General features: G+C 68.4%; 42 protein-coding genes and 1 tRNA gene. 22 read left to right on the plus strand and 21 right to left on the minus strand.

The annotated features are described in order from the left end of the window. On the plus strand, positions 1-1,110 hold a 1,110-nt coding region (locus tag ACLBWX_RS19865; protein WP_447678718.1), incomplete at its 5' end, for a polysaccharide biosynthesis/export family protein. Positions 1,111-1,182: 72 nt separating this feature from the next. Here ACLBWX_RS19865 and ACLBWX_RS19870 read toward each other — a convergent pair. Further along, entirely contained in the window at positions 1,183-2,364 is a 1,182-nt protein-coding gene (locus tag ACLBWX_RS19870) for an amidinotransferase (RefSeq protein ID WP_447678719.1), read from the minus strand. 209 nt (positions 2,365-2,573) lie between these two features. Between ACLBWX_RS19870 and ACLBWX_RS19875 the strand changes: the two genes are divergently transcribed. The 5 genes from ACLBWX_RS19875 to hpnK all read left to right on the plus strand — a co-directional run bounded on the left by ACLBWX_RS19875 (position 2,574) and on the right by hpnK (position 7,993). Continuing rightward, positions 2,574-3,665: a flippase-like domain-containing protein gene (locus ACLBWX_RS19875; RefSeq protein WP_447678720.1), complete on the plus strand. Its 1,092-nt coding sequence runs from the start codon at positions 2,574-2,576 to the stop codon at positions 3,663-3,665. Next, positions 3,656-4,267, plus strand: coding sequence for an MlaC/ttg2D family ABC transporter substrate-binding protein (locus ACLBWX_RS19880; protein WP_447678721.1), 612 nt, complete (start codon positions 3,656-3,658; stop codon positions 4,265-4,267). Before ACLBWX_RS19875 ends, ACLBWX_RS19880 begins: the two co-directional genes overlap by 10 nt. 106 nt (positions 4,268-4,373) lie before the next feature. Continuing rightward, positions 4,374-5,552, plus strand: coding sequence for a bacteriohopanetetrol glucosamine biosynthesis glycosyltransferase HpnI (hpnI, locus tag ACLBWX_RS19885; RefSeq protein WP_447678722.1), 1,179 nt, complete (start codon positions 4,374-4,376; stop codon positions 5,550-5,552). Positions 5,553-5,608: 56 nt separating this feature from the next. Next, on the plus strand, positions 5,609-7,039 hold the full coding sequence (gene hpnJ / locus ACLBWX_RS19890) for a hopanoid biosynthesis associated radical SAM protein HpnJ (protein ID WP_447678723.1): 1,431 nt from the start codon (positions 5,609-5,611) through the stop codon (positions 7,037-7,039). A 117-nt stretch (positions 7,040-7,156) separates the two neighbouring features. Then, positions 7,157-7,993: a hopanoid biosynthesis-associated protein HpnK gene (gene hpnK / locus ACLBWX_RS19895; RefSeq protein ID WP_447678724.1), complete on the plus strand. Its 837-nt coding sequence runs from the start codon at positions 7,157-7,159 to the stop codon at positions 7,991-7,993. A 97-nt stretch (positions 7,994-8,090) separates the two neighbouring features. On the opposite strand, the gene ACLBWX_RS19900 is transcribed toward hpnK, so the two are convergent. After that, positions 8,091-10,763 (minus strand): MMPL family transporter, encoded by a 2,673-nt coding sequence (locus tag ACLBWX_RS19900; protein WP_447678725.1) that lies wholly within the window; start codon positions 10,761-10,763, stop codon positions 8,091-8,093. A gap of 624 nt (positions 10,764-11,387) precedes the next feature. Between ACLBWX_RS19900 and hpnH the strand changes: the two genes are divergently transcribed. Beyond that, on the plus strand, positions 11,388-12,551 hold the full coding sequence (hpnH, locus tag ACLBWX_RS19905) for an adenosyl-hopene transferase HpnH (RefSeq protein ID WP_055951783.1): 1,164 nt from the start codon (positions 11,388-11,390) through the stop codon (positions 12,549-12,551). A gap of 115 nt (positions 12,552-12,666) precedes the next feature. On the opposite strand, the gene ACLBWX_RS19910 is transcribed toward hpnH, so the two are convergent. After that, on the minus strand, positions 12,667-13,104 hold the full coding sequence (locus ACLBWX_RS19910) for a PilZ domain-containing protein (protein WP_447678726.1): 438 nt from the start codon (positions 13,102-13,104) through the stop codon (positions 12,667-12,669). Positions 13,105-13,500: 396 nt separating this feature from the next. Between ACLBWX_RS19910 and ykgO the strand changes: the two genes are divergently transcribed. From ykgO to ACLBWX_RS19925, 3 genes are all read left to right on the plus strand, one after another. Then, on the plus strand, positions 13,501-13,626 hold the full coding sequence (gene ykgO, locus ACLBWX_RS19915; RefSeq protein ID WP_055886195.1) for a type B 50S ribosomal protein L36: 126 nt from the start codon (positions 13,501-13,503) through the stop codon (positions 13,624-13,626). 78 nt (positions 13,627-13,704) lie between these two features. Beyond that, complete coding sequence (locus tag ACLBWX_RS19920; protein ID WP_447678727.1) at positions 13,705-14,310, plus strand: tetratricopeptide repeat protein; 606 nt, start codon at positions 13,705-13,707, stop codon at positions 14,308-14,310. Positions 14,311-14,316: 6 nt separating this feature from the next. Further along, positions 14,317-15,297, plus strand: a complete 981-nt coding sequence (locus tag ACLBWX_RS19925; protein ID WP_447678728.1) for an alpha/beta fold hydrolase — start codon at positions 14,317-14,319, stop codon at positions 15,295-15,297. A gap of 39 nt (positions 15,298-15,336) precedes the next feature. Here the strand turns inward: ACLBWX_RS19925 and pyk are convergent, their stop codons facing one another. The 3 genes from pyk to ACLBWX_RS19940 all read right to left on the minus strand — a co-directional run bounded on the left by pyk (position 15,337) and on the right by ACLBWX_RS19940 (position 19,279). Next, positions 15,337-16,773: a pyruvate kinase gene (gene pyk / locus ACLBWX_RS19930; RefSeq protein WP_447678729.1), complete on the minus strand. Its 1,437-nt coding sequence runs from the start codon at positions 16,771-16,773 to the stop codon at positions 15,337-15,339. 1,243 nt (positions 16,774-18,016) lie between these two features. Continuing rightward, positions 18,017-18,412 (minus strand): glyoxalase superfamily protein, encoded by a 396-nt coding sequence (locus ACLBWX_RS19935; RefSeq protein WP_447678730.1) that lies wholly within the window; start codon positions 18,410-18,412, stop codon positions 18,017-18,019. 291 nt (positions 18,413-18,703) lie between these two features. Next, on the minus strand, positions 18,704-19,279 hold the full coding sequence (locus ACLBWX_RS19940) for a TetR/AcrR family transcriptional regulator (RefSeq protein WP_447678731.1): 576 nt from the start codon (positions 19,277-19,279) through the stop codon (positions 18,704-18,706). Positions 19,280-19,391: 112 nt separating this feature from the next. Here ACLBWX_RS19940 and ACLBWX_RS19945 point away from each other — a divergent pair, with 112 nt between their 5' ends. Then, positions 19,392-20,090, plus strand: coding sequence for a glutathione S-transferase family protein (locus ACLBWX_RS19945; protein ID WP_447678732.1), 699 nt, complete (start codon positions 19,392-19,394; stop codon positions 20,088-20,090). Between the two features lie 271 nt (positions 20,091-20,361). Here ACLBWX_RS19945 and ACLBWX_RS19950 read toward each other — a convergent pair whose 3' ends face one another. After that, positions 20,362-20,760, minus strand: coding sequence for a DUF1036 domain-containing protein (locus tag ACLBWX_RS19950; RefSeq protein WP_447678752.1), 399 nt, complete (start codon positions 20,758-20,760; stop codon positions 20,362-20,364). A 271-nt stretch (positions 20,761-21,031) separates the two neighbouring features. Continuing rightward, positions 21,032-22,348, minus strand: a complete 1,317-nt coding sequence (locus tag ACLBWX_RS19955) for a glycerate kinase type-2 family protein (protein ID WP_447678733.1) — start codon at positions 22,346-22,348, stop codon at positions 21,032-21,034. A 262-nt stretch (positions 22,349-22,610) separates the two neighbouring features. On the opposite strand from ACLBWX_RS19955, the gene ACLBWX_RS19960 reads away from it, so the two are divergent. From ACLBWX_RS19960 to ACLBWX_RS19970, 3 genes are all read left to right on the plus strand, one after another. Beyond that, positions 22,611-23,357, plus strand: a complete 747-nt coding sequence (locus ACLBWX_RS19960) for an N-formylglutamate amidohydrolase (RefSeq protein WP_447678734.1) — start codon at positions 22,611-22,613, stop codon at positions 23,355-23,357. A 48-nt stretch (positions 23,358-23,405) separates the two neighbouring features. Beyond that, positions 23,406-23,714, plus strand: coding sequence for a DUF1244 domain-containing protein (locus ACLBWX_RS19965; protein WP_447678735.1), 309 nt, complete (start codon positions 23,406-23,408; stop codon positions 23,712-23,714). 81 nt (positions 23,715-23,795) lie between these two features. After that, positions 23,796-24,062: a DUF2312 domain-containing protein gene (locus ACLBWX_RS19970; RefSeq protein ID WP_056180857.1), complete on the plus strand. Its 267-nt coding sequence runs from the start codon at positions 23,796-23,798 to the stop codon at positions 24,060-24,062. A gap of 38 nt (positions 24,063-24,100) precedes the next feature. On the opposite strand, the gene ACLBWX_RS19975 is transcribed toward ACLBWX_RS19970, so the two are convergent. Both ACLBWX_RS19975 and ACLBWX_RS19980 read right to left on the minus strand, forming a co-directional pair. Further along, positions 24,101-24,412 carry a hypothetical protein gene (locus ACLBWX_RS19975; protein WP_447678736.1) on the minus strand — a complete coding sequence of 104 codons (312 nt, stop codon included), beginning with the start codon at positions 24,410-24,412 and terminating at the stop codon, positions 24,101-24,103. A gap of 132 nt (positions 24,413-24,544) precedes the next feature. After that, positions 24,545-25,879, minus strand: coding sequence for an MFS transporter (locus ACLBWX_RS19980; protein ID WP_447678737.1), 1,335 nt, complete (start codon positions 25,877-25,879; stop codon positions 24,545-24,547). Positions 25,880-26,226: 347 nt separating this feature from the next. Between ACLBWX_RS19980 and cyoA the strand changes: the two genes are divergently transcribed. Genes cyoA through ACLBWX_RS20005 form a run of 5 tightly spaced genes read left to right on the plus strand, consistent with a single transcriptional unit; the run spans position 26,227 to position 31,373 of the window. Further along, complete coding sequence (gene cyoA, locus ACLBWX_RS19985) at positions 26,227-27,495, plus strand: ubiquinol oxidase subunit II (protein WP_447678738.1); 1,269 nt, start codon at positions 26,227-26,229, stop codon at positions 27,493-27,495. Positions 27,496-27,555: 60 nt separating this feature from the next. Further along, positions 27,556-29,559, plus strand: a complete 2,004-nt coding sequence (gene cyoB / locus ACLBWX_RS19990; protein ID WP_447678739.1) for a cytochrome o ubiquinol oxidase subunit I — start codon at positions 27,556-27,558, stop codon at positions 29,557-29,559. 28 nt (positions 29,560-29,587) lie between these two features. Next, positions 29,588-30,232, plus strand: coding sequence for a cytochrome o ubiquinol oxidase subunit III (gene cyoC, locus ACLBWX_RS19995; RefSeq protein WP_243214495.1), 645 nt, complete (start codon positions 29,588-29,590; stop codon positions 30,230-30,232). After that, positions 30,229-30,618: a cytochrome o ubiquinol oxidase subunit IV gene (cyoD, locus tag ACLBWX_RS20000; protein ID WP_447678740.1), complete on the plus strand. Its 390-nt coding sequence runs from the start codon at positions 30,229-30,231 to the stop codon at positions 30,616-30,618. The genes cyoC and cyoD overlap by 4 nt, the downstream gene beginning before the upstream one ends. Continuing rightward, entirely contained in the window at positions 30,618-31,373 is a 756-nt protein-coding gene (locus tag ACLBWX_RS20005) for an SURF1 family protein (protein ID WP_447678741.1), read from the plus strand. The genes cyoD and ACLBWX_RS20005 overlap by 1 nt, the downstream gene beginning before the upstream one ends. 2 nt (positions 31,374-31,375) lie before the next feature. Here ACLBWX_RS20005 and ACLBWX_RS20010 read toward each other — a convergent pair whose 3' ends face one another. Together ACLBWX_RS20010 and ACLBWX_RS20015 are read right to left on the minus strand one after the other, a co-directional pair. Next, a complete protein-coding gene (locus tag ACLBWX_RS20010; RefSeq protein ID WP_447678742.1) occupies positions 31,376-32,002 on the minus strand; it encodes an alpha/beta hydrolase in 627 nt (208 codons plus the stop codon). Between the two features lie 62 nt (positions 32,003-32,064). Beyond that, positions 32,065-32,994, minus strand: coding sequence for a ring-cleaving dioxygenase (locus ACLBWX_RS20015; RefSeq protein WP_447678743.1), 930 nt, complete (start codon positions 32,992-32,994; stop codon positions 32,065-32,067). A gap of 126 nt (positions 32,995-33,120) precedes the next feature. Here ACLBWX_RS20015 and ACLBWX_RS20020 point away from each other — a divergent pair, with 126 nt between their 5' ends. After that, positions 33,121-34,044, plus strand: a complete 924-nt coding sequence (locus ACLBWX_RS20020) for a LysR family transcriptional regulator (protein WP_447678744.1) — start codon at positions 33,121-33,123, stop codon at positions 34,042-34,044. Between the two features lie 9 nt (positions 34,045-34,053). On the opposite strand, the gene ACLBWX_RS20025 is transcribed toward ACLBWX_RS20020, so the two are convergent. Further along, positions 34,054-34,281, minus strand: a complete 228-nt coding sequence (locus ACLBWX_RS20025) for a hypothetical protein (protein WP_056473294.1) — start codon at positions 34,279-34,281, stop codon at positions 34,054-34,056. A 174-nt stretch (positions 34,282-34,455) separates the two neighbouring features. Here ACLBWX_RS20025 and ACLBWX_RS20030 point away from each other — a divergent pair, with 174 nt between their 5' ends. Next, positions 34,456-34,983, plus strand: coding sequence for a DUF4142 domain-containing protein (locus tag ACLBWX_RS20030; RefSeq protein WP_447678745.1), 528 nt, complete (start codon positions 34,456-34,458; stop codon positions 34,981-34,983). 55 nt (positions 34,984-35,038) lie between these two features. On the opposite strand, the gene ACLBWX_RS20035 is transcribed toward ACLBWX_RS20030, so the two are convergent. The 5 genes from ACLBWX_RS20035 to ACLBWX_RS20055 all read right to left on the minus strand — a co-directional run bounded on the left by ACLBWX_RS20035 (position 35,039) and on the right by ACLBWX_RS20055 (position 39,293). Beyond that, positions 35,039-35,845: a transglutaminase-like domain-containing protein gene (locus ACLBWX_RS20035; RefSeq protein WP_447678746.1), complete on the minus strand. Its 807-nt coding sequence runs from the start codon at positions 35,843-35,845 to the stop codon at positions 35,039-35,041. Positions 35,846-35,918: 73 nt separating this feature from the next. Then, complete coding sequence (locus ACLBWX_RS20040; RefSeq protein WP_447678753.1) at positions 35,919-36,839, minus strand: transglutaminase family protein; 921 nt, start codon at positions 36,837-36,839, stop codon at positions 35,919-35,921. A 203-nt stretch (positions 36,840-37,042) separates the two neighbouring features. Then, entirely contained in the window at positions 37,043-37,558 is a 516-nt protein-coding gene (locus ACLBWX_RS20045; RefSeq protein WP_447678754.1) for a response regulator, read from the minus strand. Between the two features lie 278 nt (positions 37,559-37,836). Continuing rightward, positions 37,837-39,006 carry a transglycosylase SLT domain-containing protein gene (locus ACLBWX_RS20050; RefSeq protein ID WP_447678747.1) on the minus strand — a complete coding sequence of 390 codons (1,170 nt, stop codon included), beginning with the start codon at positions 39,004-39,006 and terminating at the stop codon, positions 37,837-37,839. A gap of 210 nt (positions 39,007-39,216) precedes the next feature. Beyond that, positions 39,217-39,293 (minus strand) — tRNA-His (locus ACLBWX_RS20055). Positions 39,294-39,502: 209 nt separating this feature from the next. Here ACLBWX_RS20055 and ACLBWX_RS20060 point away from each other — a divergent pair. Continuing rightward, on the plus strand, positions 39,503-41,347 hold the full coding sequence (locus ACLBWX_RS20060; protein WP_447678748.1) for a chloride channel protein: 1,845 nt from the start codon (positions 39,503-39,505) through the stop codon (positions 41,345-41,347). A gap of 6 nt (positions 41,348-41,353) precedes the next feature. Here ACLBWX_RS20060 and ACLBWX_RS20065 read toward each other — a convergent pair whose 3' ends face one another. The 3 genes from ACLBWX_RS20065 to ACLBWX_RS20075 all read right to left on the minus strand — a co-directional run bounded on the left by ACLBWX_RS20065 (position 41,354) and on the right by ACLBWX_RS20075 (position 44,042). Further along, positions 41,354-41,557 carry a hypothetical protein gene (locus ACLBWX_RS20065; RefSeq protein WP_447678749.1) on the minus strand — a complete coding sequence of 68 codons (204 nt, stop codon included), beginning with the start codon at positions 41,555-41,557 and terminating at the stop codon, positions 41,354-41,356. Between the two features lie 66 nt (positions 41,558-41,623). After that, positions 41,624-42,403 carry a YfdX family protein gene (locus tag ACLBWX_RS20070; protein ID WP_447678750.1) on the minus strand — a complete coding sequence of 260 codons (780 nt, stop codon included), beginning with the start codon at positions 42,401-42,403 and terminating at the stop codon, positions 41,624-41,626. 280 nt (positions 42,404-42,683) lie between these two features. Continuing rightward, a complete protein-coding gene (locus ACLBWX_RS20075) occupies positions 42,684-44,042 on the minus strand; it encodes an MFS family transporter (RefSeq protein WP_447678751.1) in 1,359 nt (452 codons plus the stop codon). Positions 44,043-44,492: the final 450 nt, after the last annotated feature.

Genomic DNA, 44,492 nt, shown 5'->3' on the forward strand with positions numbered 1-44,492 from the left:
CTTCCCGCGGCCGGACCGACGACGGGTGCGGTTGTGGAGGGGGCCGACATTTCGACGAGCGAGGGCACGTTCGCGCGCTACGAGATCGTCGACCTGTCGGCGGCGACCATCGAGGCCCTGCGGGGTCGTGCGCTGGACAGCCTGCTGGCCTCCTTCGGCGACCGGCGCCCGTCCCTCGAGCCCGTCATCGGGGTGGGCGACTACGTGGCGATCTCGGTCTGGGAAGCCGGCTCGGGCGGCCTGTTCTCCGGGCCGCTGGTGGCCGACCGCTTCTCGGCCGGCTCCAAGTCTGCCCTCATCCCCGAGCAGGTGGTGCCCCGGGACGGGGCCATCAGCGTGCCCTATGCCGGGCGCATCCAGGTGGCCGGGCGCCGGCCCCAGGACGTGCAGGCCCTCATCGAGACCGAACTCGCCGGCAAGGCGATCCAGCCCCAGGTGCTGGTCTCGGTCACCAAGGCGGTGTCGCAGACGGTGACCGTCACCGGCGAGGTCGTGGCCGGCGCCCGCGTGCCGCTCTCGGGCAAGGGCGACCGCCTGCTCGACGTGGTGGCCACCGCCGGCGGCGTGCGCGCAGCCGTCAACGAGACCTTCGTGCGCCTCTCGCGCGGCCAGCAGACCGCCACGGTGCCGCTGACCACGGTGGTGTCGAACCCGGCCGAGAACATCTTCCTGCGCCCGGGCGACACCCTGACCCTGGTGCGCGATCCCCAGACCTTCCTGGCGGTGGGCGCCCTGGGCAACTCCACCGAGATCCCGTTCCAGGCCGAGGGCATCACGCTGGCCCAGGCGCTGGCCAAGGCGCGCGGCCTGTCCGACTTCCAGGCCGATCCCTCCGGCACCTTCATCTTCCGCTTCGAGCCCGCCGCGGTGGTGCGCCGCCTCAAGCCCGGCAGCCCCCTGCTCGGCACCCCCCTGGTGCCGGTGGTCTACCGCATCAACATGCGCGATCCCAACAGCCTGTTCCTGACCCAGGCCTTCCGCATGCGCAACCGCGACCTCGTCTACGTCTCCAACGCCCCCTTCACCGAGGTCCAGAAGGTCCTCTCCGTCTTCTCCACCATCACCGCCCCCGTCTCCGCAGGAGCGTCCCTCTACGCAACCGCGCGGTAGGCGCGCGAGAGCCACGAAAAAGGGGGACGCCTCGCGGCGCCCCCCGTCCTTCGAACGACGATCGAGACGATCCTAGAAATACGACTTCAGCGTGCCCCGCCGACGGACGTCGAGGGTGGCGCAGTGGAACGAGCCGCCGAACGGACCGTAGGACAGGAACGGCGCCGGAATGGGATCGAAGCCCCAATCCTTGAGTGCCTTGATCAGGGTCGGCTGGCTCGCATCGACGACGATCTTCTTCTCGTCGAGCGCCAGCACGTTGATCGAGGTCCAGGGCGAGCACATCGAGATCTTGCTCATGAAGCCCTCGACGGGGTCGGGGCGGGGGGCGATCAGGACGTCCCACTTCTTCAGCACGGCGGGAAGCTTCTCGACGTCGATGTAGTCCGGATTGACCAGGACCTTGCCCGGGGCCAGGGGCATGAACGACGAGTCGATGTGCATCGGTTGCGGACAGCGGCTCTCGATCTCGTGGACCCGGAAGCCGGAGCCCAGGTGGCGGCGCAGCCACTCGATGCCCATGAGGTTCGTCACGTTCGAGCGCGTTACGAAGATGTCGCGGCCGCACCGGACGAAGTCGGCGGCGTCGAAGACCGGCTCGAACTCGTTGACGGTGAACTGCATCGGCTCGCCGGCCTTCAGGTTCGGCACCCTGTAGTCGTAGTTGTAGAGCTCGTCCGTGAGCTGCGGCCGCGGCGCCGACGTCCAGCGCGCACCGTTGCGGAAGTATTCCTTGAACAGCGAGCGGTAGGCGTCGCCCTCGAAGTAGCGCGAGCGCCAGCACATCGGGCTCTCGATGATCTCGTCGCCGATCACGAGGTAGGGGTCGCGGGGGCAGGCGACGCAGAAGCCGCGGGAGGACCAGCGCGGCGCCTTGTACTTGCGCGAGAAGTCGAGGGAGTCGGGACGGCGGATCTTCACACCCTCACCGGCCAGGATCGAGATGAAGTTATCGAGTTCCTTCTGAGCGAGCTTCTTCATGAACTGCGGGTAGCGGAAGCCCGAGGCGAAGCGATAGAACGGTTGCGCCGCTCTCGGAAGGTTGAAGATCACCGTCAGGTGGTGTGTCGGAATGGTCGCACCGTCGAGACTTCCGACGATGACCTCCTCCAGCGGATCCCATTCGTTCCAGGCCATGACCGGGGAGCTCGGGGCGGGATCCCGGGTCGCTCCGTAAGCGCTCCCGGCATAGCGCTCCGCCTGCGCGTCATCGTGCACGACCTCACCGGCCGTGATGTGTGATTCCCGGTCCATATAAATCCGTTCCCCTGTCCGCCCCGACGGCCAATTCGCGGGCCTTCCGCCCGGTGCCGCTTTGGTTCTGACTGTGTCCCCGGGGTGATAGACAACGGTTCCCAAAGCTGCAACTTCCGGAGACGTTCACCGTTTCCGACGGTTTTTTCCGGTCGGAAACACGGCGGATCCAAGCTGCGACCCGCTGTATTGCTGGCCGAAAGGGGCCCATGAAACGTCTCACGACACTGGCCCTGATCGCCGGTCTCTGCACGGTCGTCGGCCTGTTCCTGTCCTCGGGATTGGAAGACGTCGCGGCTGCCGTGGTCAGCGCCGGCTGGGGCGCCCTGATCGTGGTCGTGGCCCGCGGCGTCGCGGTGGCCTGGGCCGGCCTCGGCTGGTACGTGATCTTCCCGAAGATGGCGCGTCCGACCCTGTGGGATTGCATGACGCTGCGCTTCGTGCGGGAGGGCATCAACACGCTCCTACCGGTCGCCCAAGTCGGCGGCGATTTCGTCGCCGCCCGCCTGCTGACCAAGCGCGGCGTTCCGGGTGGCGTCGCCGGAGCCAGCATGTTCGTCGACCTAATGACCCAGGCGGTCACCCAGTTCCTGTTCACGGTTGCGGGCGTGCTGCTCCTCGTCTGGATCGCCGGCGACGGCCCCATCGTCCGGACCGTGGCGGGTGGCCTCGCCCTAGCGGCCCCCGCCCTCGGCGCCTTCTACCTCATCCAGCGCCGCAGCGGCCACAAGGTCATCCAGGCTCTCGTCAGCCGCGTCGCCGGCTCGCGCGAGTGGCAGGCACTCGGCGCCATCGACGTGCTCTACGACAGCCTGAAGCGCCTCTACGGCAACCGCGGCCGCGTCGCCGGCGGCCTCGGCATCCACCTCGTCGGCTGGTTCATCGGTACGATCGAGGTCTACGTCGCCCTGCATTTCATGGGATACCCTGTCAGTATCGTCGAGGCGGTGGTGATCGAGAGCCTGGCCCAGGCGGTTCGCGGCGCGGCCTTCGCCGTCCCCGGCGCCCTCGGGGCCCAGGAGGGTGGATTGATCGCGCTCTGCGCGATCTTCGGCATCCCGGCCGAGGCGGCCCTGGCTCTCTCGCTGGTCAAGCGTCTGGCCGACCTTCTCGTCGGCGTCCCCGGTCTCTTCGCCTGGCACGCCCTCGAGGGCAACGATGTCGCGGCACCCCTCGCAGCGCCCGAAGTCAGAAGCGAGCCCGCTCTGCGCCACGACCTTCTCATCCCGGTGCTCGCCAACGATTTCGGCAGCCGCGCCCGGGTCGAGACCGATCTGGGAGACCTTAAGAAGTGCGCCTGAATCGTGTCGTTCTCGCTGGCCTCGTCCTCGGGCTGCTGCAGCTGAGCCCGGTCGCTCACGCGGCGGACGATGCAGCCGTGGATTCCGTCACCAAGGTCTACTCGATCTTCGAGGCGGCCCTGAAGGAGGCTCCGAAGGATGTCGGTGCCCGCGCGGCGAGCATCGGCTCGACCCTGAGCGAGACCTTCGATTTCCCGGCCATGATCCGCCTCGCCGCCGGACCGAAATGGAAGACCTTCACGCCCGAGCAGCAGGGCGCCCTGACGGAGGCGTTCGGCCGCTACTTCACCGCGACCTACGCCACACGCCTCGCCCAGGCGGCCGGCGGCAAATTCACTGTGAAGCCGCAGAGCGAGGCCCGCGGCCCCAACCGCGTCGTGCAGACGGAAGTCGCCAACAAGGACGGCGACACCTCCCAGGTCGACTTCCTGGTGGGTCCCGGCAACCGTGTGCAGGACGTCTATCTCAACGGCAATGTCAGCGAGGTGGCGAGCCTGCGCGGCAGCTTCGCCGAACCGCTGAAGACCGGCGGCGCGGACGGCCTGCTGACATTCATGCGCGATCGCACCACGGGGATGCTCGCCGCCAAACCAGCGCCTTAGAGTCCGGCCAAATACCCCGGACTTTGTTCCTCTCCCGACCCGTTGCGATTCGCGCCGCTCGCTACCGCGGCACTCTCACGAGACCCGTGACCGAGCGATGCCCTTCATGGACCTGACCTGGCTGCCGCACCTCCTACCCCTGATCGCCCTGGTCGGTTGCCTCTACGGGCTGACCGCCGCCGCCCTGGCGGGCCGGTTCGCGCGCAAAGCTGAGCCCGTGCTCGGGGCCGAGGCGCCATCGGTGACGATCCTGAAGCCGCTCTGCGGCCTCGAACCGAACCTCTACGAGAACCTGGAGACCTTCTGCCAGCAGGCCTATCCCGGTCCGGTGCAGATCGTCTTCGGCGTCCAGAACGCCGTCGACCCGGCGGTCGCCGTGGTCCGCCGCCTTCAGGAGGCCTATCCGGCGGCGCGGCTCGACCTCGTGATCGATGCCCGCCAGCACGGTTCGAACCGGAAGGTCTCGAATCTCATCAACATGTCGGCCCGCATCGCCCATCAGGTGCTCGTGCTCGCCGACAGCGACATGGTGGTGAAGCCCGACTATCTCGGGCGCGTGGTCGCCACCATGAGCCAGCCCGGCGTCAACGGCGTCACCTGCCTCTACCACGGCGTGCCGGCGCATCGGGGCATCTGGGCCCATCTCTCGGCGCTCGCCATCGACGTTCAGTTCCTGCCGAACGTGGTGATGGGCACCTCCCTCGGCCTCGCCAATCCCTGCTTCGGCTCCACCATCGCGTTCAGCGCAACCGCCCTCGCCGAGATCGGCGGCTTCGAGACGTTCCGGGACGATCTCGCCGACGACTACGCGATCGGCGAGGCCCTGCGCGCGCGGGGTGGCCTCGTGGCGATCCCGAGCTTCACCATCGGCCACACCTGCGTCGACACCGACCTGGCCAGCCTCTGGACCCACGAGCTGCGCTGGAACCGCACGATCCGCAACGTCGATCCGACCGGCTATGCCGGCTCCTTCGTCACCCATGCCTTCCCGCTCGCTCTGATCGGCGCCCTGATTCCCGGCGCCGGTGTCACGGCCCTGGCGGTGGCGGCCTTCGCGCTCGCCTGTCGCATCGTCCTGTGCGTCCGCCTGGAGCGCGCCTTTGGTCTCGCTCCCCACCCCTACTGGCTGTTGCCAATTCGCGACATCCTCTCGTTCATGAACTTTACCTGGAGCTTCGTCTCGGGTGCGGTGACATGGAAGGGCCATGATTATCGCGTGGTTGCGGACGGTACCTTGATCCCCGAGACGACGCTCGGCCGCGATGCTGGTGCATCGTCGCTCTGATCTTCGCCTCGACCCTCGTTTCACCTTTCCCTGATCTCGCTGAGGCCTCGAACCCCATGCGCACCCTCTTTCTGCAGGCTCCCACCTTCGACGGCTTCGACGGCGGCGCCGGCTCCCGGTACCAGGCCAAGCGCGAGATCAAGTCGTTCTGGTACCCGACCTGGCTCGCTCAGCCGGCCGCGCTCGTTCCGAACTCGAAGCTCATCGATGCGCCCCCGCACAACATCAAGCTCGACGAGATCGTCGCCCAGGCGCACGATTTCGATCTCGTCGTGCTCCACACCTCGGTGCCGTCGTTCAAGTCCGACGTGAAGACCGTCGAGGCGCTGAAGGCCGCCAACCCGAAGCTCGTCGCCGGCCTGATCGGCGCGAAGGTGGCGGTGGATGCCGCCGGCTCCATGGCGCAGGCTCCGTGTATCGATTTCTGCGCCCGCAACGAATTCGACTTCACAGTCAAGGAAGTCGCCGACGGCACCCCGATGTCCGAGATCAAGGGGCTGTCCTATCGTGATGCCAATGGCGTCGTGGTCCATAACGAGGACCGTGAGATCATGACGGACATGGACCAGTTGCCGTTCGTGACCTCGGTCTACAAGCGCGACCTCGAGATGGAGAAGTACTTCATCGGCTACCTGAAGCACCCCTACATCTCGTTCTACTCGGGCCGCGGCTGCAAGTCGCGCTGCACCTTCTGCCTCTGGCCGCAGACGGTCGGCGGCCACACCTACCGCACCCGCTCGGTCGCCCACGTGATCGAGGAGATCAAGTACTGCCTGAAGGAGTTCCCGCAGACGAAGGAGTTCTTCTTCGACGACGACACCTTCACGGACAACCTGCCGCGCGCCGAGGAGATCGCCCGCGAGCTCGGCAAGCTCGGCGTGACGTGGTCGTGCAACGCCAAGGCGAACGTGCCCCGCGAGACCCTGAAAGTCCTCAAGGACAACGGCCTGCGCCTGCTCCTGGTCGGCTACGAGTCCGGCAACCAGAAGATCCTGAACAACATCAAGAAGGGCATGCGCGTCGAGGTGGCCGAGAAGTTCACCAAGGACTGCCACGACCTCGGCATCGCCATCCACGGCACCTTCATCGTCGGCCTCCCAGGCGAGTCGAAGGAGACGATCCAGGAGACGATCGCCTTCGCCAAGCGCATCAACCCGCACACGATCCAGGTCTCGCTGGCTGCGCCCTATCCCGGCACGTTCCTCTACAAGCAGGCCGTCGAGAACGGTTGGCTCGACGTCAAGAATGCCGAGCTGGTGGATGAGAACGGCGTTCAGATCGCGCCGCTGCACTACCCGCACCTGTCGCACACGGAAATCTTCGCGGCTGTCGAAGAGTTCTACAAGAAGTTCTATTTCCGCGCGCCGAAGATCGCCTCGATCGTCTCCGAGATGGTCCGGTCGCCCGACATGATGAAGCGCCGCCTTCGCGAGGGCGTGGAGTTCTACCGCTTCCTCAAGGAGCGCCAGACCAGCGCCGCCGCCTGAACGCGCGGACAATTCCTTGTGATGCGGCCGGGCCGGGAAGCCCGGCCGTTTCGCGTTTCGGGGGTGAGAACTCTCGATCAATCGGGCGGGATAGCGCCCGCAAGCCGGAGCCGCGACGTGAAGCGATTGGTTGTCACGGCCGATGATTTCGGTCTGAGCCTCCAAGTCAACGAGGCGGTGGAGCAGGCCCACCGTGACGGTATTCTCACCGCCGCGAGCCTGATGGTCTCGGCGCCGGCCGCCGCCGATGCGGTGGCACGAGCCAAGCGTCTGCCGTCCCTGCGGGTGGGCCTTCACCTCGTGATGGTGGAGGCTTGGCCGACTTTACCGCCGTCCGAGCTGCCGGATCTCGTCGGGCCGGACGGTCTCATCCGCCGCGACATGGGACGGCTCGGCCTCGACCTCGCCTTGAAGGGCTCTGCGCGGCGCCAACTCGCCGCGGAGATCGAGGCGCAGTTCCGGTCCTATGGGGCGACGGGGCTGACTCTCGACCATGTCAATGCCCACAAGCATTTCCACGTGCACCCGCTGATCGCCGGACTGGTGCTCGCCGCCGGCGCGCGGCACGGCATGCGAGCGATCCGCGTGCCTCGCGAAACCCGCGCGGTGCTGCGGGCGGCCGAACCGGGCACCAGCGCGAAAGCGGCCCTGGATACGGCGCCCTGGGCAGCTCTGCTCGCAGTGCGGGCGCGCCAGGCCGGCTTCCTGATCCCCGATCGAACCCTCGGCCTCGCCTGGTCGGGGGCGATGAACCCGGCACGCGTGGCGAGCCTTCTGGCGCATCTGCCCGACGGCCTCACCGAACTCTACACGCACCCTGCGACCGAACGCGGTTTTCCGGGCGAGGCGCCGGGCTACGCCTATGCGGCCGAGCTGGACGCGCTCCTCGCACCTGAAAGCCGTGCGGCCGTTGCGGGCATTCCGCGCGGCGGCTTCTCGGATTTTCTGACCTGACCGCCTGAGCCAGACTCAGGCACGAGCGCCCATCGGACACAAGAACGGGCGCGGGTTCGGCCCGCGCCCGTTCTATGTCTGCGATGGAAGAGGTGGCCTACTTGACTGCAACCGCCTCAGCGATGGGGGTCCGTGCCTTCGGTGGTAGGGCGGCATCACCCTCGGGACGCTTCGGATCGGGATGCTTCGGCGGCGGGCCGAGGAAGGCCGGGACCACGAAGAACGCAGCCACCAGAGTGAAGAACAGCGACAGGGCGAGGAGTTTGCCCATGCTCGCAGTCCCTGGATGGCTCGACAGCACCAGCGAGCCGAAGGCGGTGCCGGTGGTCAGCGCCGAGAAGAAGATCGCCCGGGTCAGGCTGGAGGCCAGCATGTCCGTGACGCCCGCCCGCCAGGCGATGACGTAGTAGATGTGAAAAGCCACACCGACGGCCAGCATCAGCGGCATCGCGATGATGTTGGCGAAGTTCAACGGCATCCCGACGATATGCAGGGCCATCAGGGTCCACAGGGTCGCCAGGACCAGCGGCCCGAGGGTCATCGCCACGTCCCACGGCTTCCGTAGGGCGAGGGAGAGGATGATGAAGATCAGCACAAGGGCGGTGATCGCCGCCTGCAGGAAGGCGCCGAGGATGGTGTAGCTCGATGAGGTCGTGGCGACGGGGGCACCTGTCGCGTGGGGCGCAACGCTTTGCACTTCCTGCGCGAAGTTGCGCAGCACCCGGTTGTCGTTGGCATCGCCGCTCGGATGAACCTCGATCCGCGAGCGTCCATCGGCGGCGACCCACTCGGCCTTGAGCTTAGGCGGCAGGTTGTCGAGCGTGACCTTTTCCGGGTTCAGCAATCCGGAAAGCCGCGTGAGCAGGGTCTTGAGGTCGGTTGTCAACGCGACGCTGGCGGCCTCCCGAGTGGCGACCGGGGCGGCTGCGAGCTTGTCGAGATCGGTGGCGAGGTCGCCGGCTGCCTTCGCGCCGGGAGCGCTGGAGCTGGAGGCGATGCCCCGCAGGGCCGTCACGGCTTCCTTGATCGCCTTGACGTTGTCGGCGTCGGTCGGCGGTGGCGGCTTGCGGCCCGGGTTCAACACCGGACCCAGGAGTTGCGCCGTCTCCGCGATGGTCGCGAGCTTCTGATCCTGATCGGGCGGTACGAAGGTATTGATGTCGATCACCTTCGCCACCGATTTCAGCTTCGTCAGCTTTTCGGCAAGGCCCGGCACCGCGTCGACCGACGGCGCCATCACGTCGACGATGTTCGGGCTCGTCGCCGGGTCTTTGATCAGGTCGAGATAGGTCGAGATCGATTCCACCTTCGGACTGCGCAGGTGCATCGGGTTGGAATCGAAGGGCAGCTTGAAGAGCAGCGGAATGCCCGCCAGCGTGATCACGCCGACGCCGATCAGAATCGGCCTGCGGTTGCGGATGATCCACGGGTCGACGCCGGCCAGCCACGTGGTCTCGACGGCCTCGCGCTCCCCCTTCGGCTTGAACACTGCGATCAGCGCAGGCAGCAGGGTGAGGGAGAACAGGTAGGCCACGATCATGCCGACGCCGGCGATGAGGCCGAGTTCGGAAACACCGCGGAATGCGGTGGGCAGGAACGCGAAGAATCCGGCGATCAGCGAGATGGCCGCAAGGGTGAGAGACCAGCCGACCCCGCGAGCCGCCGCCCGCATGGCCGAGGGAAGGTCGGGCTGCTCGAAGCGGTCGGCGCGATAGCGGACCGCGAACTGGATGCCGAAATCGATGCCGAGCCCCACGAAGAGCGCGGCGAACGCCACCGAGATCGGGTTCAGTTCGCCGACCATCAGGAGACCGAGGCCGGCGGTCACGATGAGTCCCGCGAAGGTGGTGATCAGAACCGCGCCGATCAGCGGCGCTGAGCGCAGGGCGAGCCACAGGAACAGGACGATCGCGCCGACGGTGACGCTGTAGTTCAGCAGCGCATCCTCGGAGAGGGTCGCGAACTCGTCATCGGCCACGGCCACGGGTCCGGTCAGCCGCATGCGCGGAGCGCCGTCGAATTCGGGACCGCCGAGGGTATTGATCTTGAGATCGGAGGCGACCCTGCGCACGACCTCTGTCGCGTTCGCGCCTGGTTGGAGGGCGTTGTAGTCCAGCACCGGCTGGATCATGACGAACTTGCGCAGGTCGGTACTCTGCGTCTGCCCGTCCGACAGCAGCATCTGCCACGACATCCGCGCCGGCTCGCCAGCCAGCACCTTGTGCACGGTCGTGTCGATCTGAGTCATCGGGCGCTCGAGATCCTCGAGCTTGGCATCGCCGCTCTTGATGCCACGGGCTCCCAGACCAAGAACGCGCATGATACCGCGCAGCGAGGGATCGGCCGCCAGCGGGCCGAGGAGACCCTGCTGCTGGACGAGCTGTTCGGTGGTCTTGGTCAGCTCTTCCTGCGACATCAGCAGGAAGCCGTTCTTCTCGTAGAAGGCACCGCCGTCCGGGCGATAGACCGACTCGATCATGTCCTTGTGGCCGACAAGAGCCGCAGAAAACTCCGCAGCCGCTTCCTCCGCCTCCTCGGGCGTCTTGCCGTCGATCACCGCCACGAGGGTGCCGGTGCGCTGTGGAAACGCCTTCTCGTAATTGATCTCGTCCTGGCGCCAGGGCACATCCTTGTCGATCAACCGCTCGACGTCGGTATTGATCTTAAAGAGATGAGCCGCCACACCGGCACTTGCCGCTGTCAGGAGTGCGACGAGAGCTATGACCAACCAGCGACGCTGGACGGAAAACGCGACGAGTCGTTCGATCACGAGTGTCCTACCTGCCTGAGCGATCCAGTTCCCGTCCGGCCGCGCGAATCATCTGCGTAGCAGGTGGTTAGGGCCGCGAAACGGGAACCGATCTATCGAGCGACGCCGGTTATCACCTGTTGGTGCAAATCCCGAATCCAATGCCCGAGCCTGGTTGCAAGGAACCGAGGGGCGAAGGACCGGGACGTGTTCGACCGAATCGCACCGCTCACACGAATCTGCTTCATCGACCCGCTCACCTAGCGGCCCGAAGGCCGTAATGCAACGCAACCGAACTCACCTGATCCCGGTTCACCCGATAGTGTGATTTCGCACTGCAGCGACCGGGAACTTGGAGTTTTCTCCGCTCGGTCGGACCTGGCGTACAGTCAAGCCGCGGCCCTGGCATGCAGTCACCGACTAGGAATAAGCGCTCCCGGCTGAGTTATATGCCGCTGGAGCGCTCCGACCGTTGGACGACTGAGGTCACGGTCTGTGGCCGGATTGTTTCAGCGCCGGAAGAACGTGCGCGAACGGCGCCCATTCGAGGTCTTTCGGATTGGTTCCAGTCTAGCTCGCTGGAATTTGGCCTTTTTTCACGCTAAGCAGCCCGATACATCGGGGCCAACAACAAGGAGCCGCGTCTTGGGCATCCCTATCCGGTACGTCGCGAAGATCGGCGGCTACATCCTGAAGCAGCACCTCACTGGTCGCAAGCGCTACCCGCTGGTGATGATGATGGAGCCCCTGTTCCGCTGCAATCTGGCTTGCGCCGGTTGTGGAAAGATCGACTACCCGGACGAGATCCTGAACAAGCGGCTGCCGGTCGCAGACGCACTGGAATCCGTGCGCGAGTGCGGTGCACCCGTCGTCGTGATCGCGGGCGGCGAGCCACTGCTGCACAAGGATCTGCCCCAGATCGTCGAGGGCATCATCGCGCAGAAGAAGTTCGCCATCGTCTGCACGAACGCGCTCCTGCTCGAGAAGAAGATCAAGGAATACAAGCCGAGCCCATATTTCACCTGGTCGATCCATCTGGACGGCGACAAGGAGATGCACGACCAGTCGGTGTGCCAGCGTGGCGTCTACGACAAGGCGGTAGCAGCGATCGCCAAGGCCAAGGAGATGGGCTTCCGCGTCACCATCAACTGTACCTTCTTCAACAACTCCTCCGCAGACAAGATCGCCGACTTCTTCGACAGCGTGACGAAGATGGGCATCGACGGCATCACGGTCTCGCCGGGCTACGCCTATGAGCGGGCGCCCGACCAGAAGCACTTCCTGAACCGCAAGGCGACGAAGGAACTGTTCCGCGGCGTGTTCCGCCACGGCAAGGAGAAGGGCCGCGAAAAGTGGACCTTCCAGCAGTCGGGTCTGTTCCTCGACTTCCTGGCCGGCAACCAGACCTATCATTGCACCCCCTGGGGCAATCCGACCCGCACGGTCTTCGGCTGGCAGAAGCCCTGCTACCTCCTCGGCGAGGGCTACGCGGCGACGTTCAAGGAGCTGATGGAGGAGACCGATTGGGACTCCTACGGCACCGGCAACTACGAGAAGTGCGCCGACTGCATGGTCCATTCGGGCTACGAGGCCTCCTCGGTGGTCGACTCCGTGAAGAAGCCCTGGAAGCCCCTGGTGCATGCGCTCCGCGGCATCAAGACCGAGGGCGAGATGGCCCCGGAGGTCAGCCTGGAGAACCAGCGCCCGGCCGAGTTCGTCTTCTCGCGCAACGTCGCCCAGAAGCTGTCCGAGATCAAAGCCTCGGGCGTCGATACCAAGCGCGAAGCCCGCAACCGTAGCGCCGCCTGAGTTTACTCCGCGCAGCACCTGAAACACCGAAAACCCCGCCCTGCGCATGCNGCAGGGCGGGGTTTTGTTTCATTACGCGTGGTGAAATCGTCGGCATGGGCGCCGCAGCGCAGCCTCAGAACGAGGAGATGCCGCGCTTCCGCGACCGCACGCCGATGCCCCCGCCATCCAGCTCGCCAATGGTCGAGATGTCGGCCGGTGGATCGATCGCAGGCGCGGTCGGTGGGGCCGTGACGGTCGGTGCAGGCGTGGCGGCGGGTGGCGGAACCTTGCCGACCCGTTCGATGCGAACCCCGACGAAATCCCCGCGCCGCCACGCGATCCGGACGAGGCAGAGGAAATCGCGCCCGATGATCCGGAGCATGAAGACGGGCGGAAGACTCTGATTGGCGCCGACACAGATCCGTGCGCCGGATTTCGAAACGTCCTTCACGCTACAGGGAATCTCGGTGCCGTCGCGGAATCGAATCGTCGCGATCCAGTTGGTCGGATTACGCTCTTCGCGCCGCTCGACGGCCGTCGGTGCCTCGGATTGCTCCAGGTTAGTCGTCACGGGTTCTGTCTCCGCGCCCCACGTGCGTTGGAAAGACATAGCAATCCAATCCTTTACAGACGGATATCGGTCGCCGCTCGCTTCGGGTCGCAAGTCGTTGTCAGGCCGCGCAAGGGTCACGAATGCGCGAATGCCGCGCCGACGCTGAGGTCGATCTGCCGGTCCGAGGAAGCCTTAGAACCGCGCCCCTCTGCGGCATCGGGGCCAGGGGGGACGACATTCCGGCGAAGCTTCGGCTCGGAATGGACCCGAACGCCTTGCCTTGCCGACGCGAATCCTGATAAGGCAACCGCCTTTCCGCGATGCATCGACACATCGCCGAGGCCGCCGTCAGGTGCCTCGCTCCCGAGACCCTATGGACAGGCGGCGGGTTCGTTCCCGACCGACGTGAGACCGATGAAGATTCGCAACTCCCTCAAGTCCCTGCGTGGCCGTCACCGCGACAACCAGATCGTGCGTCGCAAGGGGCGTGTCTACATCATCAACAAGACCCAGAAGCGCTTCAAGGCGCGTCAGGGCTGAAGCGCACGGGTGCTGCGCCGCGAGACGCGGCAAGCGCACACGTTGACGTCGCGATCCGAGGCGAGGAAGCTCCCGCCCATGTCGCGACTCTTACCCGATCGATCCTGCCTGAAAGCCGCGCTCGTCGCGGCTTTCTGCGTTGTTCTCGCCCCCGCCGCCGGAGCACGCCCGACAGTCGAGCCGCAGCCACCGAAGAAGGTGCAGCCGCTCAGCCTCGACGATCTCTACGCGCGCCTGAAGGCGGCCGGGGACGATGCCGAGGCGAAGGGCGTCGCGCGGCTGATCGAGCAGCGGCTGGGGCGGTCCGGCAGCGCGACGGCCGACCTCCTGACCGAGCGCGCCCGCCAAGCCATGTCCAGTCAGGATCTCCCCCTGGCGGTCGAGCTGATGGATCGGGCCACCGCCCTCGAGCCGGGATGGTCCGAGGGATGGAACCGGCGCGCGACCGTCTTCTGGATGCTCTCGGACCCGTCCGCGGCGATCGCCGACCTGCAGCGCACCCTCGTGCTGGAGCCGCGCCATTTCGAAGCCTGGGCGGCCCTGGGGCGGATCTACCAGACCCTGGAGGACAAGCGCCGCGCCCTGGAGGCGTTCCGCCGGGCGGCCGCGTTGTATCCGCGGATGGACCGGCTGCAACAGGCCATCGACCGCCTGGCGCCGGACGTCGACGGCCGCGACCTGTAGCCGATCATGCTCTTGCTCAAGCTGATCGCCGGCCTCCTGGCCGGTGGAATCGTCCTCGTGCTCGTGGCCGCGGGCGTCACCCTGCTGATCTCGGCGCGGATCGACGCGCGCTATCCGCCGGCAGGCCCGTTCGCGACGGTGACCGGCGGGCGCATCGCCACGATCCAAGCCGGTCCGAACCCGTCCGCGCGTGGCACCGTCGTCCTGCTGCACGGCGCCTCGGCCAATGCCTCCGAACCGATGGCGGATCTCGGGCGTCGCCTCGCGGCGGACGGGTTTCGCGTCGTCGCCCTCGACCGGCCGGGCTTCGGCTGGAGCGACCGCCTGACCGGCGACGCCATGGCGACGCCGAGGGCGCAGGCCGCGGCGATCGCCGAGGCGCTGAAGGCCCTCGGGGTCGGACCCGCCCTCGTCGTCGGTCATTCCTGGGCCGGGGCGCTGGCGACCGCGCTCGCCCTCGATCATCCCGGCAGGGTCGCGGGTCTCGTCCTCCTCGCACCGGTGGCGATGCCGCTGCCCGCGCTCGGGCCGCTCCCCTGGTATTACCGGCTCGCCCTGGTGCCGCCGGTGACCTGGCTGCTCAGCCGCACGGTGGCGACGCCGGTCGGGCTCGGCTACCTGGCGCCCGCGGGCCGATCGGCGTTCCGGCCCCAGGACGCGCCCGCCGGCTACCTGGAGGCGAGCCGGGCCGCCCTGGTCCTGCGTCCGGCGACGATGCTCGCCAACGTGCAGGACCTCGTGGCGCTGCCGGAGGCCCTGAAGCGCCAGAGCGCCGATTACGGGCGCATCGCCGTCCCGACGGTCATCGTCACCGGCGACCGCGATGCGATCGTCCCGGCCGAGCGGCACGCCAGGCCGCTGGCGAACCTGATCCCCGGTGCCCGGCTCGTGGTCCTGCCCGGGATCGGCCACATGGTCCACATCGTGGCGACCGAGGCCGTGGTCGACGAGGTCGCGCGCCTCGCCGAGTCGCTGCCGGTGCCCTGAGGCGCGCCGGGCAGCGAGCCCGGACGCGCCCCGGCGGGTTCACGCCTTGGCGGCGTGCTCGCGGGTGACGAAGGCGATGCGCACGAGGTTCGTCGCACCGGGCGTCCCGAACGGCACGCCGGCCACCACGATGATGCGTCCGCCGATCTCGGCGAAGTTTTCGCGAACGGCGAACTTCGCCGCGCGGAACGCCATGTCGTCGACGTCGCTGGCGTCCTTGGTGACGATCGGGTGGGTGCCCCAGCACATGGCGAGGCGGCGCGCCGTCTCGCGCTTGGGCGTCAGCGCGATGATCGTGGCGTTGGGCCGCGAGCGGGCGAGGCGCAGGGCGGTCGAACCGGAATGCGTCCAGGCCATGATGGCCGTGAGATTCAGGGCGTCGACCATCTGGTGGGCCGCCGCCGCGATGGCGTCGGAGGCGGTGGCGTCGGGCTCGGAGCGCTGGGCCGTGAGGATCGTCCAGTACAGGGCGTCGCGCTCGACCTGCTCGGCGATCCGGCTCATCATCGAGATCGCCTCGATCGGGAAGGAGCCGGAGGCGCTCTCTGCCGAGAGCATCACCGCGTCGGCACCCTCGTAGACCGCGGTGGCGACGTCGGAGACCTCGGCGCGGGTCGGCACCGGAGCGGTGATCATCGATTCGAGCATCTGGGTCGCGACGACCACCGGCTTGCCCATGCGGCGGGAGGCGCGGGTGATGCGCTTCTGCACGCCGGGCACCTGCTCCAGGGGCATCTCGACGCCGAGATCGCCGCGGGCCACCATCAGGCCGTCCGAGATCTCGATGATCTCCTCCAGGCGGGTCAGCGCCTGCGGCTTCTCGATCTTGGCCATGATGAGGGCGCGGCCCGCCGCGACCTTCTTCACCTCGGCCACGTCCTCGGGACGCTGCACGAAGGAGACGGCGATCCAGTCGGCGCCCGCCGCGAGGCCGGCCTCGAGGTCGCCGCGATCCTTCTCGGTCATGGCGGCGACGGGGATCACGGTGTCGGGCAGCGAGACGCCCTTGCGATTCGAGATGCGGCCGCCGATCTCGACGCGGGTCACCGCGCGGCCCTCGGACACCTCGGTCACGGTCAGCCGCAGCTTGCCGTCGTCGATGATGACGACGTGGCCGGGCTCCAGGGCCGAGAGGATCTCGGGATGGGGCAGGTAGACCCGCGAGACGTCGCCGGGGGTCGGGTCGCTGTCGAGCACGAAGGTGGCGCCGTTCCGCAGGATCGCCGCGCCCTCGGCGAAGGCGGCCACGCGCAGCTTCGGACCCTGGAGATCGACGAGGATCGCGATCGGATGCTTCAGCTCGCGCTCGATCGTGCGGATGACCTCGATCTTCTCGGGCAGCTTTTCGCGGGGCAGGTGGCTCATGTTGAGCCGGAAGACGTCCGCGCCGGCGCGAAACAGCTTCTCGATCATCTCCGGCGTGTCGGAGGCCGGACCCAGGGTGGCGATGATCTTCGTGCGGCGTGAACGTTTCAAGGCAGTCTCCATCCCAGGATTGGGCTCCGCCGGCTTCGAAACGACCGGATCTCGAGCGAGGGCCACAAGCACCGAAGCGGCCAAGAGGTCAAGAACGCCGCGCTCGACCGGTGGACGTCCGGGTGGACGCGATGCGGCCAGCACATGGGAGAAACGACCTGTGTGATCGGAAAGAGAACCTGGACGACGGGAGGGAGGATCCGGGCGCACGCGGACGCAGGCGTGCCGCCCCGCCGCCGTTTCCGGCGCAGGGGTCGAAAGGCGGGAGACGCGGGACGCCGCGAAACCACGTGAACAAGATGAATGCCGGTTTCCCGGCGTCCCTGGGTCCGGCCCCGGAGGCCCGAACCCGTCACGTCACGGCGTCCTTCCACGGCGCCGGCGACTCGGCTTGCGGCAGCCCCCCTCCGGCGCCCCGATCCCTCGCGGGATCGAAGGCCCCGGCGGCCGGCTTATCATGGCCCACGGCCCCGGACCCGTCTCGTAGTGGGCGGGCCGTCCGTTCTCTGGGGGTGCCCCAGATGCCGGGCCGACGGATCGGCCCGCTCCGGAACACCTTGCGTCGCACGGCGCGGCTCGGGGCGATGGCGAAACCGGGCGATCGACGCGAGCGCCGTCTCCTCCTCCCAAACCCGCCGACCCGGTCCGCCGGCGGGCCTCCCATCGGGGGAGGCGAGTGGCGGCAAGAGAGCATGATATAGGAATATTGTCAAGGCTTTTTGGGAGGCGCCCTGGTGCTTCGAGACCCTTCCCGGCTGCGCCTGACGCGGATCCGACACCCGCGCCCCATTCGGCCCGTCGCAAACTCGGCCCGTCGCAAACTCGCGGGAAAGTCCGCTTACAGGCTGCTTGGTCATGCAGTGACCTACGCCGAAACGGGTGGAAAGCTGCCGCTGGCGCCGCCCCAAGCGATCATGGCCACTCGAACCAGCGCCTTCGACTAAGCTACGGCTCCGAAATCGAGGTTGGTAGGAGCGGACCTTCGGGGAATGACATGATCCGTCACTTGTACCGAAGCGTCCACATCGGTGAAGCGGAACCGTCGAGCCCAGACGCTGCCTCCACCGCGTAGGAAGAACCCGAAGTGGATCGACTGCGCGTCTGGAGGCACGTCCATCACGATGGACCTGTCTTGCCAACCGACGGTGCCAACGAGCGGCCCCTCAATCCTGCGCCCATCGAGGTTGTCGAAGGCAAGCGTGCGGCCCTTCTCCCCGTCGATACGCATCCAGAGGGCGCCGGCTCAAGTCACCTCGCTGGCCTTTAGCTGTGCGCTGAGTTCGAGCCGCTTGTTGAGGAAGCCTTCGGCTCGGAAGTTCTGCATCAGCGTTCCAAAGCCCGACGACGCATGACCCGTGATCGGCTCTGCAAAAGCTACCCGGAAGCGGATGACAGCGCAGTTTTCTGCTGGGTCGAAGCCCATCTCGTATTCGTCGCTGCGCGTGCCGCCGACGTTCCAATCTTCGGGCAGACGCAGAACAGGCCGGTCGAGTTGAGCAGCCAGCGTGTTCCAATCGCGCCAACCGAATTGACGAGCTACGCACTCCAGACTGTCACTGTGAGAGATGTCGACGCGTCGCTCGGCAAGCGCATGACGAAGGCTTTTGGCCATTGCCTTCGGGTCGTGAGGAATCTGCATGTGTCCGATCCTTGAACCGGGCAGTCGCTCGTATCGGGGCTCGCATTGCCGAGTGGACCGCCCAGAAGGTCAGACCTGTTCGGAGAGGTATGTGCATTCACCGTACCTTGCGGCGCGAGCGGCGGGCTGCACTAGCCGCCGATGGAGAAGAGCCTGTAGCCACCGCTGTCAAGCTGGGAGGGGGAGTGGTCGCTTCGGGTGGGTTGGTGACGGGCTGCTTTTGAGCGACAAGGGCGCGAAGCAGACGTCGCCGTCACGCCTGTCTTTGATCCTTGCGGCCGGCGATCTCGATCAGCTTGGAAGTAGTCCCGCCTCTTGGTAGCTCCTGATCAAAGAGTCGAACAGATCTATGTCCGAGCGGCTTCGGGCGATGATCTGAGCCCCGGCGATGGCAGCATAGATGGCGCGTGCTCTCAGCTCGCTGTCCTTCGCCTTCAATAACTTTGCAGCAACTAGCTGTTCGCGTAGCCAAGCCGTATTGACATCGGCGAAAGCCTGAACCTCCTTCAAGACCTGCTCGGGCAACGCGTCGTATTCTGTCGCCATGAAGCTGCTCAGGCACATGCGATTGTTGTGCTCCAGAGATAGGCGAAAGATGCCCGCGTATTGCCGCAGCGCTTCGATTGGGCTTTGGGCATTCGTCGAAATCGCTTCAAGGTCGCGGGCAATGTCTTCCCAATAGCGGCGTGCGACCGCCTCGCCAAGGATGGCCTTATTGGCGAAGTAGTAGTTGATGCTTGCGGCTTTGATGCCGACGGCGTCCGCGAGGTCGCGGAAGTTGATGCCGGCGTAGCCATAGGCCATCGCCGCTTCCCTCGCTGCCACAAGGATCGCCTCACGCACATCCCGCTTCGACGTCGCTGCCATTCTCAATCTCCACCTGTCATATGGCAGACAGGGATTGACGGGACAAGATGCCGGCCCTAGTTTGCTACCTGTCATCTGACAGACAGGCAAATTTCAGAGAAGCGAGACCACGATGTCCGACAACCTCAAGCTCTTCACCTCACCCTCGGCCTTCCCGAACCCGCAGCGCCTGCGGATCTTCATGCACGAGAAGGGCATCGCCGATCGCTTCGACGAGACAGTCTACGACATGTCACCGGTCGGCGAGCAGCGGGGTTGGAAGCACCTGAGGATGAACGCTTGGGGCGAGACACCGACCCTCGTACTCGCCGACGGCTCTTACCTGAGCGAGACCTCCGCCATCGCCCGCTACCTCGACGACACGTTCGAAGGCCGCAAGATCATGGGCGAGACGGCGCATGAGCGTGGCCTCGATCAGATGTGGGACAACCGGGTATGGGTGCACATCCTCTATCCCATCGTCACCGCATTCCATGTGCTGCATCAGGGTCTGGGCCCGAAGCTCGAGTTGACCAGCAATCCGGCCTGGGGCGAGCATTCTCGCAAGGTGGCACTGGCGCATGCCGGTCTCGTCGACCGGCACCTCGCCGACGGACGCGCGTGGCTGCTGGGCGGCGATCAGCCGACGTTCTCGGACATCACGTTGGCGACGGCGATCGCGTTCTCCAAGTTCCCGGTCAACGCCACTCCGCTCGATGAGCGCTTCGAACACCTGGATGCCTTCTGGCGGCGCTGGCGGGCTCGACCGGCCTTCATCGCCGCGTATGCCGATCGGAGCAGCGGTGTGCCGGAGATCGACAATCGCACATGAGCGTTCGGCGGTCGGGCTTCGCAACCGCCCGACCGCGAGGCTGCTTCGACCGATTTAGAGCGGCGTTCTGCGATGGCTGCTCTGGGGACGCGACAGGGAAGGTCCCCATGACCGGCTTGGGCCGGAGCCGGAACGTCCGCTCCCGGGTCGCGAACCACGATCCCGTGGTCACCCCGAACGGACCGACGGCGTCGGTCCCGGGACGCAGGGGAGGGCGCCCCGACAGGCATCGGGTCTCCAGCCTCAGACCCGAAACCGCCCCGGCCGCGGCTCAGGGCGCCGGCGTCAGCGGCTGATTCGGGTCGGTGAGCTGGATCGTCCAGCTCTTCTGCTCGCCGGTATCGACTTCGTAGAAGCCGTTGCGGTCGAGACCGCGGGCGAGGCAGTCCTCGACGCCCCGGATCGTGAATTCGCGATCCTTCGTGCACATCAGCGAGCGTCCGCTCCACTCGCCGCCGCGCGTGTAGTCCACCGCGTAGACGTAGTAGAACCGCGCCGCGAGGGAGCCCTTCAGGAGCGTCTCGCAGACCTTCGGCGCCACGTCCCACCAGCCCTCCGTGACCCAGCCCTGGAGGTCGCGGTAGCCCAGCGCGATGCCGACCTTGCTGGCGGTCTGGTTGCACATGCGCAGATCCGCCCGGGCGGGGGCGGGGAGCAGCGCGACGGCCAGGAGCGCCGCGCCTGCGACGAACCCGGACCGTCCGCCGCCGGCCGGCGACTGCGTCCCCCGGGGCCCCGCCCCGCCATTCCGGGGCGCCGCGGGCGAGGCCGGACCCGAAGGGGCGCGCCGGAGGCGTGCGATCCAGAGCCGCGGACAGCCCGACATCTTGCGCCACCTGGGTTTCTGGATCCCGGGCTCCGCTTCGCGGCCCCGGGACGGCGAGAGGGGACCCGCGGTGAGCGTGGAACCGTCGAAGACCCGGCTCCGCCCGCCGGCGTCCCTAGCCGACGAGGATGATGCGGCAATCGTTGACATTGGTGCGTGTCGGACCCGGCTGAACGAGGTCGCCGATGGTGGCGAAGAACTTCGTCGAATCGTTGTCGGCCAGCATCGCGGCGGGATCGAGCCCGGCCTCGCGGGCGCGGGCGAGCGTCGTCGGGTCGACGAGTCCGCCGGCCGGATCGGTGGCCTCGCCGCGGCCGCCATCCGTGCCGTCGGTGTCGGCGGCGATGCCGAGGATGCCGGGGGCGCCGTCGAGCGCGAGGGCGAGCGCGAGGGCGTATTCCTGGTTCGGACCGCCATGGCCCTCGCCGCGGATCGTCACGGTGAGCTCGCCGCCCGAGATGATCGCGACCTTGCGGCCGGCCTTCGCGAGGTCGAGGGCCATGCGGGCATGCTCGGCGGCGACCTCGCGGGCCTCGCCCTCGACGTCGGGCCCGAGCATCACCGGCTCGTAGCCGGCCGCGGACACGGCGGCGGCGGCGGCCTCCAGGGCGTCGATCGGGCGGGCGATGATGCGGTATTCCGCCCGGGCGAAGGCGGGGTCGCCGGCCTTCGGGGTCTCGTTGATGGGATCGGCCAGGAGCGCCTTGGCGGTCTCGGGCAGGGGGATGCCGCGGCGCTCGCAGATCGCGCGGGCATCGGCGAGCGTCGTCGGATCCGGCACGGTCGGGCCGGAGGCGATCACGGCCGGGTCGTCGTGCGGCACGTCCGAGACGGCCAGCGTCAGGATCGAGCGGGCGTTGCGCGCCATCATGGCGAGGCGGCCGCCCTTGATGCGCGAGAGGTGCTTGCGCACGGCGTTGATCTCGTTGATCGGCGCGCCGGAGCGCAGCAGGGCCTTGGTGATCGCCTGCTTCTCCGTGAGGGTGAGCTCTCCGGCCGGGGCGATCCAGTTGGCCGAGCCGCCGCCGGAGAGCAGCACCAGCACGTCGTCGTCCGGCCCGGCATCGGCGGCGATCTTCAGGGCGTCGACGGTCGCGTCGATGCCGGCCTGATCCGGCACCGGGTGCCCGGCCTCGACCATGCGGATCATCGGCGCCTCCTCGCCGTAGCCGTGGCGGGCGACCGCGAGGCCGACGATGCGGCTCGGATCGACGCCGTGCTCCTCCCGGTAGAACCGGCTGGCCACCGCCGCCATGCTGCCGCCGGCCTTGCCGGCTCCCAGGATGATGAGGCGGCCCGGACCCGGTGCGGGCAGGTGGGGCACGAGGCAGCGCGCCGGGTGGGCGGCGGCGATGGCCTCGTCGAGGCACTGGAGCAGGAGGGCGCGGCGGGTCTCGGTCGAGGCGGTTGCGGTCAGTGCGGGTGCGGTCATGGCGTTTCCGTATTCCGAATGTCGATCGCGAAGGCGGCCCGGTGGTTCTCCTCCGGATTGTTGTGCCCCCGGCATGGTGCCGGATTGTTGCCGTCGCGGCGCGATCCGCGATACGTGCTGTGCCCGACGCTCGCCGCCTCGGCAAGCCGCGCGTTCGCGGGACCTCCGCCCGCGCTGCGGCCGGCGGCTCGCATCGCGGCCGGCGGCTTGCATCGCGTCCGTCGTCCCGATGTCGCCCGCGCCCAACCGGACCGTGCCTCCCATGCAGCCACCGCATCCCGTCGAGACCATCCCGGGCGATCCCGCCGGGGGCCTGCTCCTGATCTGCGACCATGCCTCGAACCACGTCCCGGAGGACCTGGCGCAGCTCGGGGTGCCGGAGCACGAGTTCGCCCGCCACATCGCCTACGACATCGGCGCCGCCGGGGTGACGCGCCGGCTCGCGGCGGCGCTCGGCGCCCCGGCGATCCTGACCCGGTTCTCGCGGCTGATCATCGACCCGAACCGGGGCCGGGCCGACCCGACCCTGGTGATGCGCCTCTCCGACGGGGCCGTGGTGCCGGGCAACGCCCGCATCGACGAGGCCGGCAAGGCCGCGCGCATCCGGCGCTTCTACGCGCCCTTCGACGCGGCGATCGAGGCCGGGATCGCCGAGGCCGAAGCCATTGGCGTGCGGCCCGCCATCGTGACCATCCACAGCTTCACGCCCTACTGGCGCGGGGTGCCGCGCCCCTGGGAGGTCGGCATCCTGTGGGATCGCGACGACCGCATGAGCGCGCCCCTGATCGCCGGCCTGCGGGCCGACCCCGCCGGGCTCACGGTGGGGGACAACGAGCCCTATGGCGGCGGCCTGCCCGGCGACACCATCGACCGCCACGCCATGGCGCGCGGCCTGCCGAACGCGCTCGTCGAGATCCGCCAGGACCTCATCGTCGCGGAGGCGGGCCAGGCCGAATGGGCGGAGCGATTCGCGCGCCTCCTGCGGCCGATGCTGCCGATCCGCGCTTGACGGGAGGCCGCCGCGCGCCGACCTCAGGCAGCGATGGAGAGAACGCCCATGACCGAGATCGACGACGCCACCCGCACCGAACTCGAGGCCGCCGTGTTCCGGCGCCTCGTCGCCCACCTCCAGGCCCGCACCGACGTGCAGAACATCGACCTGATGAACATGGCCGGGTTCTGCCGCAACTGCCTGTCGAACTGGCTCAAGGACGCGGCCGACGCCCGCGGCCTGCCGATGGACAAGGAGGAGAGCCGCAGCCACGTCTACGGCATGCCCTATGCCGAGTGGAAGCGCCTGCACCAGCCGGAGGCGACGGCGGAGCAACAGGCGGCCTTCGCCAAAGCCGCGGCGGAGCCGCACTAAGGTCCCGGTAAGCTTGACGGCTTATCGAGGCGGTTCCGGCGCAGCCCGACGCGCCTCGCAGATCAGGGACTTGAGACGACCATGGCCGCATCCGCCGCACCCGCCGTCGACGCTTCCTCCGTCGCCGCCGATCAGCTGAAGAGCTTCATCGAGCGCATCGAGCGCCTCGAGGAGGAGAAGGCCGGCCTCGCCTCCGACATCAAGGACGTCTACGCCGAGGCCAAGGGCACCGGCTTCGACACCAAGGCCCTGCGCAAGATCATCTCGCTGCGCAAGAAGGACCATGCCGAGCGCCAGGAGGAGGAGGCGATCCTCGAACTCTACATGCAGGCGCTCGGGATGGTCTGACCGACGGGCGGGATGGTCCGACCGAAGGGAACGCCGCGCTAGGGCAGCGCCCTCGGAGGCGGCACCGCCTGTGCCGCTCCGGCCGGGTCCGCGTCGCGCAGGCCGGCCCAGAGCTTCCACTCGGTCCAGGCCTCCTCCAGGGCCGCCACCGCCGCGTCGCGCGAGGACACCGTCGCGCCCCGCCGGAACGGCGCCGCGCCGATGTCGAGGTGCAGGCTCCAGGTCCATTGCGCGGCGGGGGCGGGCGCATCGCTGATGCAATCGACCCGCCCGACGATCAGCGCCCCGCTCGTGATGACGTAGGTCTCGCGCGGATGGTCCTCGAGACGGGTGTAGATCAGCTGCGCCACGATGCTCCCACCTCGATCCCGTGCTCGGTCAGGTCCCAACGCTCACCGACGCGCAGGGTCACCGCACGACGCAGAAAGCCCCGGAGGCGCCTGCGCCGTCCGGGGCTTTTTCGTGAAGAGCGAGAACCGGAATCAGAGGCGGGCGGTCTCGCGGCGGTTGAAGGCGAGGGCGCACAGGGTCGCGACGGCCCCGGACAGGAGGTAGACGCCGACCCAGGACAGGCCGAAGCGGCTCGACACGCCGAGCGCCACCAGGGGGGCGAAGCCGGCCCCGATCAGCCAGGCGAGGTCCGACGTCAGGGCGGCGCCGGTGTAGCGGTAGCGCGTGCCGAGATTGGCGGTCACCGAGCCCGAGGTCTGGCCGTAGGACAGGCCGAGCAGGCCGAAGCCGATCAGCACGTAGATCGTCTGGCCGAGCTCGCTGTCGCCGAAGATGATCGGCGCGGCGATGCTCGCCACGGCGAACAGCCCGATCAGGCCGGCGGCGACGCCCACCAGGGTGCGCCGGCCGATGCGGTCGGCCAGGACGCCGGAGAGCACGATGGTCCCGGCGGCGAGGAAGGCGCCGGAGCATTGCACCAGAAGGAACTCGCCGGCCGAGCGCTGGGTGAAGAGGTGGATCCAGCTGATCGGGAACACCGTCACGAGGTGGAACAGGGCGAAGCTCGCCAGCGGGACCACGGCGCCGATCAGCACGAAGCGGCCATGGGTCCGCAGCAGTTCGAGGACCGGCGTCGGCTCCAGCTCCTGCATCTCCAGCATGCGCGAGAATTCCTCGGTGGCCACGAGGCGCAGGCGGGCGAAGAGCGCGACGACGTTGATCGCGAAGGCCACGAAGAACGGGTAGCGCCAGCCCCAGTCGAGGAAGTCGGCGTTGGAGACGTTGCCGAGGAAGAACGCGAACAGGGCGCTCGCCAGCATGAAGCCGACCGGGGCGCCGAGCTGCGGAATCATCGCGTACCAGCCGCGCTGCTTCTCGGGGGCGTTGAGCGCCAGCAGGGAGGCGAGCCCGTCCCAGGCGCCGCCGAGGGCGAGGCCCTGGCCGAAGCGCAGGGCGGCGAGGATCCAGATCGAGAGCGCGCCGAGCTGGTGGTAGTTCGGCAGGAAGCCGATCGCCATGGTCGAGCCGCCGAGCAGGAACAGGGCGATGGTGAGCTTGGCCGCGCGCCCGTGGCGCCGGTCGATCTCCATGAAGATCACCGAGCCGATGGGGCGGGCGATGAAGGCCAGGGCGAACAGCGCGAAGGCGTAGAGCGTCCCGGTCAGCGGATCGGCGAAGGGGAAGAACACGCCGGGGAAGATCAGCACCGAGGCGATGCCGTAGACGAAGAAGTCGAAGTACTCGGCCGCGCGGCCGATCACCACGCCGATGGCGATCTCGCCCGGCGCGACCCGATGGTCGCTGGAGGCCTCGTGCGCATCGCGTTCCAGCGACGTGGAGGATGGCACTGCGTAATCTGCGCTCATCGAGGAAACCGTGCTCGCTTCGTGCGTTCGGGGCCGAATCGGGCGCGCCGCGGCGCGCGGAGCCCAGGGATGTGGGACACGTGTACGCCCTGCGTTTCGTCTGCGTCAAAGCGCAGCGTGACGCGCCCCCTGACAATCGGCGCGGCTTCTTCACGCCTTCCGTCAAATCGTGGGATGGGTCTATAGCGCGCTTTGTCTTGCGCCCGCTATGAGCCTAGCGCTGATCAGACGCGCCGCGCGCGACTTGTCAGATTGATGCAATGCAGCGAATTGAGAGCCGACGATTCCTCCCTCGGCCAATCGGGGCCGGCGGACGTCGCTCATCCGAGATGGTGCCAGACGAGTCCATGCCGGTCAAAACCCTCCGTACGCTCGCGCTCCTCCCCCTGTTCGGCCTGCTGTCCGGCTGCAACATGGTCCTGATGCAGCCCTCCGGCGACATCGCGACCCGGCAGCGCGACCTGATCCTGGCCTCCACCGGCCTGATGCTGCTCATCATCATTCCGGTCATCGCCTTCACGATCCTGTTCGCGTGGCGCTACCGCGCCTCGAACACCGAGGCCGAGTACGATCCCGACTGGCACCACTCCACGCAGCTGGAGGTGCTGATCTGGTCTGCGCCCCTGGTGATCGTCATCGCGCTCGGCGCGCTCACCTGGATCAGCACCCACACCCTCGATCCGTACCGTCCCCTGAGCCGCCTCGACGCGGACCGGCCGCTGCGCGCCGGCGTGAAGCCGCTGACGGTCGAGGTCGTCGCACTCGATTGGAAATGGCTGTTCTTCTACCCAGATCAGGGTATCGCCACCGTCAACGAACTGGCCGCGCCGGTCGACGTGCCGATCTCGTTCAAGATCACCTCCGCCACCGTCATGAACTCGTTCTTCATCCCTGCGCTCGCCGGGCAGATCTACGCCATGGCCGGCATGGAGACGAAGCTGCACGCGGTGATCAACAAGGCCGGTACCTACGAGGGCCTCTCGGCCAATTACAGCGGCTCGGGCTTCTCGCGGATGAACTTCAAGTTCCACGGCCTCGACCAGGCCGGGTTCGACCAGTGGGTCGCCAAGGTGAAGGCCGAGGGCAAGCCCCTCGACCGCCAGAGCTACCTCGCCCTCGAGAAGCCGAGCGAGCGCGAGCCGGTGCGCTACTTCTCCAGCGTGGAGAACGGCCTCTACGGCGCGGTGCTGAACATGTGCGCCGTGCCGGGCAAGATGTGCATGAACGAGATGATGCACATCGACGCCATGGGAGGCGCCGGCAAGGAGAGCCACGCCAACCGCGCGCGGCTCGAATACGACAACCGCTACGCCGAGCAGGGCATCGAGGCCCCGGCCGCCACGGTGGGCGGCTCGGGCCGCGAATCGCGCAGCCAGGAGCAGCCCGAGGGCATGAAGCCGAAGTCGATCGCTCCCGACGTGAAGCCCGGCTCGGCGCCCGAGCATTCCGGTCACGGCCCTATGGGCCACGACCATTCGGGCAAGGATCATTCCGGGCAAGACCATTCCGGGCAAGACCATTCGGGGCAAGACCATTCGGGTCATGGCGGCCCCGCCGGCGACGGGAAGGATCCGAAGGGGTCCGACCCGGTGGCGCCCGGCCAACTCAATCGATAGCGCGGACGCCTCGGACGCCCGCGACCCCCGTTCGGCACTCTTCTCTCACGAGCAGGTCCCATGTTCTCCAATCCGGATCTCCAGAAGCTCCTGTTCGGGCGCCTGACGCTCGACGCCGTGCCGCTTCATGAGCCGATCCTCCTCGTCACCTTCGCGATGGTCGGCCTCGGCGGCGCCGCGGTGCTCGGCGCACTCACCTATTTCCGCCTCTGGGGTCCCCTCTGGCGCGACTGGTTCACCTCCGTCGATCACAAGAAGATCGGCATCATGTACATCGTGCTGGCCCTTATCATGCTGCTGCGGGGCTTCGCCGACGCGCTGATGATGCGCGCGCAGCAGGCGATGGCCTTCGGGCCGAACGAGGGCTACCTGCCGCCGCACCACTACGACCAGATCTTCACCGCCCACGGCGTGATCATGATCTTCTTCGTGGCGATGCCGCTCGTCACGGGCCTGATGAACTTCGTCGTGCCGCTGCAGATCGGCGCCCGCGACGTCGCCTTTCCCTTCCTCAACAACTTCAGCTTCTGGATGACGGTGAGCGGAGCCGTGACCGTGATGGCCTCGCTGTTCGTCGGCGAGTTCGCCCGCACCGGCTGGCTGGCCTATCCGCCGCTCTCGGGACCCGCCATGAGCCCGGGCGTCGGCGTCGACTACTACATCTGGGCGCTGCAGATCGCCGGGATCGGGACGCTGCTCTCGGGCATCAACCTCATCGCCACCATCGTGAAGATGCGGGCGCCGGGGATGACCATGATGAAGATGCCGGTCTTCACCTGGACCGCGCTCTGCACCAACATCCTCATCGTCGCCGCCTTCCCCATCCTCACGGCCGTTCTCGCGCTGCTGTCGCTCGACCGCTACGTCGGCACGCACTTCTTCTCGAACGACCTCGGCGGCAACCCGATGATGTACGTGAACCTGGTTTGGATCTGGGGGCACCCGGAGGTGTACATCCTCATCCTGCCGGCCTTCGGCGTGTTCTCGGAGATCGTCTCGACCTTCTCGAGCAAGCGCCTCTTCGGCTACGCCTCGATGGTCTACGCCACGGTCGTGATCACGATCCTGTCCTACCTCGTGTGGCTGCACCACTTCTTCACGATGGGCTCGGGCGCGAGCGTGAACTCGTTCTTCGGCATCACGACGATGATCATCTCGATCCCGACGGGCGCCAAGATCTTCAACTGGCTCTTCACCATGTACAAGGGTCGCATCCGCTTCGAAGTGCCGATGCTCTGGACGGTCGGCTTCATGGTGACCTTCGTCATCGGCGGCATGACCGGCGTCCTGCTCGCCGTGCCCCCGGCCGACTTCGTGCTGCACAACTCCCTGTTCCTGATCGCCCACTTCCACAACGTCATCATCGGCGGCGTGCTGTTCGGCATGCTCGCCGGCATCACCTACTGGTTCCCGAAGGCCTTCGGCTTCAAGCTCGACGAGTTCTGGGGCAAGGTGTCGTTCTGGTTCTGGCTGACCGGGTTCTGGGTCGCCTTCATGCCGCTCTACGTTCTCGGCCTGATGGGCGTGACCCGCCGCGTCCAGCACTTCGACGACCCGTCCCTGCAGATCTGGTTCATCATCGCGGCCTTCGGCGCGGTGCTGATCCTCTGCGGCATCGCGGCCTTCGCGGTCACCCTGGTGGTGAGCTTCATGCGCCGCGAGCAGCTGCGTGACACGACCGGCGACCCGTGGGGCGGCCGGACCCTGGAATGGGCGACGTCGTCGCCGCCGCCGGACTACAACTTCGCCTTCACGCCGGTGATCCACGATCACGACGCGTGGTGGGACATGAAGAAGCGCGGCTACGCCCGCCCCCTCCAGGGCTTCAAGCCGATCCACATGCCGAAGAACACCGCGGCCGGCCTGATCCTCGGCGTGCTGAGCATCGTCTTCGCCTTCGCGATGATCTGGTACATCTGGTGGCTGGCGGCCTTCAGCTTCGCCGCGATCGCGGTCGTCGCGATCGGCCACACCTTCAACTACAACCGCGACTTCTACATCCCGGCCGACGAGGTCGTCCGGACGGAAGCCCAGCGGACCTCCCTGCTGGCGGAGCGCGTCTGAGATCATGGCAACCCACGCGACTCCTGCCATGAACTTCGAGCCGGGCCGAAGCCCGTCCGTGGCGATCCCCCAGGTCGACCCGACGGCCTTCTACGACGCGAAGGGCGAGCATCACCCGGAAGGGAGCACGATGCTCGGCTTCTGGCTCTACCTGATGAGCGACTGCCTCATCTTCGCGGCCCTGTTCGCCACCTACGCGGTGGTGGGCCGGAACTACGCCGCCGGGCCGTCGCCGAAGGACCTGTTCGACCTGCCGCTGGTGGCGCTGAACACCTCGATGCTGCTGTTCTCCTCCATCACCTACGGCTTCGCCATGCTGGAGATGGAGAAGGGCGACCTCAGCCGGGTGCAGATCTGGCTGGCCGTGACCGGCCTGTTCGGCCTCGCCTTCGTCGGGCTCGAGCTCTACGAGTTCCACCACCTGATCCACGAGGGCGCGACGCCCCAGCGCAGCGCCTTCCTGTCGGCCTTCTTCACCCTGGTCGGCACCCACGGCCTGCACGTCAGCCTCGGCATCGTCTGGCTGGTGACGCTGATGGCGCAGGTGCACAAGCGCGGGCTGGTGCCCGAGAACAAGCGCCGGCTGCTCTGCCTCAGCATGTTCTGGCACTTCCTCGACGTGATCTGGATCGGCGTCTTCACCTTCGTGTACCTGATGGGAGTCCTGCAATGAGCGCCGCGTCGAAGGCAGGACACGACGACCACGGGCACGACCACGGGCATGGGCACGCCGACGGCGCCAGCCACGGCACCTTCAAGGACTACATGACCGGCTTCGTGCTGTCGGTCATCCTGACGGCCATCCCGTTCATCCTCGTGATGGGCAACGTGATCGGCAACGACCGGATCACCGGCATCGTGATCATGATCTTCGCCGTGGCGCAGATCGTCGTGCACATGATCTACTTCCTGCACATGAACACGAAGTCGGAGGGGGGCTGGACCATCCTCGCGCTGATCTTCACCCTGACGCTGGTGATCATCACGCTCGCCGGCTCCCTGTGGGTGATGTACCACCTCAACACCAACATGATGCCGCAGCACATGCATATGGGCTGATGGCCGGCCCTCGGCCGGCGGCGCGGCGCTCTCCCCTGGCCCTCGCCGCCATCGCGATCGCGGGTCTCGTCCTTGCGACGGGCCTGGCGGCGCTCGGGACCTGGCAGGTCCAGCGCCGGGCCTGGAAGCACGATCTCGTCGCCCGCGTCGAAGCCCGCGTGCGCGCCGATCCGGTCGACGCGCCCGGCCCCGGCACCTGGAACGGCCTGACGGGGGAGGCCGACGCCTATCGGCGCGTGCGGGCCTCCGGGCGCTTCCGCCAGGAGCGTGAGACCCTGGTCCAGGCGGTCACCGACCTCGGTGCGGGTTTCTGGGTCCTGACACCGCTGGAGCGCGGCGACGGCACCACGATCCTGGTCAATCGCGGTTTCGTCCCGCAGAACCGGCGTGATCCCGCCACACGGGCGGACGGGCAGACCGTCGGCGAGACCACGGTTACCGGCCTGCTGCGCCTGACCGAACCGGGCGGCGCCTTCCTGCGCAGCAACGCCCCCGAGGCCAGGCGCTGGTATTCCCGAGACGTCCCCGCCATCGCCGCCGCTCAGGGCCTGACGCGGGTCGCCTCCTACTTCATCGATGCCGACGCCGCCCCGAACCCCGGCGGCTGGCCCGTGGGCGGGCTGACGATCCTGCACTTCCCCGACAACCACCTCGTCTACGCCCTCACCTGGTACGTCCTCGCCCTGATGGTCCTGGGCGCGGTCGGCTACACCGTGGCCGATGCCCGCCGCGGCGCGGGGCGGGCATCGGCCTGAGGTCAGACGGCGGCGAGGCCCGCGAGCCAGGCGCCGGCCCGGGTCACGTCCGCCTGCGAGAGACCGTGCCCGACCGGCAGGGTCTCGTGGGTGACGGCGGCGCCGCCGGCCCGCAGGCGTTCCGCGAGCGCACCCGCATTGGCGGCCGGCACGATCGGGTCGGCGGCGCCCGAGAGCATCAGCACCGGCCGTCCGGCGAGGTCCACCGGCGGCGTCTCGCGCAGGGGCACCATCGGACGCAGCAGCGCCGCGCCGGCGAGCACCTCCGGATGCAGCAGGAGGAGGGCCGCGGCGATATTGGCGCCGTTCGAGAACCCGACCGCCACCGGCGCGGCGAGGCCGTAGGCCCTGCGCGCCTCGTCGATGAAGCCCGCGAGATCGGCGGCGCGCCGGCGGATGTCGGCCTCGTCGAACACGCCCTCGGCGAGGCGGCGGAAGAAGCGCGGCATGCCGTTCTCCAGCACGGCGCCGCGCGGGGAGAGCAGGGCGGCCCCGGGCAGCAGGGTCCGGCCGAGGGGCAGGAGGTCGGCCTCGTCGCCGCCGGTGCCGTGCAGGAGCAGGAGCGGCGGCCGGCCGGGCGCGCTGGCGGGCACGAAGCGATGGACGAAGCCCAGGGATGTCTCGGTCATGGCAACCTCGTGGATGTCTGGGGCGTGCGCGCCCGCTCCGGGGGGAGCGGGCGCCTGTCTCGTCAGGCGACCTGGGGCAGGTGCCCCTCGATCTGGGCCCGGTGCGGCTCCAGGAAGGCCGGCAGTTTGAGGGCGCGCCCCAGGGATTCCACCGGCTCGTCGACGGCGAATCCCGGCACGTCGGTGGCGATCTCGAACAGCACGCCCCCCGGCTCGCGGAAGTAGACCGAGCGGAAGTACTGCCGGTCCCGCTGCTCGGTGACGCCGAGCCCGTGGGTGCGGGTCAGCACCTCCACCATCCGCGCCTGCTCCGCATCGTCCGCCGCCCGGAAGGCGATGTGATGCACCGAGCCGGCGCCCTGACGGCCGGGCAGGAAGCCGCCCACCGCCCGCAAGGTGACGAAGCCGCCCTCCGCGGCGTCGCTGGCGTAGCGGGTCGCCGCACCCTCGCGGCCGGCCTCCTGGAAGCCGAACACGCCGGTGAGGACCGCCGCCGTGGCCTCCGCCTTCTCGAGGAGCAGGGTGACGCCGTGAAAGCCGCGGATCGCGAAGTCCGCCGGGATCCCGGTGCCGGTCCAGGGCGCGTCCGTGGCCGCCGTCTCGGTGCCGACCAGGGCCAGCATCATGCCGTCGGGGTCGCGGAAGCGCAGGGTCGGTTCGCCCAGGACCTGGACCAGGGCGTCGTGGGTGACGCCCTTCTCGATGAAGCGGTGGGTCCACCAGCCGATCGCGGCGCGCGGCACCCGGAAGGCGGTCTCCTGGGTCTCGCCGATCCCGACCCGGCCGGGGGCCGCGTGCGCGATCGGGAAAAAGGTCAGGATCGTGCCGGGGCGGCCGGTCTCGTCACCGTAATAGAGGTGGTAGGTGCCGGGATCGTCGAAATTGACGGTCTTCTTCACCAGGCGCAGGCCGAGCACCCGGGTGTAGAAGTCGACGTTGCGCGACGCGTCGCCGGAAAAGGCCGTGACGTGATGGATGCCGTTCTGGGACATGGGACGCACTCCTTCGGGGCCGCACCGCGCCGGGGACCGGCCGTGCTGCGATGACCGGAAGATGCCCCTTGCCTCCCCTTTCGAAAATGGAAACGATGGAAAGGCATCGTTTCCGAAAGTCGGCACATGAAACTACCCGATCTCGAAGCCTGGGCGATCTTCGCGAAGGTCGTCGAGACCGGCTCCTTCGGCCGGACGGCGACGGAACTCGGCATCACCACGGGCACGGTGTCGAAGGCGGTGACCCGGCTGGAGGCACGGATCGGCGCGCGACTGTTCCACCGCACCTCGCGCAAGCTGGCGCTCACGGAGGCCGGTGCCTCGGCGCGGGAGGCCGCCGCGCGCATCCTCGCCGAGGGCGAGGCGGCCGAGGCCCAGGCCCGGGACGCGGCGGCGCAGCCGCGCGGCAAGGTCCGGCTCGCCGCGCCGATGTCCTTCGGGGTGCTGCACGTGGCGCCGCTCCTGCCGGACTTCCTCGCGGCCCATCCGGGCTTGAGCATCGACCTGCATCTCGGCGACGACCTGATCGACCTGGTCGGCGGCGGCTTCGACCTCGGCCTGCGCATCGCCGCCCTGACCGATTCCTCGCTTCGGGCGCGGCGGCTCTGCACCATCCACCGCTCCCTCGTCGCCACGCCGGACTACCTCGCCCGGCACGGCCGCCCAGCCCATCCGCGCGACCTCGCGGCCCATGCCTGCCTCGGCTACGCCTATCTGCCGAGCCCGGATCGTTGGCGCTTCCTCGGCCCCGCCGGCGAGGAGGCCACGGTGGTGCCGGACGGCCCGCTGCGGGCCAACAATGCCGATGCCCTGGCGCCGGCCCTGCGCGCCGGCCTCGGCCTCGCGGTCCAGCCGGACTTCATGGTGTGGGAGGACCTGCGCGACGGGCGGCTGGTGCGAGCCCTGCCGGGCTGGACGCCGCCGCGGATCGACCTCCACCTCGTGACACCGCCGGGCGATCCGCGCCCGGCGCGGGTCCTCGCCCTGATCGCGTATCTGGCCCGGGTGCTCGCGGCCGCGCCCTGGGCCGAGGGGCGGGGGGCGGCATAGGTCCGCCGCTCAGGCCTCAGCGATCTCCAGGGTGAGGCCACGTCCGCGCAGCACCTTGTCGATGCGCTGGCGCATTTCCGGGCACAACCGGTTCACCCGCAGATGCAGGGTGTCGCCCTGCGGCGTTCCGGTGACCCAGAGCCGGTAGCGCAGGCCTTCGTCCCGAAGCTGTTCGAGCAGACGCTCGGAGGCGATTCGGTTGGCCTCGTTGTTCATCGCGATGAGGCGTGCATCCATCTCGATCTCTCCTGCTTGCAGGAGTGCAACGCGCAGCGCCGCACTTTTCGTCCCTCCACCCTGGATTCGTGGTGAAGCCGCGTAAATTCGGACCCGCGACCTTGGCCGCGCTCCGGGGGGAACAGAGCGGGCGCGCCGAGGTTCTCGCGGATGAAACCGCGTTGGGAGGGTGTGATGAAACGCAGGGCGATGATCGCCGTCACGGTGCTGCTCGCGGGACCCGCGGCGGCGCAGTCGGTGGGCGAGAAGACGGGGGTGAATGCGCTGATCGGAGTCAGCCCCTCCACGGCGGATTTCGTGAGCCAGGCCGGGATCAGCGACCTCTTCGAGATCCAGACCAGCCGGCTCGCGGCCGAGCGCAGCGACGCGGCGACCAAGGCCTACGCCCAGCGGATGATCGCCGACCACGAGAAGACGACGGGCGAGATGAAGGCGATGGTCCAGGGCGGGAAGGTCCAGGCGACCCTGCCGACGGCCCTCGACAGCACCCACCAGGGCAAGCTCGACAGCCTGAAGGGCCTCCAGGGCGACGCCTTCACGAAGCAGTACCACGCCGATCAGGTGAAGGCGCACAAGGACGCCGTCGACCTGTTCCAGCGTTACGCGAAAGGCGGCGACAACCCGGATCTGAAGGCCTGGGCGGCCAAGACGCAGCCGGCATTGGAACATCACCTGAAGATGGCCCAGGACCTCGACAAGTAGCGGTGGTCCTGCCGGGGCGGGGCGCGTCATGCCTCGCTCCGGCGCATCGGCGGGATCAGAAGACCTCGTCGGTGTGGACGTCGAAGCGGGCGAGGTGCGCGTAGCCGAAATTCGTGGTGATGGCGACGTCGGTCGCGTCGCGGCCGCGGGCCATCACGATCCGTCCGATGCGCGGCGTGTTGTGCCGCGCGTCGAACGTGTACCAATTCCCGTCGAGATAGGCCTCGAACCAGGCCGAGAAATCCATCGGATCGGGCACCGGCGGAATCCCGATATCGCCGAGGTAGCCGGTGCAATAGCGCGCCGGAATGTTCATGCAGCGGCAGAACGCGACCGCCAGATGCGCGAAATCGCGGCAGACGCCCTGGCGTTGCATGAAGCCGTCCCAGGCCGTGCGGGTGGCGTCGGCGCACATGTAGTCGAAGCGGATCCGGTCGTGGACGTAGTCGCAGATCGCCTGAACCCGGCCCCAGCCCATCGGGGTCCCGCCGAACAGCGACCACGCCGTCTCCGAGAGCTTGTCGGTGTCGCAGTAACGGCTGCCCAGGAGGTAGACGAGTACGTCGTTGGGCAGGTTCTGCACCTCGACCTGCTGCGCGTAGGGCGCGTAGGCGTCGGGCAGGCCGGAATCCTGGACCACGAAGTCGGCCGAGATCGTCAGGCGACCGGGCGGCGTGACGATGCGCGTGCAGATGTTGTCGAAGACGTCGCGGTAATCCTGGGACGGGATCGGCGGATCGAAGCTGATCACGTGGGGCGTCATGACGTCCGGCATCCGGGAGGGATGCACGCTGAGCGCGAGGATCATCGGCGTCGGCTGAACCGATTCGAAGGCGATGTCGAACCCAGTCCTGATTTTCATGACGACCACCTGATCCTGTTTAGAAACACACGCTCTTCGTCTTCGACCGGGCGGCGGGCGCCGTGCCGGTGCGTCAACGCGCCAAGTTCGGATCGGTCACGCGAGGCCCCCCGGGTCCCGGCTCGACTTCATCGACATGAACGCTCACCGTCATGCCCAGGTCGTCCGCCGGAAACCCGAAGAACGATCCGTGCAGCGGTACAGCCTGACGCGGGTCCCGCGCCACCGCGACCCGGATGAGGTCGCGGTTCCCGACGATACCGTTCGTCGGGTCGAACTCGATCCAGCCCGCGCCGGGCAGGTAGACCTGCACCCAAGCATGAGTCGAGCCACCGCCCACGTGCCGGTCGCGATCCCCGCGTGGGTTGTAGAGGTAGCCCGAGACGAAGCGCGCCGCCATGCCGAGCGCGCGCACGGCCTCGATCATCAACACCGCGAAATCGCGACAGCTTCCGCGCTTCAGCCGCAGGGTGGTGACGGGGTCCTGGACGCCCTTCTCGGAGCGGGCGAGATACGCGAAGTTGCGCCGGACGCTGCGGGTCATCTCCGCCAGGAGATCCTGGGTGCCGATCCGGCCGGAGGGGGGCACGAAGCTGCGGGCCCAGGCATCGACCTCGTTGCGGGGATCGGAATACTGCCGCTCCATGGAGCGGCTGAGATCCGGGATGTCGTCGGCGCCGTAGCCGAACGGATAGAAGGCCGCGTGGGCCGCGATCGGGAAGACCGGCGCCGATTCCGGCGTGTGGTCGAGGGTGATCGCGCATTCGAAGGTGAGCTGCGCGGCACGGCCCGCGAAGGTCGCCACGGCGACGCAGTTGCCGAAGACGTCGTGGAGCCAGCGCAGGCCGCTCGGCTCGGGCGTGATCTTCAGGGTCGCCGAGATCAGGCGCTGGTCGTAGCTGTCGCGCGGTCGGAACAGGATGCGGTGTTCACCGAAGGCCACCGGCTGCCGGTAGCGGTAGATGGTGAGGTGGCGGACGGACAGGATGGGCAAGGCGAGGGGCTCCACCACGCGGTTCGGGCGCGGTCTGGTCGGCACGGACGCTGGGTTCGGGAATGCAAGTCGTGCGCCGGGGCTCGCGCCCGGCTTCCGGCTCAGGGCTTCATGCTTCGGGCTTCATGCGCCAGGCCGCGCCCGGAGTCATCCGCCGGGCGCCGGCCGCGGGATCGAAGGACCGGCGACGGGAGCGGTCCGCCTCAGGACACGATCGGCTGCGGCGCACTCGTCGCCAGTTCGGCCTCGGTCAGGAGGTCGAAGGGCCGCCAGGGCTTCGGGATGAAGACGGCCTGCTCCGGCAGGGTGCCCGGCCGCTCGGCCCGTCGGCCCGAGGTCACGACCATGCGGGTCGCCGGCCAGAGCAGCGCCACGGCGGAGGCCAGCTGCACCCCGTCCATCGCGCCCGCGAGGTTGACATCGGTGAAGACCAGAGCGACGTCGCCGCCGCGCTCGCGCATGATGTTCAGGGCCGCCTCGGCGCTGTCGCAGCCGATCGCGGTGAGTTCGGTGTCGCTCAGCAGCGCCTCCGCGAGGGAGCGCGTGGCGGCGTCGTCCTCGACCACGAGGGCGATCTTGCAGGCGCGCGCCCTGTCCGGGTCCGGACGTGCCGCGGGCTCGGGCTGGACCTTGCGGACGAGAACGGCGAGGTGCTCGGGAACGCCCTCGGCGATCAGGTCGTCGTAGAAGGCGGCGAGGGCCTGGCCGATCCGGTCCAGCGAGAGGCCGGGGCTGAGGCTGTCCGCGAGCGACGTCCGGCTGACGGCGGAGGGTGAATCCGCGTTCGTACCTTTCAGGTCCGGCAAGCAGGGCCTCCGCCGTTCGTGTCTCGGGACGAACCCGGGAGCGGGCTCGCCGACATTAAAGCCGGGAGGACACGGTCAGTTGCGGTAAATCATCCGCGACGACGTTCACGCTGTGCGTTTCGGCATCCGATCTCCGCTCGCTGCCGGCGCGAAGACGGCGTTCGGCTCCGTTCGGGCGGAACCCGCCGTCTCTAGTCGACCGTCGCGTCGGCGTAGGCTAGGATGCCGGCCACCGAGCGCACGTCGCGGTAACGTTCGCCGCGGGTGCTCATCATCGCCTCGAACTTCTCGTGGACCTGCGCCACCGACAGGCTGACCGCCTTCCGGCGTCCGCGCTGGGCCGCGAAGAAGATCGTCTTGTTGGCGCGGGCCGGGCCGGGCAGCATCGAGGCGGCGGCGGCCTTCGGCTTGTCGACCACGCTGGCGAGGAAGTCCTCGGCATCGTCCGGGCCGAGGAAGTGGGCGAGGTAGACCTCGCCGAGGGAGAGCTCGCGGCCGATGCGCAGGGCGATGCGGGCGGCGTCGCGCTTCAGCATCTCGCCGGCCAGCAGGGCGGAGAGGTAGGGGTCGCGGCGCATCTCGAGGATGCGGGTGCGCTCGGCGGAATCGAGGACGGTGGGGCGGCCGTTGTCGCCAGCGACCACCAGGGCCGCATCCGTGGCGAGGCCGTATTTCGGCCCGAAGTCGCGCACGACGCCCAACCAGGTCCGCTCGATGAACTGGAACAGGCCGGTGGCCGAGGAGGTCTGGGCCTGGACCTCGGTCTTGAAGCTGGATTCCTTGTCGGCCACCGCCATCAGCAGCACGGGATCGGTCTGCACCGCCTGGGCGGCCCGGACGATCTTCTGCACCAGGTGGCGCCGGATCTTCATCGGCCCGAATTCGAGCACCTCGTTCGGGTCGCCGACCGAGCTCTCGGTGAGGAGGTAGTCGTAGGAGACGCGGTCGACGGCGTTGGAGCCGAGCTCGGTGTCGAGGTCGTGCACCGGGGCGAAGGCCGAGGACGCGGTGATGACGGCGCGCGCGGCGGGGGCGATCGCCTGGGCGGAGGCCTGCAGGATCACCGGCACCGGCTGGACGCGCGGGCGCGGCATGGTGATCTCGGTCATCGCATGGGCCGACTGCACCACGCCGGTCTCGGGGCCGACGCCGTAGGACAGTGCGGCGCCGAGGCCGCCGGCCAGCAGCAGCATCGAGAGGACGGAGCGGGTGAGCGCGGGGCGGCTGCCATGGTCGCGGCCGACGCGGCCCCCGAGCGTCAGGGCATCCGAGGCCGACGAACCGGCAACGAAGCCGGAACGCGACGCGAGCGAGCCCTTGGCGAAGACGGTCCGTGACGATCCGACATTCCGACCCTGCATCTGCGCGACCCAACCCCGTTCCCTGGCGACGGATTGAGATTAGCTTGACAGATGTGGCGACAACACGGCCCGGTTTGGGGCAATCCCGTGGCAAGTTTGACACGGTGTCCAGAGCGTTTTGGCACATCGCGGCCCGCATGCGGACCGAGGGAAACGCCGAACGCGGCCATGCCCGAGCACGACCGCCGCAAAACATTCAACGGATAGGAATGGTACCACTGCCCCGGCTCGAACGGGGGACCTCTTGATCCACAATCAAGCGCTCTAACCAACTGAGCTACAGCGGCACTGCGGGCGATCTATCCCGAGCCGCGCCGCATTTCAAGCCGCCTTCGGCCGATCGTCGGCAAAAGTATGGGCCATCCCGCGCCGGATGCGGCGGGGCGGGCTCGGCGAAGGCCGGAGCTGTCGACGCAGAGCGGGCGGGCAGGCTAAGCAGGGCGCGGGTCCGTCTCCCGCGCGCTCTCCTCCCGGCGCCCGCCCCCGACACCGGTCGATGCCACCGCAACCCGCCTCATCCCGCCCGCCGGTCGCCCAACAGGTCCTCGTGCAGGCGCCCGGGCAGCTTCGCGCCCTGGTGCGCGGCAGCGAGATCGGCCTGATCGTGCTCGCCGCCCTGATCGGGTGCTGCGGCGGCGTCGCGGTCGCGGGCATGAACCAGGCGACCCAGAGCATGCGCGAGCTGCTCTACGGCCTGCCGCCCGGCCTGCGCCTCAGCGCCGCCACCGAGCTTCCGCCGCTGGTGATGCTGCTGGCGCCGGCCTTCGGGGGCGTGCTGCTGGCGCTGTTCACGCTGGCCCTGCGCTGGCGCGGCCGCCCCCGCCGTGCCGTCGTCGACCCGATCGAGGCGAACGCCCTGCACGGCGGCCGGATGTCGATCCGCGATTCCACCGTGGTGGTGATCCAGAACACCATCTCCAACGGCAGCGGCGTCTCCGTGGGGATGGAGGCGGCCTACACCCAGTTCTGCGCCGGCCTCGCCTCCCGCCTCGGCCTGTCGTTCGAGCTGCGCCGCGCCGACCAGCGCACCCTCGTCGGCTGCGGCGCGGCGGCGGCCATCGCGGCGGCCTTCGGCGCTCCCCTGACGGGCGCGTTCTACGCCTTCGAACTCATCATCGGCACCTACTCGATCGCGACCCTGACGCCGGTCGTGGTCGCCGCCCTGTGCGGCAGCGTCGTCGCCCGCGCCCTGGTGGCGCAGACCTCCCTCGTCGCCGTCGAGCGCGCCGACGCCATCACCACGACGGTGCTCACCACCCTCGACACCGTGCCGAGCCTCGTCCTCGGGCTCGTCTGCGCCGGGCTCGGCATCCTCATCATGCGCGGCGTCACCCTGGTCGAGGCGGCGTTCCGCGCCACCCGCCTGCCCACCCTGTGCGTCCCGATCCTCGGCGGCTTCTGCGTCGGCGGCCTGGCGCTCCTCGCCTCGCCGCAGGTGCTCTCGGGCGGACACGGGGCGCTGCACCTGCACCTCGAGGCCCACGGCACCACCTTCAGCCTCTCCGCCCTGATCCTGCTGTTCGTCGCCAAGGCGACCGCCTCGGCGATCTCGATCGGGTCGGGCTTTCGCGGCGGCCTGTTCTTCGCCTCGCTCTTCTTGGGAGCGATCGCGGGCGAGATCTTCGCCGCCGGGATGCCGCTGATCCTGCCGGGCCTCTCCGCCTTCGGGCTGCCCCCGCTCGCCTATGCGGTGATCGGGATGAGCGCCCTGGCGGTGGCGGTGATCGGCGGCCCGCTGACCATGACGTTCCTCGCCCTCGAACTCACCGGGAGCTTCCCGATCACCGGCCTCGTCCTGGTGGCGGTGATCGCCTCGTCGCTGACGGTGCGCAAGACCTTCGGCTACTCCTTCGCCACCTGGCGCTTCCACCTGCGCGGCGAGAGCATCCGCAGCGCCCACGACGTCGGCTGGATCCGGACCCTCACCGTCGGGAAGCTGATGCGCCGCGAGGTGCAGACGGCCAGCCTCGATCAGACCCTGGCGAACTTCCTGCGCAAGCACCCCCTCGGTTCGCCCTCGCGGGTGGTGATGGTGGACGCGGACGGGCGCTATGCCGGTATCATCCTGGTGCCGGAGGCCCACGCGGCCCTGCGGGAGGCGGAGGACGGCTCGCCCGACCTCGCCGGGCTGCTGCGGCACGCGGACGACGTTCTCACGGCCGACATGAACGCCAAGGTCGCCACGGCGATCTTCGACCGCACCGAGAGCGAGGCCCTGGCGGTGGTGGAAGACCTCAAGACCCGCAAGGTCATCGGCCTCCTCACCGAGAGCCACACCCTGAAGCGCTACAGCGAGGAGCTGGACCGGCAGCGCCGGGCGGTGCTGGGCGAGACCGGCTGACGGCTCTCAAGTCGTGCGGCCGGCGATGCGGCGCCAGCCGACGGAGCCGAAGGCGAGCAGGCTCGCCCCGCCCATCATGACGAGGCTCCAGCCCCAGTCGCTCGGCAATTGCCCGTCCATCGGGTGCAGGACGAGCCCCGAGGCCAGCACGAGTCCGAAGCCGGTGACGATGGCGGAGACCAGAAGCCCGAAACCAATCCCGATGCCCATGGCGAGTCTGCCTTCTCGATCGAAACGGAGCGGCCGCCCTCGCGAGGCGGCCGGCGGGTCGGCGCATCACTTCTGGGGCGCGGTCGAGGCCGTCGCGGCGGCCGGGGTCGCGGTCTTCCGGGGCGTGCCGAGCACGTCGACCACGTCGAAGCGCACGCCGTCCTCCACCTTCTTCAGGAGGGCGTTGCCCTCGTAGTACTGGCCCTGGCCGATGAGCTTGGCGGCCTGGCCGACCTCGGTCGAGGTCTGGTCCAGAGGCACGACGGCGAGGACGAAGTTCACGTCGACTCCGGCGAGCTTCAGCCCGTCCATGGCCGCCTTGCGGTCTCCCTTCTCCAGGCTCTTGTTGGCGGTCGCCACCGCGGCGGCCTTGGTCGGCGTGGCCACGAAATCCTCGCCGAGGGTCAGCTGCCCGTCGACCGGGAGCCAGGCCGTGGGCTGGGCGGACGCCTGGGCCGGACCGGCGTTCTTGGTCGTGTCGGCGTTCTTGGCCGTGTCGGCGTTCTTGGTCGTGCCGGCCGGCTGGGCCGGGCCGCGCAGGTCCGCCTCGGCCTTGGTGTAGACCGCCGCGTCGGTCTTGGCCTTGGCCAGCGAGGCCTGAGCCTTCTCGATCAGGTCCTTGGCGAGGGTCGGGTCGGCGTCGAAGATGGCGATGCGGGCGAGATGCAGGTCACGGAAGGCCTGGGCGCCGTCCTTCGACAGCTTGCCGACGTCCGCGTCGGCAGCCTGCTGCGCGGCGCCGACCGGCGGGAGGGCCGGGATCTTCGCGGCGTCGTTGGCGAGGGCGACTCCGCCGAGGAGCGCGGTGGCGGCGAGGAAAGCGGCGACTGTTCTTGTCTTGGTCATGGCAATACCTCCGAAGACGAGCGGCGCCAGGCATCTCAGGCCAGCTCGACCTGTCCGCGCCGAAGCTCTCTTCTGATCACGACCGTGATCCCGCCCGTTTTCGAAGTCACCTTAAAGAATGGTCAGGTTCGGTTCATGCGATCCGGCTTGACAGAGGCCGAGATCGGGAGACCGTCGGACACGCAGCCGCCGGCGCCCGGAAGCGCGCCACGAACCGGCCATGAAAAGGCACGCGGTGCGCCGGCACCGCGTGCTGCAGGGGTTTAGAACGATCGTCGTTTCAGGCGGCCGAGAGCCGGGTCTTGCGCATCAGGGCCTCCTCGACCGTGCCGTCGCCGTCGAGGTAGCCGTGCCGCTTCGGGTTCGGCATGATCAGCGAGCCGATGAAGGCGATGCCGAGCATGACCGTCACGTACCAGAAGAACGTGCTCTCGGAGCCGACCTGCTTCAGGTAGAGCGCGACCATCTCGGCGGTGCCGCCGAACAGCGAGTTGGCGATGGCGTAGGAGAGACCGACGCCGAGCGCCCGCACCTGCGTCGGGAACAGCTCGGCTTTCACGATGCCGCTGATGCCGGTGTAGAAGCTGATCACGATCAGCCCGACCATGATCAGGGCGAAGGACAGGACCGCGTTCTGGGTGGCTCCGATGGCCGTCATCAACGGCACCACCATGAGGGTGCCGAGGCCGCTGTAGAGCAGCATGTTGGCCTTGCGCCCGATCCGGTCCGAGAGCCAGCCGAAGAACGGCTGGATGATCATGTAGACGAACAGCGCGGCCGTGGAGATCTGCGAGGCCGTCACCTTGTCGATATGCGCCGTGTTGAAGAGGTATTTCGGCATGTAGGTGGTGAAGGTGTAGAAGCTCAAGCTGCCGCCGGCGGTGTAGGCGAGCACCACGCAGAACGCGCGCCAGTGCTTGAACAGGGCCGAGAAGGTGCCGGAATCCTTCTTGGCCATGTCCTCCTTCGTGGCCGTCTCGTCGAGGGACGAGCGCAGGTAGAGGGCGACCACCGCCGCGATGGCGCCGATCACGAACGGGATGCGCCAGCCCCAGGCGGTGAGTTCCTGGGCGGTGAGGAAGCTCTGGAGGATGATCAGCACCAGCGAGGCGAGGAGCTGGCCGCCGATCAGGGTGACGTACTGGAACGAGGCGAAGAAGCCGCGGCGGCCCTTCACGGCGATCTCGCTCATGTAGGTGGCGCTGGTGCCGTACTCGCCGCCCACCGACAGGCCCTGGATCATCCGGGCGAGCAGCAGCAGCGCCGGCGCGAGCTGCCCGACCGTGGCGTAGGTCGGAAGCACCGCGATCATCAGCGAACCGGCGCACATCATCAGCACCGAGATCAGCATCGAGGTCTTGCGGCCGAGGCGGTCGGCGATCCGGCCGAACAGCCAGCCGCCGATCGGGCGCATGAAGAAGCCCACCGCGAACACCGCGGCCGATTGCAGGAGCTGGCTGGTGCTGTCGCCCGCCGGGAAGAACACCGGCGCGAAGTAGAGCGCGAAGAAGGCGTAGCAGTAGAAGTCGAACCACTCGACGAGATTGCCCGACGAGGACGCGACGATCGCCTTGATCCGGCGTCGGTTGTCGGCGGCTTCCTCCGCCTTCGTTGTGATGGTGCCGGCCCCACCTGTCATCCGTTCCGTCCCTGTGCTCTGCGCAACGCCGTTCCGCGGCTTGCTTTGGCGGGACGTTACCGCCTGAGCCGAATTTCACAAGGGTGATCAGCAGGTTGCAGGAGACAGACAAGCTCCGCATGAAACCAGGCTGTGGAAGACCCAAGCTTGCGCTCGGCTGAACTGATCCGACAGGTCGGACATCTGAACCGTCAAGATGAGCGCAAGAAAACCGGGAACGTTTTGTCGAAGATGCCCGTTGCGGGGGGCATCGACGTCGAGCGGCGTCTGGCGGCAACGAGAGTGGAATCGATCCCATGAGTAAGCTCTTTCGAAGCACGGTGACGGCGGCGGCCCTGGTGATTGGCGCCGCGAGCGCATTCGCGCAGGGCGGACCCGGCGGTGCCGGCGGCGGGGCGGGCGGTGGCGGTGGTGGCGCCGGGATGGGGGCCGGCGGCGGTGCCGGGGCCG

The sequence above is a fragment of the Methylobacterium sp. M6A4_1b genome (assembly GCF_053345175.1).

Coding starts and splice junctions, on each gene's coding strand:
- cyoD (WP_447678740.1), top strand. CDS start 30,229: ATGAGCGCCGCGTCGAAGGCAGGACACGACGACCACGGGCACGACCAC.
- ACLBWX_RS20035 (WP_447678746.1), bottom strand. CDS start 35,845: ATGAAAATCAGGACTGGGTTCGACATCGCCTTCGAATCGGTTCAGCCG.
- ACLBWX_RS20070 (WP_447678750.1), bottom strand. CDS start 42,403: ATGACCAAGACAAGAACAGTCGCCGCTTTCCTCGCCGCCACCGCGCTC.
- ACLBWX_RS20060 (WP_447678748.1), top strand. CDS start 39,503: ATGCCACCGCAACCCGCCTCATCCCGCCCGCCGGTCGCCCAACAGGTC.
- ACLBWX_RS20030 (WP_447678745.1), top strand. CDS start 34,456: ATGAAACGCAGGGCGATGATCGCCGTCACGGTGCTGCTCGCGGGACCC.
- cyoB (WP_447678739.1), top strand. CDS start 27,556: ATGTTCTCCAATCCGGATCTCCAGAAGCTCCTGTTCGGGCGCCTGACG.
- ACLBWX_RS20015 (WP_447678743.1), bottom strand. CDS start 32,994: ATGTCCCAGAACGGCATCCATCACGTCACGGCCTTTTCCGGCGACGCG.
- ACLBWX_RS19980 (WP_447678737.1), bottom strand. CDS start 25,879: ATGAGCGCAGATTACGCAGTGCCATCCTCCACGTCGCTGGAACGCGAT.
- ACLBWX_RS19870 (WP_447678719.1), bottom strand. CDS start 2,364: ATGGACCGGGAATCACACATCACGGCCGGTGAGGTCGTGCACGATGAC.
- ACLBWX_RS20065 (WP_447678749.1), bottom strand. CDS start 41,557: ATGGGCATCGGGATTGGTTTCGGGCTTCTGGTCTCCGCCATCGTCACC.
- ACLBWX_RS20025 (WP_056473294.1), bottom strand. CDS start 34,281: ATGGATGCACGCCTCATCGCGATGAACAACGAGGCCAACCGAATCGCC.
- ACLBWX_RS19970 (WP_056180857.1), top strand. CDS start 23,796: ATGGCCGCATCCGCCGCACCCGCCGTCGACGCTTCCTCCGTCGCCGCC.
- ACLBWX_RS20010 (WP_447678742.1), bottom strand. CDS start 32,002: ATGACCGAGACATCCCTGGGCTTCGTCCATCGCTTCGTGCCCGCCAGC.
- ACLBWX_RS19935 (WP_447678730.1), bottom strand. CDS start 18,412: ATGCAGATTCCTCACGACCCGAAGGCAATGGCCAAAAGCCTTCGTCAT.
- cyoC (WP_243214495.1), top strand. CDS start 29,588: ATGAACTTCGAGCCGGGCCGAAGCCCGTCCGTGGCGATCCCCCAGGTC.
- ykgO (WP_055886195.1), top strand. CDS start 13,501: ATGAAGATTCGCAACTCCCTCAAGTCCCTGCGTGGCCGTCACCGCGAC.
- ACLBWX_RS19920 (WP_447678727.1), top strand. CDS start 13,705: ATGTCGCGACTCTTACCCGATCGATCCTGCCTGAAAGCCGCGCTCGTC.
- ACLBWX_RS19875 (WP_447678720.1), top strand. CDS start 2,574: ATGAAACGTCTCACGACACTGGCCCTGATCGCCGGTCTCTGCACGGTC.
- cyoA (WP_447678738.1), top strand. CDS start 26,227: ATGCCGGTCAAAACCCTCCGTACGCTCGCGCTCCTCCCCCTGTTCGGC.
- ACLBWX_RS19955 (WP_447678733.1), bottom strand. CDS start 22,348: ATGACCGCACCCGCACTGACCGCAACCGCCTCGACCGAGACCCGCCGC.
- ACLBWX_RS19945 (WP_447678732.1), top strand. CDS start 19,392: ATGTCCGACAACCTCAAGCTCTTCACCTCACCCTCGGCCTTCCCGAAC.
- ACLBWX_RS20005 (WP_447678741.1), top strand. CDS start 30,618: ATGGCCGGCCCTCGGCCGGCGGCGCGGCGCTCTCCCCTGGCCCTCGCC.
- ACLBWX_RS19940 (WP_447678731.1), bottom strand. CDS start 19,279: ATGGCAGCGACGTCGAAGCGGGATGTGCGTGAGGCGATCCTTGTGGCA.
- ACLBWX_RS19965 (WP_447678735.1), top strand. CDS start 23,406: ATGACCGAGATCGACGACGCCACCCGCACCGAACTCGAGGCCGCCGTG.
- ACLBWX_RS20020 (WP_447678744.1), top strand. CDS start 33,121: ATGAAACTACCCGATCTCGAAGCCTGGGCGATCTTCGCGAAGGTCGTC.
- ACLBWX_RS20075 (WP_447678751.1), bottom strand. CDS start 44,042: ATGACAGGTGGGGCCGGCACCATCACAACGAAGGCGGAGGAAGCCGCC.
- ACLBWX_RS19925 (WP_447678728.1), top strand. CDS start 14,317: ATGCTCTTGCTCAAGCTGATCGCCGGCCTCCTGGCCGGTGGAATCGTC.
- ACLBWX_RS20050 (WP_447678747.1), bottom strand. CDS start 39,006: ATGCAGGGTCGGAATGTCGGATCGTCACGGACCGTCTTCGCCAAGGGC.
- hpnJ (WP_447678723.1), top strand. CDS start 5,609: ATGCGCACCCTCTTTCTGCAGGCTCCCACCTTCGACGGCTTCGACGGC.
- ACLBWX_RS19960 (WP_447678734.1), top strand. CDS start 22,611: ATGCAGCCACCGCATCCCGTCGAGACCATCCCGGGCGATCCCGCCGGG.
- hpnI (WP_447678722.1), top strand. CDS start 4,374: ATGGACCTGACCTGGCTGCCGCACCTCCTACCCCTGATCGCCCTGGTC.